General features: G+C 58.0%; 63 protein-coding genes, 1 tRNA gene and 2 pseudogenes (2 of these 66 cut by a window edge). 46 read left to right on the forward strand and 20 right to left on the reverse strand.

The genetic code is table 11. From position 1 onward, the window contains the following. The 4 genes in view from HBO09_RS07485 to HBO09_RS07500 are tightly spaced (at most 25 nt apart) and all read left to right on the forward strand, a layout consistent with a single transcriptional unit that may run on beyond the window. A protein-coding gene (locus HBO09_RS07485) for a nitrous oxide reductase family maturation protein NosD (protein ID WP_169998728.1) crosses the window boundary here: on the forward strand, positions 1-776 show its 3' portion. Its footprint begins 472 nt before the window's first position; the window shows 776 of its 1,248 coding nt (coding positions 473-1,248); its start codon lies off the left edge, out of view; it ends in the stop codon at positions 774-776. Then, positions 776-1,687 carry an ABC transporter ATP-binding protein gene (locus HBO09_RS07490; protein ID WP_169998730.1) on the forward strand — a complete coding sequence of 304 codons (912 nt, stop codon included), beginning with the start codon at positions 776-778 and terminating at the stop codon, positions 1,685-1,687. Before HBO09_RS07485 ends, HBO09_RS07490 begins: the two co-directional genes overlap by 1 nt. Continuing rightward, a complete protein-coding gene (locus HBO09_RS07495) occupies positions 1,684-2,514 on the forward strand; it encodes an ABC transporter permease subunit (protein ID WP_169998718.1) in 831 nt (276 codons plus the stop codon). The genes HBO09_RS07490 and HBO09_RS07495 overlap by 4 nt, the downstream gene beginning before the upstream one ends. A gap of 25 nt (positions 2,515-2,539) precedes the next feature. Further along, a complete protein-coding gene (locus HBO09_RS07500; protein ID WP_262381190.1) occupies positions 2,540-3,043 on the forward strand; it encodes a nitrous oxide reductase accessory protein NosL in 504 nt (167 codons plus the stop codon). 225 nt (positions 3,044-3,268) lie between these two features. Here HBO09_RS07500 and HBO09_RS07505 read toward each other — a convergent pair whose 3' ends face one another. After that, a complete protein-coding gene (locus HBO09_RS07505) occupies positions 3,269-4,555 on the reverse strand; it encodes an MFS transporter (protein WP_169999327.1) in 1,287 nt (428 codons plus the stop codon). 145 nt (positions 4,556-4,700) lie between these two features. On the opposite strand from HBO09_RS07505, the gene ggt reads away from it, so the two are divergent. The 4 genes from ggt to HBO09_RS07525 all read left to right on the forward strand — a co-directional run bounded on the left by ggt (position 4,701) and on the right by HBO09_RS07525 (position 8,569). Further along, positions 4,701-6,425: a gamma-glutamyltransferase gene (ggt, locus tag HBO09_RS07510; RefSeq protein WP_169999328.1), complete on the forward strand. Its 1,725-nt coding sequence runs from the start codon at positions 4,701-4,703 to the stop codon at positions 6,423-6,425. Positions 6,426-6,654: 229 nt separating this feature from the next. Further along, positions 6,655-6,728, forward strand: a tRNA-Cys gene (locus HBO09_RS07515). A 375-nt stretch (positions 6,729-7,103) separates the two neighbouring features. After that, the gene (locus tag HBO09_RS07520; protein ID WP_170060861.1) at positions 7,104-8,033 is read left to right on the forward strand and encodes a hypothetical protein; all 930 of its coding nucleotides are present in this window, start codon (positions 7,104-7,106) and stop codon (positions 8,031-8,033) included. Continuing rightward, complete coding sequence (locus HBO09_RS07525) at positions 8,030-8,569, forward strand: hypothetical protein (RefSeq protein ID WP_170060862.1); 540 nt, start codon at positions 8,030-8,032, stop codon at positions 8,567-8,569. Before HBO09_RS07520 ends, HBO09_RS07525 begins: the two co-directional genes overlap by 4 nt. 33 nt (positions 8,570-8,602) lie before the next feature. Here the strand turns inward: HBO09_RS07525 and HBO09_RS07530 are convergent, their stop codons facing one another. From HBO09_RS07530 to HBO09_RS07590, 13 genes are all read right to left on the reverse strand, one after another. After that, positions 8,603-9,667: a tyrosine-type recombinase/integrase gene (locus HBO09_RS07530; protein ID WP_170060863.1), complete on the reverse strand. Its 1,065-nt coding sequence runs from the start codon at positions 9,665-9,667 to the stop codon at positions 8,603-8,605. A 3-nt stretch (positions 9,668-9,670) separates the two neighbouring features. After that, positions 9,671-9,907, reverse strand: a complete 237-nt coding sequence (locus tag HBO09_RS07535; RefSeq protein WP_170060906.1) for a DUF4224 domain-containing protein — start codon at positions 9,905-9,907, stop codon at positions 9,671-9,673. Between the two features lie 37 nt (positions 9,908-9,944). Further along, entirely contained in the window at positions 9,945-10,832 is an 888-nt protein-coding gene (locus HBO09_RS07540) for a phosphoadenosine phosphosulfate reductase family protein (RefSeq protein ID WP_262381191.1), read from the reverse strand. Then, the gene (locus HBO09_RS07545; protein WP_170060864.1) at positions 10,829-11,374 is read right to left on the reverse strand and encodes a phosphohydrolase; all 546 of its coding nucleotides are present in this window, start codon (positions 11,372-11,374) and stop codon (positions 10,829-10,831) included. Before HBO09_RS07545 ends, HBO09_RS07540 begins: the two co-directional genes overlap by 4 nt. Beyond that, the gene (locus HBO09_RS07550; RefSeq protein WP_170060865.1) at positions 11,371-11,721 is read right to left on the reverse strand and encodes a hypothetical protein; all 351 of its coding nucleotides are present in this window, start codon (positions 11,719-11,721) and stop codon (positions 11,371-11,373) included. Before HBO09_RS07550 ends, HBO09_RS07545 begins: the two co-directional genes overlap by 4 nt. A 73-nt stretch (positions 11,722-11,794) precedes the next feature. Beyond that, complete coding sequence (locus HBO09_RS07555) at positions 11,795-12,604, reverse strand: DUF2303 family protein (RefSeq protein WP_170060866.1); 810 nt, start codon at positions 12,602-12,604, stop codon at positions 11,795-11,797. Between the two features lie 47 nt (positions 12,605-12,651). After that, positions 12,652-12,999 carry a hypothetical protein gene (locus tag HBO09_RS07560; protein ID WP_170060867.1) on the reverse strand — a complete coding sequence of 116 codons (348 nt, stop codon included), beginning with the start codon at positions 12,997-12,999 and terminating at the stop codon, positions 12,652-12,654. Positions 13,000-13,059: 60 nt separating this feature from the next. Further along, complete coding sequence (locus HBO09_RS07565) at positions 13,060-13,302, reverse strand: pyocin activator PrtN family protein (RefSeq protein ID WP_032888577.1); 243 nt, start codon at positions 13,300-13,302, stop codon at positions 13,060-13,062. Further along, positions 13,299-13,676 (reverse strand): hypothetical protein, encoded by a 378-nt coding sequence (locus tag HBO09_RS07570; RefSeq protein WP_170060868.1) that lies wholly within the window; start codon positions 13,674-13,676, stop codon positions 13,299-13,301. Before HBO09_RS07570 ends, HBO09_RS07565 begins: the two co-directional genes overlap by 4 nt. Then, positions 13,673-13,948, reverse strand: coding sequence for a hypothetical protein (locus HBO09_RS07575; protein ID WP_170060869.1), 276 nt, complete (start codon positions 13,946-13,948; stop codon positions 13,673-13,675). The genes HBO09_RS07570 and HBO09_RS07575 overlap by 4 nt, the downstream gene beginning before the upstream one ends. An 11-nt stretch (positions 13,949-13,959) precedes the next feature. Beyond that, complete coding sequence (locus tag HBO09_RS07580) at positions 13,960-14,541, reverse strand: deoxynucleotide monophosphate kinase (protein ID WP_170060870.1); 582 nt, start codon at positions 14,539-14,541, stop codon at positions 13,960-13,962. Beyond that, on the reverse strand, positions 14,538-14,738 hold the full coding sequence (locus tag HBO09_RS07585) for a hypothetical protein (RefSeq protein WP_170060871.1): 201 nt from the start codon (positions 14,736-14,738) through the stop codon (positions 14,538-14,540). Before HBO09_RS07585 ends, HBO09_RS07580 begins: the two co-directional genes overlap by 4 nt. A gap of 200 nt (positions 14,739-14,938) precedes the next feature. Beyond that, on the reverse strand, positions 14,939-15,439 hold the full coding sequence (locus tag HBO09_RS07590; RefSeq protein WP_170060872.1) for a helix-turn-helix domain-containing protein: 501 nt from the start codon (positions 15,437-15,439) through the stop codon (positions 14,939-14,941). Between the two features lie 96 nt (positions 15,440-15,535). Between HBO09_RS07590 and HBO09_RS07595 the strand changes: the two genes are divergently transcribed. The 35 genes from HBO09_RS07595 (at position 15,536) to HBO09_RS07765 (ending at position 43,184) form a co-directional block, all read left to right on the forward strand. Continuing rightward, positions 15,536-15,730 (forward strand): hypothetical protein, encoded by a 195-nt coding sequence (locus HBO09_RS07595; RefSeq protein ID WP_170060873.1) that lies wholly within the window; start codon positions 15,536-15,538, stop codon positions 15,728-15,730. 138 nt (positions 15,731-15,868) lie between these two features. Beyond that, positions 15,869-16,357 carry a phage regulatory CII family protein gene (locus tag HBO09_RS07600; RefSeq protein ID WP_170060874.1) on the forward strand — a complete coding sequence of 163 codons (489 nt, stop codon included), beginning with the start codon at positions 15,869-15,871 and terminating at the stop codon, positions 16,355-16,357. After that, on the forward strand, positions 16,350-16,553 hold the full coding sequence (locus HBO09_RS07605) for a TraR/DksA C4-type zinc finger protein (RefSeq protein WP_170060875.1): 204 nt from the start codon (positions 16,350-16,352) through the stop codon (positions 16,551-16,553). The genes HBO09_RS07600 and HBO09_RS07605 overlap by 8 nt, the downstream gene beginning before the upstream one ends. Continuing rightward, on the forward strand, positions 16,550-19,240 hold the full coding sequence (locus HBO09_RS07610) for a bifunctional DNA primase/polymerase (protein ID WP_170060876.1): 2,691 nt from the start codon (positions 16,550-16,552) through the stop codon (positions 19,238-19,240). Before HBO09_RS07605 ends, HBO09_RS07610 begins: the two co-directional genes overlap by 4 nt. A gap of 328 nt (positions 19,241-19,568) precedes the next feature. Continuing rightward, positions 19,569-20,051 carry a hypothetical protein gene (locus HBO09_RS07615; protein ID WP_170060877.1) on the forward strand — a complete coding sequence of 161 codons (483 nt, stop codon included), beginning with the start codon at positions 19,569-19,571 and terminating at the stop codon, positions 20,049-20,051. A 190-nt stretch (positions 20,052-20,241) separates the two neighbouring features. Next, positions 20,242-20,607, forward strand: coding sequence for a putative holin (locus HBO09_RS07620; RefSeq protein ID WP_056783444.1), 366 nt, complete (start codon positions 20,242-20,244; stop codon positions 20,605-20,607). Further along, positions 20,600-20,890 carry a phage holin family protein gene (locus HBO09_RS07625; protein WP_170060878.1) on the forward strand — a complete coding sequence of 97 codons (291 nt, stop codon included), beginning with the start codon at positions 20,600-20,602 and terminating at the stop codon, positions 20,888-20,890. The genes HBO09_RS07620 and HBO09_RS07625 overlap by 8 nt, the downstream gene beginning before the upstream one ends. After that, the gene (locus HBO09_RS07630) at positions 20,890-21,258 is read left to right on the forward strand and encodes an HNH endonuclease (protein ID WP_170060879.1); all 369 of its coding nucleotides are present in this window, start codon (positions 20,890-20,892) and stop codon (positions 21,256-21,258) included. The genes HBO09_RS07625 and HBO09_RS07630 overlap by 1 nt, the downstream gene beginning before the upstream one ends. Positions 21,259-21,409: 151 nt before the next feature. Beyond that, entirely contained in the window at positions 21,410-21,943 is a 534-nt protein-coding gene (locus tag HBO09_RS07635) for a phage terminase small subunit P27 family (RefSeq protein ID WP_170060880.1), read from the forward strand. Next, a complete protein-coding gene (locus tag HBO09_RS07640) occupies positions 21,906-23,729 on the forward strand; it encodes a terminase TerL endonuclease subunit (protein WP_170060881.1) in 1,824 nt (607 codons plus the stop codon). Before HBO09_RS07635 ends, HBO09_RS07640 begins: the two co-directional genes overlap by 38 nt. After that, complete coding sequence (locus HBO09_RS07645; RefSeq protein ID WP_167417088.1) at positions 23,726-23,899, forward strand: hypothetical protein; 174 nt, start codon at positions 23,726-23,728, stop codon at positions 23,897-23,899. Before HBO09_RS07640 ends, HBO09_RS07645 begins: the two co-directional genes overlap by 4 nt. A gap of 2 nt (positions 23,900-23,901) precedes the next feature. Beyond that, positions 23,902-25,173, forward strand: coding sequence for a phage portal protein (locus HBO09_RS07650; RefSeq protein ID WP_170060882.1), 1,272 nt, complete (start codon positions 23,902-23,904; stop codon positions 25,171-25,173). Further along, positions 25,170-26,114 carry a S49 family peptidase gene (locus HBO09_RS07655; protein WP_170060883.1) on the forward strand — a complete coding sequence of 315 codons (945 nt, stop codon included), beginning with the start codon at positions 25,170-25,172 and terminating at the stop codon, positions 26,112-26,114. The genes HBO09_RS07650 and HBO09_RS07655 overlap by 4 nt, the downstream gene beginning before the upstream one ends. A gap of 62 nt (positions 26,115-26,176) precedes the next feature. Continuing rightward, on the forward strand, positions 26,177-27,487 hold the full coding sequence (locus tag HBO09_RS07660) for a phage major capsid protein (RefSeq protein ID WP_170060884.1): 1,311 nt from the start codon (positions 26,177-26,179) through the stop codon (positions 27,485-27,487). A gap of 49 nt (positions 27,488-27,536) precedes the next feature. Next, positions 27,537-27,899 (forward strand): hypothetical protein, encoded by a 363-nt coding sequence (locus HBO09_RS07665; protein ID WP_170060885.1) that lies wholly within the window; start codon positions 27,537-27,539, stop codon positions 27,897-27,899. A gap of 3 nt (positions 27,900-27,902) precedes the next feature. Further along, positions 27,903-28,454 carry a hypothetical protein gene (locus HBO09_RS07670; RefSeq protein WP_170060886.1) on the forward strand — a complete coding sequence of 184 codons (552 nt, stop codon included), beginning with the start codon at positions 27,903-27,905 and terminating at the stop codon, positions 28,452-28,454. Positions 28,455-28,456: 2 nt separating this feature from the next. Next, complete coding sequence (locus HBO09_RS07675) at positions 28,457-28,819, forward strand: phage head closure protein (RefSeq protein WP_170060887.1); 363 nt, start codon at positions 28,457-28,459, stop codon at positions 28,817-28,819. Further along, positions 28,812-29,333 (forward strand): hypothetical protein, encoded by a 522-nt coding sequence (locus tag HBO09_RS07680; RefSeq protein WP_170060888.1) that lies wholly within the window; start codon positions 28,812-28,814, stop codon positions 29,331-29,333. Before HBO09_RS07675 ends, HBO09_RS07680 begins: the two co-directional genes overlap by 8 nt. A gap of 65 nt (positions 29,334-29,398) precedes the next feature. Then, positions 29,399-29,944, forward strand: a complete 546-nt coding sequence (locus tag HBO09_RS07685) for a hypothetical protein (protein WP_170060889.1) — start codon at positions 29,399-29,401, stop codon at positions 29,942-29,944. 61 nt (positions 29,945-30,005) lie between these two features. Beyond that, positions 30,006-30,596 (forward strand): hypothetical protein, encoded by a 591-nt coding sequence (locus HBO09_RS07690; RefSeq protein ID WP_170060890.1) that lies wholly within the window; start codon positions 30,006-30,008, stop codon positions 30,594-30,596. Then, complete coding sequence (locus HBO09_RS07695; protein ID WP_170060891.1) at positions 30,593-30,775, forward strand: DUF2635 domain-containing protein; 183 nt, start codon at positions 30,593-30,595, stop codon at positions 30,773-30,775. Before HBO09_RS07690 ends, HBO09_RS07695 begins: the two co-directional genes overlap by 4 nt. Beyond that, positions 30,775-32,271, forward strand: a complete 1,497-nt coding sequence (locus HBO09_RS07700) for a phage tail sheath subtilisin-like domain-containing protein (protein WP_170060892.1) — start codon at positions 30,775-30,777, stop codon at positions 32,269-32,271. The genes HBO09_RS07695 and HBO09_RS07700 overlap by 1 nt, the downstream gene beginning before the upstream one ends. Before the next feature lie 59 nt (positions 32,272-32,330). After that, entirely contained in the window at positions 32,331-32,678 is a 348-nt protein-coding gene (locus tag HBO09_RS07705) for a phage tail tube protein (RefSeq protein ID WP_170060893.1), read from the forward strand. Continuing rightward, positions 32,675-32,971 (forward strand): phage tail assembly protein, encoded by a 297-nt coding sequence (locus HBO09_RS07710; RefSeq protein ID WP_170060894.1) that lies wholly within the window; start codon positions 32,675-32,677, stop codon positions 32,969-32,971. Before HBO09_RS07705 ends, HBO09_RS07710 begins: the two co-directional genes overlap by 4 nt. A gap of 130 nt (positions 32,972-33,101) precedes the next feature. Then, positions 33,102-35,222: a phage tail tape measure protein gene (locus HBO09_RS07715; RefSeq protein WP_170060895.1), complete on the forward strand. Its 2,121-nt coding sequence runs from the start codon at positions 33,102-33,104 to the stop codon at positions 35,220-35,222. Further along, a complete protein-coding gene (locus HBO09_RS07720) occupies positions 35,219-36,529 on the forward strand; it encodes a DNA circularization N-terminal domain-containing protein (RefSeq protein WP_170060896.1) in 1,311 nt (436 codons plus the stop codon). The genes HBO09_RS07715 and HBO09_RS07720 overlap by 4 nt, the downstream gene beginning before the upstream one ends. Positions 36,530-36,532: 3 nt before the next feature. After that, positions 36,533-37,648, forward strand: coding sequence for a phage baseplate assembly protein (locus tag HBO09_RS07725; RefSeq protein WP_170060897.1), 1,116 nt, complete (start codon positions 36,533-36,535; stop codon positions 37,646-37,648). Then, entirely contained in the window at positions 37,645-38,157 is a 513-nt protein-coding gene (locus HBO09_RS07730) for a phage baseplate assembly protein V (RefSeq protein WP_170060898.1), read from the forward strand. Before HBO09_RS07725 ends, HBO09_RS07730 begins: the two co-directional genes overlap by 4 nt. Further along, entirely contained in the window at positions 38,154-38,552 is a 399-nt protein-coding gene (locus tag HBO09_RS07735; RefSeq protein WP_170060899.1) for a phage GP46 family protein, read from the forward strand. Before HBO09_RS07730 ends, HBO09_RS07735 begins: the two co-directional genes overlap by 4 nt. Next, the gene (locus HBO09_RS07740) at positions 38,542-39,582 is read left to right on the forward strand and encodes a baseplate J/gp47 family protein (protein WP_170060900.1); all 1,041 of its coding nucleotides are present in this window, start codon (positions 38,542-38,544) and stop codon (positions 39,580-39,582) included. Before HBO09_RS07735 ends, HBO09_RS07740 begins: the two co-directional genes overlap by 11 nt. Further along, on the forward strand, positions 39,570-40,169 hold the full coding sequence (locus HBO09_RS07745) for a putative phage tail protein (RefSeq protein WP_170060901.1): 600 nt from the start codon (positions 39,570-39,572) through the stop codon (positions 40,167-40,169). Before HBO09_RS07740 ends, HBO09_RS07745 begins: the two co-directional genes overlap by 13 nt. A gap of 11 nt (positions 40,170-40,180) precedes the next feature. Then, the gene (locus HBO09_RS28630) at positions 40,181-41,749 is read left to right on the forward strand and encodes a hypothetical protein (RefSeq protein ID WP_178121771.1); all 1,569 of its coding nucleotides are present in this window, start codon (positions 40,181-40,183) and stop codon (positions 41,747-41,749) included. Continuing rightward, positions 41,746-42,123, forward strand: coding sequence for a tail fiber assembly protein (locus HBO09_RS07755; protein ID WP_170060902.1), 378 nt, complete (start codon positions 41,746-41,748; stop codon positions 42,121-42,123). The genes HBO09_RS28630 and HBO09_RS07755 overlap by 4 nt, the downstream gene beginning before the upstream one ends. Before the next feature lie 51 nt (positions 42,124-42,174). Next, entirely contained in the window at positions 42,175-42,708 is a 534-nt protein-coding gene (locus HBO09_RS07760) for a glycoside hydrolase family 19 protein (protein WP_170060903.1), read from the forward strand. Next, positions 42,705-43,184, forward strand: a complete 480-nt coding sequence (locus HBO09_RS07765) for a DUF2514 family protein (protein WP_170060904.1) — start codon at positions 42,705-42,707, stop codon at positions 43,182-43,184. The genes HBO09_RS07760 and HBO09_RS07765 overlap by 4 nt, the downstream gene beginning before the upstream one ends. A gap of 40 nt (positions 43,185-43,224) precedes the next feature. Here HBO09_RS07765 and HBO09_RS07770 read toward each other — a convergent pair whose 3' ends face one another. Together HBO09_RS07770 and HBO09_RS07775 are read right to left on the reverse strand one after the other, a co-directional pair. Continuing rightward, positions 43,225-43,812 carry a hypothetical protein gene (locus tag HBO09_RS07770; RefSeq protein WP_170060905.1) on the reverse strand — a complete coding sequence of 196 codons (588 nt, stop codon included), beginning with the start codon at positions 43,810-43,812 and terminating at the stop codon, positions 43,225-43,227. 642 nt (positions 43,813-44,454) lie between these two features. Then, positions 44,455-45,405 (reverse strand): LysR family transcriptional regulator, encoded by a 951-nt coding sequence (locus HBO09_RS07775; RefSeq protein ID WP_169999372.1) that lies wholly within the window; start codon positions 45,403-45,405, stop codon positions 44,455-44,457. A 98-nt stretch (positions 45,406-45,503) separates the two neighbouring features. Between HBO09_RS07775 and HBO09_RS07780 the strand changes: the two genes are divergently transcribed. Further along, positions 45,504-46,757 (forward strand): MFS transporter, encoded by a 1,254-nt coding sequence (locus HBO09_RS07780; protein ID WP_262381192.1) that lies wholly within the window; start codon positions 45,504-45,506, stop codon positions 46,755-46,757. A gap of 834 nt (positions 46,758-47,591) precedes the next feature. On the opposite strand, the gene HBO09_RS07785 is transcribed toward HBO09_RS07780, so the two are convergent. After that, complete coding sequence (locus tag HBO09_RS07785; RefSeq protein ID WP_169999329.1) at positions 47,592-47,891, reverse strand: hypothetical protein; 300 nt, start codon at positions 47,889-47,891, stop codon at positions 47,592-47,594. A gap of 512 nt (positions 47,892-48,403) precedes the next feature. Continuing rightward, a pseudogene (locus HBO09_RS07790) lies at positions 48,404-48,955 on the reverse strand (SOS response-associated peptidase family protein); the annotation flags it as partial. 64 nt (positions 48,956-49,019) lie between these two features. Here HBO09_RS07790 and HBO09_RS07795 point away from each other — a divergent pair. Both HBO09_RS07795 and HBO09_RS07800 read left to right on the forward strand, forming a co-directional pair. Continuing rightward, positions 49,020-49,403, forward strand: a pseudogene (locus HBO09_RS07795) (DNA polymerase V subunit UmuC); the annotation flags it as partial. 413 nt (positions 49,404-49,816) lie between these two features. Next, positions 49,817-51,472 carry a methyl-accepting chemotaxis protein gene (locus HBO09_RS07800; RefSeq protein ID WP_169999330.1) on the forward strand — a complete coding sequence of 552 codons (1,656 nt, stop codon included), beginning with the start codon at positions 49,817-49,819 and terminating at the stop codon, positions 51,470-51,472. Between the two features lie 511 nt (positions 51,473-51,983). Here HBO09_RS07800 and HBO09_RS07805 read toward each other — a convergent pair. Both HBO09_RS07805 and HBO09_RS07810 read right to left on the reverse strand, forming a co-directional pair. Further along, positions 51,984-53,228 (reverse strand): M20/M25/M40 family metallo-hydrolase, encoded by a 1,245-nt coding sequence (locus HBO09_RS07805; protein WP_169999331.1) that lies wholly within the window; start codon positions 53,226-53,228, stop codon positions 51,984-51,986. Positions 53,229-53,605: 377 nt separating this feature from the next. Beyond that, positions 53,606-54,363: the 3' portion of a methyl-accepting chemotaxis protein gene (locus HBO09_RS07810; protein ID WP_169999332.1), read on the reverse strand. 1,237 nt of this gene lie beyond the right edge of the window; the window shows 758 of its 1,995 coding nt (coding positions 1,238-1,995); its start codon lies off the right edge, out of view; the stop codon is at positions 53,606-53,608.

The following is a 54,363-nucleotide window of genomic DNA, read 5'->3' on the forward strand; positions in this document are numbered from 1 at the left end:
GCAACCAGGTGCGCGACGCCCGCGACGGCATCTACATCGACACCTCCAATGGCAACCTGCTGCAAGGCAACACGCTGGAAGACCTGCGCTATGGCATCCACTACATGTTCGCCAACGACAACCAGGTGCTCGACAACATCACCCGCCGCACCCGTACCGGCTACGCCTTGATGCAAAGCCGCAAGCTGACGGTGATCGGCAATCGCTCGGAAGAGGACCAGAACTACGGGATCCTGATGAACTACATCACCTATTCCACCCTGCGCGACAACGTGGTCAACGATGTGCGCGACGGCACCACGGGCGACACCATGATCACCGGTGCCGAAGGCAAGGCACTGTTTATCTATAACTCGCTGTTCAACAGCATCGAACACAACCACTTCGGGCGCAGTGCGGTGGGCATTCACCTCACGGCCGGCTCCGAAGACAACCGGATTGCCGGCAACGCCTTTGTCGGCAACCAGCGCCAGGTCAAGTACGTGGCCACACGTTTGCAGGAGTGGTCGGCGGATGGCCGGGGCAATTACTGGAGCGACTACCTGGGCTGGGACCGCAACAGCGATGGCCTGGGGGATGTGGCCTACGAGCCCAACGATAACGTCGACCGCCTGCTGTGGCTGTATCCCCAGGTGCGCCTGTTGATGAACAGCCCCGGCATCGAGTTGCTGCGCTGGGTGCAACGGGCGTTTCCGGTGATCAAGTCGCCGGGGGTAATGGACAGCCATCCGCTGATGAAAGACCCCACGCTTTCCCTGCTCAAGGAGCCCGCATGATGCCTGTCGTCGAAATCCAAGGCGTGACCCAGCGTTATGGGCACGCCACTGTGCTGCATGACTTGCACCTGAGCCTGGCGCCGGGAGAGGTGCTGGGCCTGTTCGGCCATAACGGCGCGGGCAAGACCACCAGCATGAAGCTGATCCTTGGTTTGTTGCAGGCAAGCAGCGGCCAGGTGCGGGTGTTTGGCCGGGCGCCCAGCGATCCCCAAGTGCGGCAGATGCTCGGGTATCTACCGGAAAACGTGACCTTCTACCCGCAACTCAGCGGCCTGGAGACCTTGCAGCATTTTGCCCGGCTCAAGGGCGCGCCGATGAGCCAGGTCGCGACGCTGCTGGAAGATGTTGGCCTGACAGCGGCGGCGCGGCGGCGGGTCAAGACCTATTCCAAGGGCATGCGCCAGCGCCTCGGCCTGGCCCAGGCGCTGCTTGGCGAACCACGCTTGCTGCTGCTGGACGAGCCCACCGTGGGCCTCGACCCGATCGCCACCCAGGATTTGTATCGCTTGCTCGACCGCCTGCGCGGGCAGGGCACCAGCATCATCCTTTGCTCCCATGTGCTGCCGGGCGTGGAAGCACATATCAACCGCGCCGCGATCCTCACCCAGGGCCGCCTGCTGGCCCTCGGCACCCTGGCGGCGTTGCGCGAAGAAGCCGGGCTGCCGACCCTGATCCGCAGCAGTGGCCTGCAACGCGCGGCGCTCTTGCAAAAACGCTGGAGCGAGGCCGGCCACGTGACCCGGCGCTGGGGCGCGGAGGGCCTGCAAGTGGCTGCGTTCAATGGCAACAAGCTGGACCTGTTGCGTCAGTTGCTCGACCAGGAAAGCCCCAGCGATGTGGAAATCGTCGTGCCGTCCCTGGAAGACCTGTACCGCCATTACATGGACAGCCCTGCGGAGCGTGCCCTATGACGCCGATCTGGAACATTGCCCGCAAGGAATTCAGCGATGGCCTGCGCAATCGCTGGTTGTTAGCGATCAGCCTGTTGTTTGCGGTGTTGGCCATCGGCATTGCCTGGCTAGGTGCGGCGGCGTCCGGGCAACTGGGCTTTACCTCGATCCCGGCGACCATCGCCAGCCTGGCGAGCCTGGCGACCTTTCTGATGCCGTTGATTGCGTTGTTGCTGGCCTATGACGCGATTGTCGGCGAGGACGAAAGCGGCACCTTGCTGCTGTTGCTCACCTACCCCCTGGGGCGCGGGCAGATCCTGCTGGGCAAATTCGTGGGGCATGGGTTGATCCTGGCCCTGGCGACCTTTATTGGATTTGGTTGCGCCATGCTCGCCATTGCGTTGCTGGTGGATCACGTCGAGTTCAGCCTGCTGCTTTGGGCCTTTGGTCGATTCATGCTGACGTCGACCTTGCTCGGCTGGGGCTTTCTGGGGCTGGCGTATGTGTTGAGCAGCGTTTCGGCAGAGAAGTCCACGGCGGCCGGGCTGGCCCTGGGCGTGTGGTTCTTTTTTGTCCTGGTGTTCGACCTGGCGTTGCTGGCGCTGCTGGTCATCAGCGAGGGCCAGTTCAGCCCGACGCTGCTGCCCTGGCTATTGCTGTTCAACCCGGCGGATGTGTACCGGCTGATCAACCTGTCGGGCTTCGATACCGGCCCGGCGTCGGTGGGCGTGATGGCGTTGGCGGGCGACCTGGCAGTGCCGACGGCGGTGTTGTGGTTGTGCCTGGCTTTATGGGTCGTAGGGCCGCTGGCCTGGGCCTATTGGCTGTTTGGGCGGCGCGCAGCCTGAGTTTTTATTAGTGGAGCAGATGAGCATGAAAATCGGGTTGGTATTGCTGTTGAGCCTGCTGTTGGTCGGGTGTGACAAGCCGGTGGAGGCGGGCGTAGGTGATGGGCCGGTGGCGTTTCATCCAGCCGATGAATGCCATGTGTGCGGGATGGTGATCAGCGAATTCCCAGGGCCCAAGGGCCAGGTGGTGGAGCAGGGCGCGGCACAGAAGTTTTGCTCGACCGCAGAAATGCTCGGCTGGTGGTTGCAGCCGGAAAACCATCACGCCCAGTCAAAGCTGTATGTGCATGACATGGGGCGCAGTCATTGGGACACCCCGGATGATGCCCATCTGATCGACGCCAGGACGGCGTACTACGTGCTCGGCACCGGGCTCAAGGGCGCCATGGGCGTGGTGCTGGCCACGTTTGCCGAGCAGGCGGTGGCACAGAAAGTCGCGGCGGATACCGGCGGGCGGGTGCTGCGCTTTGAGGAGATCGACCTGGCGTTGCTACAACAGCCGGCAGGCATGTCCCATAGCGGACATTGATACTGATCCCAACCCAAGCAAATACCGCTGTTGTGAGCAGATACGGCTGTTGTGGCGAGCGGGCTTGCCCCGCGTTGGGTTGCGAAGCAGCCCTAAACCCGGCCATCGCGGTTTATCTGGAGAAATGCGGCGGGCTTATTGGGGCTGCTTCGCAGCCCAACGCGGGGCAAGCCCGCTCGCCACAGGGGGAGTTCGTCAGCTCATATAGGGACGTGCGGTACTGCCTTAACGGTTGACCAACTTCGCCGGCAAGGCGATCACCAGCAAACAACTGAGCACCAGGCTGGCGGCAAAGAACCACATCGCCCCGGCGCTGCTGCCAGTCACGTCGATAGCCAGGCCCATCAACGAGTTGCTGACCAAACCGGCGATGTTCGCCAGGGAGCAGGCCAGAGCAAAACCGGTGGCTGCCGCGGTGCCGGTGAGGAAGGTTGCCGGCAAGGCGAAAAACACCGGCACCGCGCCAAGGATCGCCGCCGAAGCCACGGCAAACAGGGCCACGGTGGCGACCACGTTATGGGTGAAGAACGTGCTGCTGGCCATGGCCACGGCGCCCACCAGAAACGGCACGATAATGTGCCAGCGGCGCTCACGGTATTTGTCGGAACTGGCGCCGATCAGCAGCATGCCGGCCAGCGCGGCGATGCTGGGCAGGGCGGTGAGCAGGCCGATATGGAAGGTGTCGCTGATCCCCGCGTTGCGGATCAGGGTCGGCATCCAGAAACCCATGGCATAGGCACTGAGCAGGATCGAAAAATCGATCCCGCCGAGCATCCACACCTTGAGGTTGAAGAACCCATCACGAAAGCGCCGCGGGCTGTGGCTGGCCTGGCTGGCATCGGCGTGCAGTTGCTGTTGCAGCAAGGTCTTTTCAGCGCCAGACAACCATTTGGCCTGGTGATAGGTATTGGGCAGCGCCCAAAACGCCAGCACTCCCAACAGCACGCTGGGCAGTGCTTCAAGCAGGAACAGCCATTGCCAGCCACGCAGGCCGCCCAGTTGGTCGAAGTGACTCATGATCCAGCCGGACAACGGCCCGCCAATCACACTGGACAGCGGCAGGCCGATCATAAAGAGCGCAATCACCCGCCCCCGGCGATGGGTGGGGAACCAGGTGGTCAGGTAATACAACACCCCCGGCAGGAACCCGGCCTCGGCGACGCCCAGCAAAAACCGCAGGACATAGAACTGGGTGGTGGAGGTGACCAGCAACGTGCAGGCCGAGAGCAGGCCCCAGGTGATCATGATGCGGGCAATCCAGATCCGCGCGCCGACACGCTCCAGGATCAGGTTGCTCGGCACTTCAAACAGGATATAGCCGACAAAAAACAGGCCGGCGCCCAGGCCGAAGGCGGTTTCGCTGAACTGCAACTGGTCTTGCATTTGCAACTTGGCAAAACCGATGTTGATCCGGTCCAGATAGGCGGCCAGGTAGCAGAAACACAGGAAGGGAATCAACTTCCAGGTGATCTTGCGGTACAGCGCGTGGATCGGGTCGGCGACCGTGGGCATCGGTGAGTCTCATGGGCATTGAGTTGGGCGGGGCGAATATAGCATTCCGTCACCGACAAGCTCTGTCTGAAACGCGCCAACTGACTGGGGTTGGTGTGCGAAAGAAGCTACGTTTAACGCTTCTAATAAAACAGAGTATCCACGGATGAACTACCAACCCTTTACCCGAACCTTGATCGCGACGGCCCTGGTCCTGACATTCAGCGGTGTGCAGGCGGCCTCCCAGGCCCCGGTGGCCGGTGAAAACGGCATGGTGGTGACGGCCCAGCATTTGGCGACCCATGTGGGTGTCGATGTGTTGAAGGCCGGCGGCAACGCCGTGGATGCGGCCGTCGCCGTGGGTTACGCCCTGGCGGTGGTCTATCCGGCAGCGGGCAACCTGGGGGGCGGTGGGTTCATGACCGTGCAACTGGCGGACGGGCGCAAGACCTTCCTCGACTTCCGCGAAAAAGCCCCCTTGGCGGCCACCGCCGACATGTACCTGGACAAGGACGGCAACGTCGTCCCTGGCCTGAGCGCCAAGGGCCACCTGGCAGTCGGCGTGCCCGGCACCGTCTCCGGCATGGAACTGGCTCTGAGCAAATACGGGACCCTCAAGCGCGCCCAAGTGATTGCGCCGGCGATCAAGCTGGCGGAAGACGGTTTTGCCCTCGATCAGGGCGATATCGACATGCTGCACAGCGCCACCGAAGAGTTCAAAAAAGACCAGGACCTGCGTGGCATCTTCCTCAACAAGGGTGAGCCACTGCAGGTCGGGCAGAAACTGGTGCAAAAAGACCTGGCCCGCACCCTGCGGGAAATTTCCGCCAAAGGCACCGATGGCTTCTACAAAGGTTGGGTGGCCAAGGCCATCGTCGACTCCAGCCAGGCAGGCAAGGGCATCATCGCCCAGGCCGACCTGGACAAATACCAGACCCGCGAACTGGCGCCTATCGAGTGTGACTATCGCGGCTACCACGTAGTCTCGGCGCCGCCACCCAGTTCGGGCGGCCTGGTGATCTGCCAGATCATGAACATCCTCGAAGGCTACCCCATGGCCGAACTGGGCTACGGCTCGGCCCAGGGCACCCATTACCAGATCGAAGCCATGCGCCATGCCTACGTCGACCGCAACAGCTACCTGGGCGACCCGGACTTTGTACAGAACCCAGTGGAACACCTGCTGGACAAGAACTACGCCGCCAAACTGCGCGCCGCCATCGAGCCGCAAAAGGCTGGCGACTCCATGGCCATCAAGCCCGGCGTCGCGCCCCATGAAGGCAGCAACACCACCCATTACTCCATCGTCGACAAATGGGGCAACGCGGTGTCGGTGACCTACACCCTCAACGACTGGTTCGGCGCTGGCGTCATGGCCAGCAAGACAGGGGTGATCCTCAACGACGAAATGGATGACTTCACCGTCAAAGTCGGCGTGCCCAACATGTACGGGCTGGTCCAGGGCGAAGCCAACGCCATTGCTCCAGGCAAGGCGCCACTGTCGTCCATGAGCCCGACCATCGTCACCAAAGACGGCAAGGCCGTGATGGTCATCGGCACACCGGGCGGCAGCCGCATCATCACCGCCACCTTGCTGACCATCCTCAACGTCATCGACTACAAAATGAACATCCAGGAAGCCGTCAACGCCCCGCGCTTCCACCAACAGTGGATGCCCGACAGCACCAACCTCGAGACCTTCGCCCTGAGCCCCGACACCCAGAAAATCCTCGAAAGCTGGGGCCACAAATTCGCCGGCCCCCAAGACGCCAACCACCTGGCCGCCATCCTCGTCGGCGCCCCATCCCTGGACGGCAAACCCGTGGGCAACAACCGTTTCTACGGCGCCAACGACCCACGGCGCAATACCGGGCTGTCATTGGGCTACTAAGCGTAGACAGGGCAGGGGCCAGCCGCCTCTGCTCTGCTTCACAGAAGAATATTTTTTGAAATCAAGGGGTTGCCAGCCTCGGCAAATGAGTACATAATTGCCGCCATTGAACGCACTGAGTCATAAAAAACTTCAATGTTTTCAATGAGATAGAGTAGAGGCAAGCTTCACATAGCCCACTCAAGTTTATATGCGGTGAATGTCGGTTGTGTTGGCATTGATCGTTTGAGGCCGAGTAGCAAAATGGTTATGCAGCGGATTGCAAATCCGCCTACGCCGGTTCGATTCCGACCTCGGCCTCCACTCTTAAAGCCCCGTAGATCAATGGTCTACGGGGTTTTTTATTGCCTGTGATTTGGGATCGTTTCCGCAACTTTTAGGATCGTTTCCGCAACCTGTGTGTTTTCGGTAGGTGATAAGCCAGCTTCCGCCGAGTCTGGCACAGGCATTGCCGACAATCATTTTGGAGGAGGTCAGTGGCGACTGACTTGCTCCTGATGCGTGCTTGAAGATTGATTCATGTTGCGGTAGTCACAGTGCCAGCATAAGCTCACGCGGCAGCATCAATGCCCCTTTGTCTAGACGTGAGAGCGCGGGCCACACGGACGGAACAGGGTTGTAGTTAGGCTTATTGAAATTGATCCTGCCACAGAGCGGACATAAACAGGGATGTCAGTTATGCATGCAATCGCTCCATACTCCATACGTTTTTTTGACCCGAACAGCACCGCTATTAAGATCGAGGATAGATATTCTAAACTTGATAAAGTTGGTGCCTATGATGCCTTTAAAATTCTAGAGGACTATTTCAAGAGGGTTGATGATAAGTTTGTAATTGCAGAAGATACCAAACAGGTTTACAGATTCAAAGGCATGGCGGCGGATCCGGCAAAGCGGCAAGTCGCTGGCTGGTTCGAAGTCGGAAGCTATGGTGTCAAAAATGATATTATAGATATAAAAACAGGCAACGTGGACTACCAGAAGACGCAAGAGAATGCGGAGATAATAAGGCACTACGTTAGATTTTTTGTACCCTCTGGTTTTAATGAGGGTATCGCCCTGCTTCATAGCTTCAAAGGAGCGGGAATAAAAACGCTTCTTCATGAATTGCTTCGTGTTGAGTTTGTAAGAATTACTAAGCTAAATTTACAAATGAATCCTTTAGCCTACAAGAAAGCGTTTGTAAGCTGGGAAAAAGCTGCGGCGAAAGAGATAAGACTGACGAAATTTGAAGGCATGAGTGATCTGACTGATCAGATAAAAAAATTAGGACACAAAGAGCAACAATTAATTATTAAGCCGCCAAGTCGTTCATCCTTAGGTCTGTTCAAGGATTACTTAGATCCCAATAGCGATAAGTATAAGGTTGTGGAGTACCTGTCACCAATGTGCGCACACGTGAAGGTAGTGGTTGAGCTGGGAGGTAAGCGCCGGACTTTCACGATTGGTCGACCGGCAGACGAGCAGGTTTGCGAAATTGCCATCGACGAAGAGGATGTGGATTTCATTGCAGGGAACCCTGTCGGAAGCTCTCTGCATAAATGGTGTACTATAGTTTTGCAGGACCTGGCAGACGCGCTTTATCCTAAGATGGGGGTGAAAGTATGAGTAGCAAAGTCAATGTCACCGAAATTTTTTTAGGGCATATTGCAACTCTTTCTGATCCGGAGGGTAAAAGATCGATAGGCGATTATATTACCTTTTTTCTTGTGCCTGGTTTAGTTGCGGGACTTGGTTTGTTAGCAGGCTATAATTTAAATAAAGATGTATCCTCTATGCTTGTAAATTTTGGTGCGATTTTCACCGCGTTGCTGTTGTCGGTATTGGTGCTTGTATATGATCAGGAAAGCAAGTTGGAGGCGAATAAGCAAACGGATACTTTGTATTCTCCAAAAAAAGAGCTTCTTGGTCAGTTGTACTACAATATCTGTTTTTCAATATTGAGTTCTATAGTGCTAGTGGCATTGTGTTTTGTGCATTCCGTAGTGTTTAAACTGGTGCACGAATTCGGAGCCGGGGATGCAGTTATTCACTTTAGTTATGCTAAGTATCTGATCACGCCTTTAGTTATATTTGTGACGGCTAATCTCTTGCTAACTATTGTTATGATCGTGAAAAGAATGCACGCGATGCTGACAATTTAACGTACTCGCTTATACGTCAGCGCGGTGCACTCTTCACATCGTGGGATTTACAATTTCGCCTACCCTTCGATATACCTTCTTGGTCATCTCCTCAGTGGAGTGGCCGAGTAAGCGGCTGGCGTGCGTAAGTTCGATCTCGCTGGCGGCTTTAGGCCGGATGTCCTTGAACTGGAACTGGCGGATCAGTATGGCCAAAGCCGAGTCTCCGTCGGCGCCTGCTTTGATAGCGGCTTTCTCGCGAGCTTCATCCCAGCGGTTACGCAGCATCTGCTGGCTCATCCGTAGACCGGACGTATTTGTGATCAGCCTAGATGTTTTTATGCCGTTGAGCGCGCGACGTTCCTGCAGGTCATCGATGAAGGCGCTCAGCGCGGATTGCACGCCGGCGTCTTCCAGGCGAAGGCGTAGTTTCTTTTCGGTTTTTCCCTGCTTGATCATCAAGAAGCCGGCGTTCAGGTCGGTGGTGGCTACCTTGAGCACATCGGCCGGGCGCTGTCCTGTCAGATAGGCCAGGTCCATGGCGTCCTTGAGTTCCTGCACGGCTTCGGTGTACACCGCATTCCAGACAATATCGCCGGCGTAATAGTCCCGAGGTTTTTCCTTGTTGCGCCGAACACCGAAGCACGGGTTGGCGTTGTTAGTCAGACCCCATTCGCGGGCGATCGTGAACATGTGCGATAGCAGCGCGATTTCACGGTTGGCCCTGACTTTTGCTGTCCTGGCGTCCCGGTACTGCGCAACCACCTGGGGTGTGATCGAATCAATGGGGGCTTTTTCAAACGCTTTCCTGAGCTGTTTGAGTTCCTTCATGTTGTCGGACTGGGTGCGCAAGCCCTTAGTAGGGATGATCTCTTTCACGTACCTGTCGAACAGAGAGCCCAACAGATGGCAGGGCTTCGGGGGCGCTCGCCGCTCCAGCCTGGCCCATTCCACTTTGGCCTGGTCTAGATCGCCGCCCAGTGGAATCTCTTTGCGCTTGCCGTTGGCGTCCCTGCCATTGTAGTAATACCCCGTCCAAATTTTTCCGCTCTTGAGGACGGCGTTACGGCGGATCATCCGCGGTGGTAGATCCAGGTTGGCTGCATTTTTCCGGCGCATTGATCAGCTCACGTTCGCAAGATCAAGCGACCAGGTTTCGGCCGTTGGATTGACTGCAGACGGGGTGACACCAGCCAACTTCATTCGGGCATACACCCGGCCCACGATCGGGCGACGGGAACCGGTCAGAACATGCTCCCATTGGTTTTCGGTCAACCACTGAATTTGCTTGGACGGGATTTGATAGCCGGTGATGGTGGCCAGCTCTTCGTCGGCCAGGGTCTCGCTTTGGAATTCCATCTTGTTGTGGGAAGTACTGTTGTTCATGGCAAGTCCCTCAGTCGCCACAGAAGCAGGCGATCGCTTCGTCGTGGTCGGCGAACATGTCGAATTGAGTGTCGGAGTAGTCGATCATTTGCTGATAGCCGGGTCGGTCGAAGCGGAAGCGGGCGCCGTCACCGGTGAACTTGCCGCCGGATACCACTTCGCTTTCCATCCGAGCCCACCAAGCGGCTTTGTGGCGGTCGCTGGCTATGATCGAATAGACCTGCTTGGCACCCTTGAGGAAGCAAAGGTCGCAGTTACCTTCAAGGGTTCGGCCGTTGATAGTCGGCAACATCAGGTCGAACGGCTGGCTTGCCCAGAAGCCAGTCACGTCCTGTACGCCGACACCAGCATCAGCAAGAGGCATAACCATCGTGGCCCACTTGCTTTCGGTGGTGCTTTTGCGGTGCCGGATCTTCACCACCCGGCGCGGCTCGTCGGCACGGATGCCTGTCATCATGTCTATCGGGGCCTCCTCGGTTGAAAGGCCCAGGCTGCGCAGGTACTTGTGGATTATTCTGATCTTGAGGTCGATGGTGCAGAACCGGGTGACCGGGTTTGGAAGGTATTTCCGTTTGCGTATCAGCGCCTCGAAAGGCTCACCTTGGCGGCTGGCGGTGGCGTAATCCACCACCGCAAACCCCGCGTCATCGTCGCGGAACTCGAGCCAGACAATCGACACCGCCCAACGCTCGGCGCATTCCCGAACGAACTCAAGGGTGGCTGGGTGTTCCTTCCCGGTGTTGGCGAAGGTGACGACCAGATCGCTCAAGTCGTGGTTGTTCTCCAGCACCTGGTGAAGCATGTAAGCGCTGGTGCGTCCGCCTGAGAAACTAACCACAGTGGCGCCTGATAATGAGTAGTGTCGTGCGACCTGTAGGGCTGAGCAGTTCATGGTCATGCCGCGTGCCTCCGGCGATGATTGCTCTGCATCAGTTCCATCAGGCGCGAGAAGAACGCCGCTGAGGCGTATTCCGCTGGCAGTGGGACGATGGCATCCGCCATTGGCTCTATGCCGCGCAGGCAATTCCACTCGCCGGGGTGCTCTGGCATCAGGTCGCGTCGCTCGGTGGCTAGGGCCACCATGTCAGCTTCTTTAACGCAGGCAGGCAGATCGATCTGAATGTCGAAGCGATCGCAAACCGCGAGCCAGATTTGATGTTCGACGTACTGGTATTCAGGCATCACCGCTTTGAGCGGGCGCGTCATGTCACCGATGTAGGCCTCGGTCGCGTCGTGCAGCAGCGCCACCAGCTGGTGTTCGACAGGTACCAGGCTGGCAACAATCAGGCTGTGCTGCGCCACGCTGTAGTGAGCGCGGGTGTGCCCGTTGAATCGGCACAAGCGCGACAGGGCGTGCGCGATATCCACCGGCTTGATCATGGATGCGGTCGGACGCAGCAGGTCGAACTGCTGGCCGCTTTGGGTGAGGATCCAGGTCATGCTGCATCCTCCGCATTGAGTGGTGCAGGATAGGCCGCTAACCACATCTTCGCGGCGAAGGCGGTCAGCTGTCGGCGTTGCTTGTTCACCCTGGCGACCATGATTTCTGTCCCGGGGAACGCTTGCCAGGTTTCCACGGCCAGTCCCAGCGACGTGGTGATCTTCGTCATCAGTTCGTGGTCCGCGATGGTGCAGGCTGGCGAAGCGGCATGCTGCTCGCGGGCCAGGTTGACGCCACGATCAAAGCCGCGCGCAAAGGCTTTCTTGCTCGTTTTGACCAGGAAGAAAGCGGTTGCAATCCAGCCCGCGAGCAGGCCGGCGACGATGATGTAAGTTTCGATTTGCATGTGCTGTATGCCTCGTTAGAGCCCGCCGCCGGACAGTTTTGGTGAGAGGACGGCGGCGGGGTGTTGCAGGTGGTTAACCCAGGTTGAAGGTGCCGATCGTCAAGGTCGCGGAACCGCCGACTTCTTTTTGAACGACTTGTTTGAACTCTTGCGCCAGGTCTTCGCGCAGCTGAGCTTCGCCAATCCAGCGCAGGCGGAGTGCGGGCTTATCGCCGCCAGTCAGCACGGCTACGCGCAAGCGGATGGTGCGTGCGATCAGCCCTTCGTAAGGGGCCACAGTGAACAGGAATTCAGCCGGCAGACCTTCGGACGACTTGGCCTCGATCTGGTCCATCGCCGAACGGGAAGCGCTCATGTCGCCAACTACGTGTTCGCTCTTGCGCGCTTGTTCGATGCTAATGGAGCGAATCGCGCCGGCAGCCTTGCGCAGGTCAATCTCTTTGTTGTCAGCGTCCAGGGCTTTCAGGTTCGGTGCCCAGTCCTCGATCCAGTCGCTAAGATCCTTCTGGGCGTGCTGGCGTTGTGCTGCACATTCAAGTGCGAGGAACGCAGCAGTCTTTTTCAGGCCGAGGGTTGCGGTGTAGTCACCATGGCCCGGCTCCGTTGCGGTGCCGAGGTTGAAGTACACGGTACAGGCCATCGAATCACCGTCTACAAAGCCCGCGACTGCTGGACCTTTGGCGGAGATCACATAGTCCGCAAAGTCTTTCAACGAGTGGGTGGCCAGCGAGCCACGGAAGCGGCTGCGCAGCTCCTGAAACTTTTCAATACTGTGGATCTTGACGTCGGCCGGCAGCGCCAGAACTGGCGTGAAGGTGCCCAACGATTTGGCGTGGGCGAGCAGGGCGGTGTCTTGAATGAGTTGAATTGCACGAGCTTCCATTGGATCTATTCCTGTTTTGGTGAGAGGTATGGAGCGGTGAAGCGTTACTACTTGGCGTGAATCGGTGCGTCTTCGCGAGAAAACATCTGATCGGCATGAGGTGTTTCGGGGAACAGCGTAAGACAGCCGCCCGAGCCGACATGCATAGGCGTGTCGAGGGTGGTGTCTTCGCTGCGGCTGCCGCGCTTGGTCGGTACCTTGTAGGCGAGCTTGTGGTTGACGGTGACCTGATGGCTGTCGGCGATCTGCTTCATGGTGAAGGTGAGCGTGACCGTGCCGACCTTCTTGTTGTCGACGACACCGGCCGCGACTTCCGAGAGGGCGTGACCGATTTGACTGGCGAAGACGCCGGCATTGAGTTCGCCAATAAACTCGGCGGTGTTGGTAGCTTTCATGTGCTGTGCCTCATTGGTGAGTTGCTGTTTGCCCCTGGTCGGCAGGGGCTACCGTTTGAATCAGGCCGCTTGCTTCGTCGCTTGGGCGTCGAGGTAGTCGGCCAGGTCGTGCAGGTAAACGACTGGCTTGGCTCGGGCCGAGCAGTGCAGGCGCTTGACCACTAGGGCGATCCGACCGGCCTTGATTTCGCTCAGCAGGTAGCGGTCGGTGCGGATGTGCGTAAAGTACTGTTCACGTACAGCGGTCAAGGTTGGGCACGGCGTGGCGAACTGGCGCCGGAGTTGTTCCAGGGTGGTGGTCACGCGCGCTCCTCCCCATGCCCCTCCTTTCGGGGCACCAGCTTGAGGCGGATCAGTTCGGCGAGACCTTCTTTGCTCTTGCCCTTGGCCGCTGCCAGGACGTTGCCCTCGGCGTCTGCGACGACGGCGCCGTATGGGTATTCCGGGCACTTCACCGGGGTCACGTAGGCGACTTGACCGTCAGAAATCACTGCGTCGACGCAGCGGAACACTTCGGCCAACTCGACCGACACGCAGGGCAATGACTCCAGCAGCGCGACAGCTTCGGCCGAGGCACCAATCAGCGTGGCGCGGCTGATCACCGTTGGGTGGTTGAGGTACATCGGCACCAGTTTCAAGGCGCCTACAGCGGAATTGATGGCGTTCGGCGTCTTCATGCTGCTGCGTCCTTCTTGGTGATGGAGATGTCCAGCTTCTTGGCGATCCACTCAACACCCGCTTCCTTGACCATTACTACGGAGTAGTGGGTGTAGTTGCAGAGTGTTGGATTCCAGCGGCTGCGCGGGTCGGAAAACAGGTAGCCGCGCTCGCGGTGAGCTGCGGCCAGGTCGCCGGATGAATTGATCACGCCGAGTTCCCGCAACCTGGTGCGGAAGGCGCGGGGCTTGAGCCCGAGCAAAGCGGCTGTTTGATCCAGGGTGCGGTTCATGGCTGCTGGCCTCAGGCTGAGAGCTGATCGGCGCGCTGGTGGCGCTCGCGAATCATGAGGAACACCTCGTCCAGCGAGCGCAGGAACTCATCAACTGTGCCGTTGTTGCGCAGGATCAGATCGTTCTGGCGAACGGTTACCCCGGCCTCGCTGATGTGTGGGCTCACCGCTTGCGCGGCGTTGCGGCCGATGTGGATGACGGTGCCGCCCCGGCGTCGAATGAGGTGGGCCTCATTTTCGAAGCGCACGTCGCTGACGACGAAACCGATTACCGCGCCCAACGCCTTCATCATGTAGTCGAGGTTCTGTTCGGCGAGCTTCACCCAGACATCTGGGTGCACGGTGTTGCGTGCCCACTCGGTGCCCATCGACTGCATCAGTTGGCGCGGCGAACGTTCCAGCCAGGCCAGTGGCTGCTCCTTGCGGTCGCCTTCGAAGTCTGAAGGGTCGAGGTTGAAAATCGCCATCAGCCCATCGCGGAGCGGATCAGCGAATGCGTAGTGCTCCAGCAGGTAAGTGCCAACCAGGTGCTCGGCGGCGGTCGACTTGCCGGAGCGGGCACGGCCAGTGAGGCCAATCAGAAGAGGCTTCATGCTGCGTCGCCTCCCCATGGGCCCTGGTCATCGCTGGCAACCGCTGCAGGGGCGCGTGCAACGGTGGCGCGACCCAGATTGACGATGACCAGAAGGCCGGTGCTGCGCTGGATGCGTTCTACAGCGGCGGGGCTGGTTGCCGCCGCCGGGTGAAGGTAGACCGGGCAGCGGGTGTTGCTGTGCTGTGTCGTTTGCATGGTTCGTACTCTTTGGTGAGAGGAGTACGAGCGAGGCTATACATACGTTTCGACTCAGTCAATACGTTAGCGAATAAAATATACGTTTCGGAATGGTTGTGGGTCTTGACTCTTTTGGAGGGGGTTAAGGCGGGCAGTTAGTAGGTGGCAGTTTTGGCGGGCCACGCAGGGTTTCGTGAGTGAATTATGACGTCTAATATTTACTTCGCCGGGCCGACAAATAGGAATTTCAGTTCAGAGAGGCGATACGTGCTGATCAGTTCGATAAGCTCAGGTTGGTCGTCGTAGATCTCGTAAACGTATTGCTGGATGAAACCTTGGAGAGCTTGAACGAGCAGCTTTTCTTGCTCAAGAGACGTAAAGGTTTTACTCCCTACATCGTCGACAACCTTAATTTCCAGCTTGGTTCTTGGCTTGTTTGCCTTGCTGGGCGGGCGTTTGGCCGCGATAGCAACGCTGTCGTCATTGGTGTTTATCGATTCTCGAGGTATGAGTACTGAGTCCTGCCTACCGGTCCATAACCAGGTTGCGGTGACGGACAGCGCCTTGGCTATCTTTTCGACATTCTGCTGTCGTGGGCTCTGCGACTCGCCCGACATTATGCGATGAATGGTCGGTTGCGGAACGCCTGAGAGGCGCCCGAGTTCCGTTTGCGATAGACCAAGTTCGGTCATGCGGTCGGCTATTCGTTTGCGAAGCATCTGGGCACCCTCATTAAAAATACACGACCGTATTCTATTGCATGGGTGTATACGTGTGCGTATGATTCGAAACGAATAAACGCATTGGCAGCCACGATGAATATCCAAAAAATGCTGAAAGAGCTTCTGAGCCGAGGACATACCCAGCGCGGTATTGCCGTCCAGATTGGCACCACACAGCCAACCATTTTTCGGGCTGTCAATGGTGCGGACGTTAGATACGAATTGGGCAAAGCCATTGAGAATTTTTATACGCAGGAAGTCGAGTCAGATCGATTGAAAAGCGCATAAAGGGTGCCGGTCTGGGGCCTCTCACCAAAGATCCCCCAGACCGGCTACGACGACACACAGCACATGCACATCGGTCGTGGTCGTAGGATAGGGCGTGCCCGTTTCTATGGCTAGGCCGTAAATGGAGTATTTACGGTTATGAGTCGAACAGATCAATCACCGGCCGCTGGGCCGGTTCTTTCTCTCCGCAAAGCGATCTACCGCGCGGCCCATGATTACCGGGGCGGCGTGACTGCTTTGGCTCTTGATATGGTGCTCGATTACGACAGCCTGCAGAAGAAAGTTAAGCACGACGAAGAGCGTCGCTGGCTGGACCCTGATGAGTTGGAAGAGGTGATCAGGCTGACCGGCGATCCTTGCCTACTGGATGCGCTGGTCAGGCCGGCAGGTGCGGTTTGGTACAAGCCAATACCGGTACCGGCAACTGCCGACGCGCTGAAGGCCGTCGGCAAGATGCTCGAGGAGTCAGGCCAGTTCGTGGCCTGCATGCACGACGGCGCCGCCGACAACATCTGGGAGCCCCACGAAGTCCTCCTGCTGGAGCAGCGCGGCATGGATGTTATCCGTGAGGTACTGGGCATCATGGCTGGTGCGCGCAAGGCGATGGAGGGCGCTGACAATGTCTGATGATATCGATATCGCCAACGATGCAGCCGAATATTTCCGCCAGCTCGCACTGGCGCGCCGTCCGCGCCCGACGTGCTCCGTCAGCGCGCAATTCTGTGAGGATTGCGACGAGCCTATCCCGTTACTTCGTCAACAGACGATCCAGGGTTGTGCAACCTGCGTTAGTTGTCAGGGGTTGCGGGAGCGGCGGCGATGAGTGAGCAATCCACCAGCACAGCGATAGCGTCCTGGGCTCGCCGCTACATCGAAACCTTTAACCTTGCCCTGGTCCCAATTGACCCGGGCGAAAAGGCACCGAAGGGCATGGGCTGGAACAAGCCGGGCGGCTACATCACCGACCCGGCTGCAGCGGAAACATTCTGGCAACGCAACCCCAACCACAACCTGGGCGTAGTGCTCGGGCCAAGCCGTGTTTGCTCATTGGACGTTGACGATGTGCAGTGGACGCGGTTTGTGCTGTTTGACCAGATGGGCCTCGATCTGGATGCGATGGCGGTGGTCTATCCGACCATCGTTGGCAATCCTCTACGGTTCCGCGTGCTGTTCAAAATGCCAGATGACATCGAGCTGACACGCCACTCGCTTTCCTGGCCCAATGAGAATGACCCTGATGGATCGATTCACAAGGCGTTGATGGCTCGGGCGAAGGCGGCGAAAGAGCAGGGCGATACTGCTGATGAGGCCGCAGCGAAAGCCGAGGCTGAGGAATATAAACGCTTCACGGTGTTTGAGTTGCGTGCGGGCCTGGTGCAGGACGTATTCCCGCCATCGATCCATCCGGGTACTGGCAAGCCGTACACCTGGCGTACTCCGCCGAATGCTGCTGATGGTCTGCCGGTGCTTACCAACGAGCTTTTGAACATTTGGCAGAATTGGGACGTCTTCAAGCGCAACGCCGAGGCCGCGTGCCCTTGGGCGCCGAAACCGAAGAAGCCCGCCGCGAAACCTATCAAGCGTGCTCCAGCTGCTGACGGCAAACCCTCGGTGATTGATGAGTTCAACCGGTGCCACGATGTGGAAGAGCTGTTGCGTGCCCACGATTACATCAAGCGCGGTAACAAATGGCTGTATCCCCACAGCAGCACTGGGCTGCCAGGTGTGACGGTCACCGACCGCAAGGTCTATTCGCACCACGGCGCGGATCCGTTGGCCAATGGTCACCAGAATGACGCCTTTGAGGTGTTTTGCCTGCTGGATCACGATGGTGACCAGTCGAAGGCGGTGAAGGACGCCGCTCGGATGTTGGGGATGCAGCATTCCACGCGCCCAGCCCCACAAGATCTTCCCCCGTCCCCATCGGCGGATGCGGGCGAGCAGGACTCAGTCGCCACGCCCAGTGAGGCCGCTCCTGCTGCTGACGGGGGTGCGGGGGAACAGCTGACCTATGAGCAAGTACTCCGGCGGTACGTGTTGGTCGAGGGCACCACGCAGGTGTGGGACCTCGACAAAGCCCGAGTGATGAAGAAAACCGCGTTTGAGGCCCGTGTCGGTAAGCCGTTGGCGAAACAGTGGATGGACGACACCCTCAAAAAGCTGATCTCTGATGACAAGGTTAAGGAGATCGAGCAGGCCCGAAAGATGGCGGGCAAGAAGGGCGGTGCGCTGAACCTGGAGCCGATTGAGCGCTACGTATATATCGATGGGACCAAGGATGTTTGGGACCGTGAAAAAAAGCGACGCGTTGCCGAGGGTGCGGTAAAGATGGCCCTCGGCGATATGTACGGCATGTGGTTGAACAGTCCGGAGCGGCGCGTGGTCGACGTGGAGAACATCGTGTTCGACCCGACGATGACCAAGGATCCCAACGTCTATATCAACACCTTCGACGGATTGCCGATGGAGCCCAACCGCGATGACGCGGCGTGCGAGAACCTGCGGTGGTTGATTTCGTTCCTGTGCAACCATGATCAGTCGTCGCGGGATTGGCTAGTGAAGTGGTTGGCTTACCCGTTGCAGCACCTGGGTGCCAAGATGGATACGGCGGTGCTGGCTCACTCGACCATGGAGGGCTCGGGCAAAAGCCTGCTGTTCGCCGATGCGTTCGGGCTGCTTTACGGTCAGTACGCCGCCACGGTCGGGCAGACTCAGCTCGAAAGCAACTTCAACGCGTGGCAAAGCCGCAAGCTGTGGTCAGTGTTTGAGGAAGTCGTAAGCCGCGACCAGCGTTACAACCAGGTCGGCAAGATCAAGCACCTGGTCACCGGCAAGACGGTGCGGATGGAGTCGAAGTTCATCAACGGTTGGGAGGAAGCCAACCACATGAATGCTGCGTTCCTCAGCAACGAGATTATGCCCTGGCCGATCGCGCCCAGTGATCGGCGCATGTTAGTGCTGTGGCCGATGGAGACACTGCCGGTTGAGCGTCAAAAGGCCGTGGGCCGTGAGCTGCTGAATGGTGGTGTCGAGGCGCTGTACGCATGGTTGTTGTCCATTAACCTGGGGGACTTTGACCAGCGCACCAGGCCACCCAGCACTGATGCGCGCGAGCGGTTGGTAGCGTTGAGTCGGGCCAGTTGGCAGACTTTCCTGTTCCTCTGGCAATACGGCGAGCTTGGGCGCGGTATGTGGGGCGCCTGTTTGTCGACCGACCTCTATGCGATGTTTCTGGAGTGGTGTCATCGCAACAAAGAGCATGTGATGAGTCAGACGAAGTTCTCATTGTTCATCAGCTCGGAGGTGGATAAGACCCGCGCCATCCCCTGGACTGACGGCAGTAATCGCAAGTTCGGGGCGTTCTTCTTTCCGCGTGATGACCAGGCTTCCCAGCCCCCATCAGTCAGTTCGGCCGACCTGGGCAAGGCGGTGGTTGCTTGGCGGGCGGCTGCGCGCCTAGCGGGCTGGAACGTCGACAATTGGGACCATATCAAGGCGGCTGCAGCATGAGTCCGACAAAAAGTGTGTTGGGTGTGTTGGGTGTGTGTTGGGTTGGTTTTCGATACCCCACACAGTTTGAAGCCTTCTATTTCGCGGCTTTCCGCCTTGTGTGTTGGGTGTGTTGGGTTTGGCGTCGCGCACGCGCATGGGCGACGTTATTTGAATCCATGGCAGCAACATTTTTTTCTTATGCGAGAACCGTTAAACCCAACACACCCAACACACTCAACACATTTGATTTAAAGCTATTGAATTTAAAGGGTTTTAGGTGTGTTGGGTTTGTGTTGGGTATGGCGTTTTTTGTGTCGGGTTGGGTTTTGAGCGTGGGAGCGGGGCGATGATCGAAGAAATGGAAACTCTGTTGAAGCATTGGGGCGAGCAAACGAGGCGCTGTGGCTCTGCCGGTGGTTTGGGCAGCCCGATGGCGACGATCATGGAGTGGGGTGGATGCGCGCCGCGTGGCACGCCTGGGTCGCGGATCCTTCTTGATGGCGGCGCTGGCATTGATGCTGTTGCGCAAGAAGTCGCGGCGGCGCTGGCTGAGGTGAGCCGTCAGGATGAACGTGGTCAAATGCTGGGGCGTCTGGCGGTGCTGCGTTATACCGATGACTCGGCGCCGACGTGGTTGATGCAGTTGCACCTGGTCGGGTCTCAGTCCCGAGCGAAGCAGACCTACTATGACTGGGTGCATAGCCTTCACCTGCGACTGCTACAGGCGTTGGCTGATCGGTCTGGGGCTCGTAAGTGGCTTACCGCTGGTCAGGGCGCTTTGCCTCAAAGTCTCCTCAAAGCTGCGTCAAAGTTGCGTCGAGTCAGTTAACCGAAATTGCCCCCTTTTCGGTTCCGTACTCAGGGGGTAAAAAGTCCCCACGATATGGAATTTGCGCCTCGGTGCTGACCTCGCACGTGCTGTGCACGCTTCACCCGGTTTCCCTAGACCGGTCACTTAACCCCGCTTCGGCGGGGTTTTCTTTTTCTGCCCGATGGGTGTCTGCAATGGAGTTATCAGCATGGGCGAGCCAGCTAGCACGGCTGCAACTGTTGTCGTGGCCGGCGGTGCCGGTGCTGCTGTAACGGGTTTGCTGACCGGTATTGATGGGCTCGCCGTGATCGGTGCTCTTGCTGGTGCCTTGGTGTTCTTCACCACCACCGAAGAGTTACCGGTGTGGAAGCGAGTTGTCTTCCTGCTGGTCTCGTTCGTGATGGGTTATCTGTTTGCCCCAGGCATGGCTGAGTTGGAGTTGTGGGGCACTCGTCCGTTCAAGTACTCCGGCCCGGCGGCATTCGGTGCATCGGTGTTGGTTGTCACGGTTGCGCTCGCCATTATCAAACGTCGCGGTCTCGATGCTGAACAGCAGGGGAGGCAGGATGGATAGTCACCTGATGCAGGAAGTCCTAACCCAGGCCACGTTCTGGTTGTGTGTGGCGTTGTTCGTTCGCCTGTTCACCTTCCGGCGCCGGGGCGCACGCTTCCGTCGAGACATGAGCTGCCTTGCCTGGTTGGTGATGGTGGCTTCTGGTGCGGTGATCGTTTACATCGGCAAGGGCCAACTGATCATGCCGCGCAACTCGTGGCCGCTGGTGGTACTGCTGGCCGTGTTCGTTGGGTCGGTGTGCCAGAGTTCGGGCAACCTAGCCCGGGTGTGGAGAGTTGGCTGATGAGCAAGGTGTCGGATGATCGGCGGGGCAGCAGCACTCAGCGTGGTTACGGATACAAATGGCAGAAGTCTCGCGACGGTCACCTGCGGGAACATCCGTATTGCACCATGTGCTCGTCGGATCAGCGGCCCGTTGCCGCGACAATCGTCGACCACAAGATCCCGCCCAAGCTGAAAGAGGCTAAGGACAGCGCAGACCCGGTGCGGCTCAAAGCTGCATGGAAGCTGTTCTGGAATCCTGCGAACTGGGCGAGCCTCTGTAAGTTCTGCCACGACTCGACGAAGCAGCGGATGGAGCGGACCGGCACGGTCCCTGGCTGCAACGCTGACGGCCGTCCGGTGGATCCAGGGCATCACTGGAATCGGTGACCTCGGCCCGAAAACGCACCAAAAAAGCGCACCCCGGAGGGTAGGGGGGGTGAAAAACCTTTTTGCGAATTTCTTCTAGACCGCTCGCCCCCCTTCGTGCGCAACGTCGGGATAAATGAGGGAGGGGGGGTATCAATAGGCAGGGGTATTTATGGCCGGAAACGGAAACTCGGGTCGCCCTGGAACACCGGCGGCGTTGAAATTGTTGCAAGGGAATCGGGGGCGCGAAAACGTCAGCGATCTATTGGCACAGGTTGCGGCGCCGCCGGTACCGGTTGGCGCACCGCCGATGCCCGATGTCCTTTCGGCTGATGCTATCGCCGAGTGGGAGCAGTTGGTCCCGGCGCTAATCTCCCTGGGCATCGTTTCTAAATTGGACGCGATGGCGCTGGCCACCTATTGCCAGGCCACAGCTGATTGGCGCCGGTACCAGCGACTGATCACGAAGCGCAACGCCGACTCCGACGATGCCCTGGGCGGCGACATCCAGACCTTCAAAACCGGCGCGCAGCAAATGCACGTCCTTCGCCAGCTCGCGAATGACGCCGAAAAGCGCGCCAATGCCGCCGGTGCCCAGTTCGGCCTGTCGCCTATGTCCCGGCGCAATCTGAAAACGTCGCCGGCGCCGCAAGGTGAGCTATTCCCCAATGAGCAACGAGACGCCGCAGACAAGTACTTCAACTGATGATCGCGTCAGCGCCTTTGCACTAGCAGTGTTGGCCGGCGATATCGTCGCCGGTCCCGATGTCCGTAACGCCTGCAAGCGGCACCTGCAAGACCTGAAACACGGGCCAGCACGTGGTTTGATCTGGGATCTTGGCAAGGCCAACCGAGCCATAGGTTTTTTCGAAGAGGTGCTTTGCCTCAATGGTGGCGACTACGAAGGCATGCCGTTCCTGCTGGCCCCGTGGCAAGCGTTTGTCATCGGCAGCCTGTTCGGCTGGATGACGGTGGACGGGTTCCGCCGCTTCCGCTTGGGCTACATCGAAACCGGTAAGGGCTCGGGAAAAAGCCCGCTGGTGGCTGGTATTGGTCTGTATGGCTTGGTGTCAGATGGCGAGCAACGCGCCGAGATCTATGCCGCTGCGACCAAGCGTGACCAGGCAATGATCCTGTTTCGTGACGCCGTGTCGATGGTCGACATGTCCACCAAACTCCGATCACGTCTTGTGCAGTCGGGCCGTGACGAAAAGGTGTGGAACCTGTTCTACCCCAACACCAATTCGTTCTTTCGGCCGATCAGTGCCGACGAGGGCAAGTCCGGCCCACGGCCACACATCGGCTTGCTCGATGAGGTACACGAACACAAAACCGCCGCCACCGTGAATATGATGCGCGCCGGTACCAAGAACCGCCGCAAGGCCATGGTGGTGATGATCACCAACAGTGGCTCCGACAAGAAAACGGTGTGCGGTCAGTACCACGACCTGGGCGTGCGGATCTGCGCGGGCATCGAGGATGACGACAGCTTCTTCGCCTTCATCTGTTCGCTCGATGCCGATGACGATCCGTTCAAGGATGAAACCTGCTGGGCGAAGGTCAATCCTTCGCTTGACCACATCGCCGAGGGCCAAGCCGATGGCATCCCGGGTCGCAAGTACTTGCGTGAGCAGGTCAAAGCTGCCCGAGGGCTGCCGGCTCAAGAGTCCGTGGTGCGGCGCCTCAACTTCTGTGAGTGGACCCAGGCTGACGCCCCGTGGATTTCCTGGGCTGTTTGGAAGCAGGCAGAAGAGCGCGTGCCTATGCGGATGTTGCGCAACCGGCGCTGTGTCGGCGGGCTGGACTTGGCGAGCACTACGGATCTGACCGCGTTCGTTCTGTTGTTCTGGCCCGCGCCGCACGATCCGCACTGGCGGGTGCTGCCGTATTTCTGGATCCCGGACGACGACCTGCAAGGCCGAGAGGATCGCGACAAGGTGCCCTACGCAATGTGGGTCAAGGCGGGGCACCTTGAAACAACACCAGGGCGGGCCATCAGCAAGCTCCATGTGCTGCGGCGCCTGGTCACGATCACCGCGTACTTCGGGGTGGAGCGCATCGCCTACGACCGTTGGCGGATCGAAGACCTCTTGCAGCTGATGTCGGAATACGACATCACGCTGCCCGAGATGGTGGGCTTCGGCCAAGGTTTCAAGGACATGGGCCCCGCCGTTGACGAGTTTGAACGGCGCCTGCTTGGCCGCGCTCCCGAGACTGAGGGTGACGGTGTGATCGACCTCGATCCCAGCGAGTGGGAGTTGGTCGAAAGCGAAACAGTCGAAACCCTGCGACATGACGGTAACCCCGTGATGACCTGGAACGCCGGCAACGCGGTAATCGTTTCTGACCCAGCCAACAACCGTAAGGCCGACAAGGCCAAGGCGACGGGCCGTATCGACGGCATTGTCGCCGCCATCATGGCCACTGGCATAAGCGGTAAAGCCGCCGGAGCCGGTGGCACATCCATCTACGACGAAGGGGTCGGTATATGAAATTGGTCATCGTGTCCTGGCTGGCCGGCCTGCTGGGCTTCTGCCTGCTGGTCGGCGGCGTGGCGATGGTTCACGTCCCCGCCGCGTGTGTCGTCGCGGGCGTCGGGCTTATGGCCTGGTCCTGGCTGGCGGATCGCGCAGCTGCCGCAATGAAACCCAAAGGAGGCTGAGCATGTTCTTTTCAAGCGTGCTCGGCGAAGGGCGCGGCAACCTCACGGAAACGGGGAGCGGCTTCTGGCGCGGCCTGATTGGCAGTGGCCGCAACAGCTCCGGTGTAAAGGTCACGCCGGAATCGGCGCTGGGTCTGCCAATCCTGCAGAACTGCGTCACGCTGCTGGCCGAAACCATGGGGCAGTTGCCCTGTGAGATGTACAAGCGCATGGACAAGGGCCAGCGTGAGCCGGCGATCAACCATCCTGCGTATGACGTGCTTCGGTACCAGCCGAACGGCTTCCAGACTCCGTATGAGTTCATGGAGTGCATGCAAGGTGCCGCCGGCCTGCGGGGCAACGGTTACAGTTTCATCGACCGTCGTGAAGACGGGAACGTCGTGGCGCTTTGGCCGCTGTGCAATGACAAGGTGCAGGTGCTCAAGGGCGGCGACATGCTGCCGTACTACCGGATCGCTGGCGGAGAAGCGCTGCCGATGCGCATGGTTCACCACGTGCGGTGGTTCAGCACGAATCACTACGTCGGGTTGTCGCCGATTGAGGTGCATGCCGATTCGCTTGGTCTGGCTCAGGCTGTTCGGCAGTACACCGGTAAGAGCTTCGCCAACGGCGTGACGGTCTCTGGCGTGATTGAGCGACCACGTGAAGCTCCCGCGATCAAGGATCAGGGCAGCATTGATAAAATCGTTGACCAGTGGGGCAAGAAGTTCGGCGGCATGGATAACGCCAAGAAGGTGGCCTTGTTGCAAGAGGGCATGACCTTCAAGCCGGTGTCCATGAACAACGTCGATGCCGAGGTGCTGGGGATTCTCAAAACCACCGGTACCGATATCGCCCGGATCTACAAGATCCCGTTGCCCATGGTCAACGACCTGGAGAAGTCCAACTACAACACCCTTGAGCAACTGATGATTCAGTTTGTGGTGTTTGCGCTGTTGCCCTGGGTCAAGCGTCACGAGCAGTCGATGATGCGTGACTTCCTGCTGCCCGGTGACCGACGCAACTACTTCATCGAGTTCAACCTGTCTGGGTTGCTGCGTGGTGATCAGAAGAGCCGTTATGAAGCCTATGCCATTGGACGGCAGTGGGGCTGGCTCAGTGTCAATGACATTCGGCGGCTGGAGAACATGCCGCCGGTACCGGGCGGTGAGATCTACCTGCAACCACTTAACATGGTTGATGCAGGCAAGGGCGGCGCCGACCTGACCAACCCCGCCGTGCGCGCACAACTCGAAATGCAGCACGCTGAAATTGAGAGGATTCTGGCGCAATGAAAAACTACCTGCGAGCCTCCAGCCTGCTGTTCAATCAGCCGCTGTTGGTTATGCCTGACATGTTGGACCTCGGCGTACGCTGGGCCAACCAGGTGATGAGCTTGAACATCGTCAACATCGGCGCCCCGGGTGCTGCCGGTCTCTGGTCGGATGACGGTATGGACCGCATCGCCCAGCGCGAAGAAGAGCGCCGCACTGCGATTGCCCGCACCGGTATCGAGGTGATTCCGGTCAGCGGTGTGTTGGTGAGTCGCGGCAGCCATATCGGCATGTGCGAGACGATGACCAGCTATGAGCAACTGCGGGCGCAGATCCGAAACGCCGTTGCTGACCCAATGGTCGAGCGCATCGTGCTGGACATCGATAGCCCCGGCGGTTCTGCCGTTGGCGCTTTTGAGCTGGCGGCAGATATCCGGGCGATGGCCCAGCAGAAGCCCATCACCGGTATCGTCAACTTCATGGCATACAGCGGCGGCTACCTACTTGGTTCGGCCTGTAGCGAGCTGGTAGTGAGCCAGACGAGTGGCGTTGGCTCCATCGGTGTCATCGCCAGTCATATGGACCGCTCCAAGATGGAAGAGGGTATGGGCGTCAAGGTGACCACGGTGTTTGCCGGGGCCCACAAAAACGATCTTAGCCCTCACGAACCCTTGAGCGATCAGTCGCTTAAGTACCTCAACGACGTTGTGCAAGAGAGCTATCAGCTCTTCGTCAATGCCGTTGCTGAATACCGGGGGTTGTCTGTACAGCAAGTGATGGCGACTGAGGCGGGGTTGTATCGCGGGGAGGCGGGCATCAGTGCCGGCTTGGCCGACCGCATGCAGAGCCCGCAACAGGCTGTTGATGACCTTTCCAATTCCGTTGCGGTAAGTCGGGCGAACCGCCAGGGCAGCCGTATCGCCGTTCGTGCTTCTGCACTGAATCTTCAAACACTGATCTGACCGCGTTCGCGGCAGTCGTCGAAGCCCGCCCTGTGCGGGTTTTTTAATGCCCAGGAGGCACCATGTCCCTTGTACTTCAAATGCGTAGCGAACGCGCCCAACTGGTGGCCCAGGTCCAGGCACTTGCCCAGATCGAGGCCGGTGGCGCTAGTCTTACCGTCGAGCAGCTCGCGCAGTTTGCGCAGCTGGAAACCCAGATCAACGAAATGACCGCGAAGATCACTCGCGCCGAAAGCGCCGAACGTATCGCGGCTGCCGCTGCGGTGCCTGTCGAGGAAAGCGCGCAGGGCAACAAAGGATCCCCCACCCATATCAGCACTCATAGCGAACCAACCAAGCCAGGTGTCGCGATGGCACAAATGGTGCGCCTGATGGTCCAGGCCGGCGGCAATCAGCAGGTCGCAGCTGAAATGGCCAAGACGGGCGGTTACGGCGTCGATGTACACATGGCGCTCTCTACTGTTACCCCGGGTTCCGGCGGCGTGCTGGTGCCAGAGAATTTCAGCACCAGTGTCATTGAGTCTCTGCGGCCTAAATCCGTAGTACGCAAGATGGGTGCAATCAGCCTGCCGTTGAACAACGGTAACCTGACCATGCCTCGCGTGCTGGGTAACACGCAAGTGACCTACCTGGGCACCGAGGAAGACATTGCAATCACCGATATGCAGTTCGGCGACCTCAAGCTGTCCGCCAAGAAGGCGGCGGCGATTGTGCCGATCTCCAATGATCTGTTGGCGTATGCGGGCGTTAACCCGCGTATCGACTCCCAGGTCAGCAGTGATCTCGCGGTCAGCATGGGCCTGTCGGAAGATCTTCACTTCATCCGTGGCGCTGGCACTGGCTCGCTGCCGAAGGGCCTGCGTTACTGGGCCCTGCCTGGCAACGTGATGGGGGCGCCTGCCGGTGCAACGCTCGCGATTGTTGATCTGTACCTGGGCGGCATGATGCTTCGCCTTGAAGGCGCCAACGTGGACCTGGCTGGCTGTGGCTGGATCATGGCACCGCGCACCATCCGTTGGCTGCAATCTTTGCGCGACGGCAACGGTAATAAGGCTTACCCGGAAATCGACGGCGGTATGTTGAAGGGCTATCCAGTGGCTCTGACCACTCAAGTGCCGGTCAACCTGGGCGCCGGCGGTAACGAGTCCGAGATCTATTTCGTGAACTTCGCCGACTGCTACATCGGTGAAGACACCACTCTGGCGATTGCGATCAGCACCGAGGCTTCCTACAAGGATGGCGCCGGTAACACCGTCAGCGCGTTCCAGCGTGATCAGACCTTGATCCGCGTGATCAGCAAGCACGACTTCGGCCCGCGTCACGTCGAGTCGATTTCCGTGGGCACAGGTATTACCTGGGGCGCCGGTATGTAATCCCCTGGCCCTGCCTTTGGTGGGGCCAACTACTTGAGCAGGTAACAATATGACCGATATGAAAATCGTCACCTTCAAGAAGGAATGGCGCGGCTACGCAATCGGGGAAACCGCCGGCTTTGATCCTGCTGCTGCGGATGCTCTGATCGACGCGGGCCGGGCAAGACTTTATGTGGAAAAAGCTTCCACTGAAAAGGTAGTCACCCCGCCTGCCGGCAAGAAGGGTGCCGGCAAAAAGAATTCGGCCCAAAAGCCCGCTGATCAGAAGCCATTAAATCCGCTGGAAGAAGAGCTGCCAGAGCAGGAGGAGCAAGAGCAGCAGGAGCAGCAGGAGCAGCAGGAGCAGCAGGAGCAGCAGGAGCAGGAGCAACAGGAAGAGCAGGAAAACGAAGAAATCGACGAGAAGCCGTAAGTCATGGCCCGTCGAATTGAGTACTTCGGTGATCCGGTCCTGACGCTTGAGCAGGTGGCGTTCCAGTGCCGTGTCGAACCGGAGGACATGGCGCCGGAGCTAATCGAGCAAATCATCATCCCCGGCGTCACTGCTCAATGCGAGTCGAAGACGGGGGCGGCGATCAGGGGCGCCGTCTATGAGGAAGAGTGGCCAGCGGATCGGCCAAGTGGTCATGCGCTGGATGTTGGCCAGGCTACCGAGATTGTCTCGGTGCTTTCCCAGCAAGCCAGTGGCGGTTGGGTGGAGCAGGTAGGTCCCTTTGACCTGCGTCAGGATCAGCGGGAAAGCTTCCTGCACTTCCCCGCAGTTCGGCCAGCTGGTCGGCTCCGGATCAAATACAAAGCCAAGCTTGACATAGACCTATACCCCGGCGTGCGCAACTGGCTCTTGATGGCGGCAGCGACCATCTACCGCCACCCGGAAATATTCCTTGTTGGGCAGTCGCTGGCCGAACTTCCATCTACCTTTCTCGATCACCTGGTGGCTGAGATCACCGTGCCGCCGAGGTTCTAAATATGGCCATGCGCGAACCGAGTGCCGGTGAACTCGACCGGCGTATCACGCTGCGGCTGCGGGCGGATGTTCCCGCTTCGGACTTGGGGCTCGACTCACTGTTTACCAACCAGAAAAAGCGGTGGGCAAAGATTGAACCAGTTGGAACTGCTGTGTACGCCAATGGGGTTCAGACCGAGGTGAGGATCACTCACCGGGTGATCTTTTATTACCTCAAAGGCATGAGTGATGCACATGAGGTTGTGCACGGTGGGTCGATTTACCGCGTTCGGCGGGTTGCGGATATGAATGGTGCTCACCGCTTCACGTTGCTGGAGGTCGAAGAACTGGGCGCGACCCATACGGGAGATAGTATCTATGGCTAACTCAGTTGGAGTTGACGGCTACATCCACATCGAAGGCTTCGAAAAGTTTGAGCGTGAAGCCTTCGACAAGAAGAAGATCCGCGCAGCAATGCGTAAGGCCGGCAAGCTGGTGCGGCAACGAGCGCAAATGAACATTGCCCTGGCCCGAGGCCAAGACAGCTATCCGGTGAATCGGACGGGCGAGTTGCTGGGGTCGATCAACTTCAAGGTGTCCCGTTCCGGTTTCATGGTGAAAGTTGCGCCTTACATGACCAGCTCGATGGGCGAGTACTACCCTGCGTATTTGCACTACGGAGTACGTCTGGGTAGCCGAATCAAGAAACTAGCACCGGGTGAGGGGAGGGGCAAAAGCAATCGGCGTCGCAGTGGTGCTCGGGCGGCATTGGTTTCTAAGCGCAAGAGCAATGGGTGGCGGATTGAGCCGCGAGCCAACTACATGAGCGATGCATTGCAGGACTCCAGTTCGGATGTTCGGGCTATTCTGTCTCGGGCTTTTGCTGATGCGCTCGGATAATTCAGTTGATGTTATTGGGCTATTAGTTGTTGTACGCTCAACGTTTTAAGCATGGAGCTTGAGCGATGCACGGATTTTTTACAGTAGTAGCGTTTTTGGTTTGGCCGGCCATCTGGTTCTGGTTTGTCAAAAAACGGGTCGGACGAGGGCTTTTCCTCAGCAACGTCTTGGGGGCAATCGTTGGGTTTGTCGTTGCGACCATTATTCTGGGCGTTACGGCACCAAAGCCAACGGAGGAAGAGCTCGTAGCCCAAGAAACGTCGCGGCGTGATAAGGCAGCAGCTAAGGCCAAAGAAGAGGCGATCGCTGCGCAGAAAAAGCTGGATGAGGAAAAGAATAAGGACCGTTCGACCATGGCTGCCATCATTTGCACTAATTATGTGGAACAGTCGTTGAAATCGCCTAAAAGCGCGGACTTTCCATTTGGTCAGGCTGAGGGCGGTATCCAGCGCCTTGGTGAACAGCGTTACAAAATTCGCTCCTACGTTGATGCTAAAAATGCATTCGGAGCGGAAATACGTACTTGGTACCTGTGCGACATTCAATACCGATCTGGCGAAGATATTGAAATGAGAAACTGGACTATTAAGCAGCTCAAGTTCGAAGAGTAGCTTTCCACTGAATTAAACAACCTCGCTCTAGCGGGGTTTTTTATTGCCCGGATTTTTGCCCATGAAAGTAAGCCCGATCGTTGCGCACCTGCGCGAGTACTGCCCTAGCTTCGCGCAGCGCGTGGCGGGCGGGATTGATTTTGAGGCCGTTGCTGCGAGTGCAAAGCTGAGTCGTCCTTCGGCTTATGTGATCCCCATCGGGGACAAGGCCAGCGAGAACGACATCGAAACAGGCGTGCGGCAAGGCATTAGTGACAAGTTCGATGTGGTGCTTGTCATCGATGTCCATGACGAGCGGGGCCAGGAAGCTGCTGACCTAGTGCATGTGTTCCGCGCCGAACTATGGCGAGCCTTGGTCGGCTGGAAACCCGGACCCGAATACGACTTGATCGAGTACGAAGGCGGCGAATTGATCTCGATCAACCGCAATCGCACCATCTACCGTTTCACCTTCGCCTCGGACTTCCAGTTAGGGCGCAACAGCTCAGCTCAGCCCGCCGAGACCTGGCACGAGTACGAGCTTGACGGCTTACCGCCGTTCACCGGCATGACCATCAACATGGACTGCATCGACCCGGCAGACCCCAACTTGCAATCCCCCGGCCCGGATGGGCGTATCGAAGCGAAATTCTCAGGAGATGTAACACCATGACCAAGCGCATCACTGTGGCGCCGGCCGCTGGCCGGGCCGTACCTGATCCTGAGGCGGGCGACTTGTTGCCTGCTTCTGGGCGTGAAGTTCCAGACAATGCCTGGTGGCGTCGCCGTTTGGCAGATGGCGACGTAACAACCAAATCCGCCAAGACGGCGAAACAAGAGGGGGCTAAATAATGTCCATCGGATTCAGCAATATCCCGGCCGATCTGCGCGTGCCGCTGTTCTATGCGGAGATGGACAACTCAGCGGCCAACAGTGCGTCGTCGACCATGCGCCGGCTGATCGTCGGTCAGGTCAATGAAGGGGCCGAAAGTGCCGACGTTGGTTCCCTGGTGTTGGTGCCCAGTCTGGCCCTGGCCAAGACCATTGGCGGTCAAGGTTCGATGCTGGCGGCGATGTACGAGGCGTGGCGCAAGGTCGATCCTGTAGGTGAGGTCTGGTGTTTACCGTTGCAGAGTGCCGAAGGCGCAGCAGCCAAGTCCACCGTTACACTGACCGGCGCTGCCACGGAGGCAGGTTTGCTGACTCTGTATGTCGCGGGCGTTCGGGTCCAGACAACGATTACCAGTGCCGCAACCGCCACGCAGGCGGCCGCTGCGCTGGCTGTGCGAATCAACGCGACCCCCGACTTGCCGGTCACCGCTGCGGCGGGCGAGGCGGTTGTCACCCTGACCTGTAAATGGAAGGGCGAGAGTGGCAACGACATCAGCTTGCAGCTAAATCGTCTCGGCAAAACCAATGGTGAAGCAGTGCCCGCCGGCCTGACCGCTGTAGTTACCCCTATGGCAGCTGGTGCGGGGGCCCCCGATCAAGTAGCGGCGCTTGCGGCCATGGGCGACGAACCTTTCGAATTCATCTGCATGCCCTGGTCCGACACCACCAGCCTCAACGCCTGGAAGGCAGCGATGGACGACAGCGTTGGCCGCTGGAGCTGGGCCAAGCAGTTGTTCGGCCACGTCTACAATGCCAAACGTGGCACCCTCGGTACGCTGGTGGCGGCGGGCCAGGCACGCAATGACCAGCACATGACCATCCAGTCCATGGAAGCAGGTGTGCCGCAACCGTTCTGGGTGCAGGCCGCCTCGTTGGCGGCCCGCACAGCGGTATTTATCTCGGCAGACCCCAGTCGTCCGACCCAGAGCGGCAGCATGCCGGGGTTGGATCCAGCACCTGCCAGTGAGCGTTTCACCCTGACCGAGCGTCAATCGTTGCTCAGTTACGGCATGGCGACGGCGTACTTTGAGGGTGGTTACGTTCGCATCCAGCGGTCGATCACCACCTACCAGAAGAACGCCTATGGGCAGCCGGACAACTCCTATCTGGACAGCGAGACCATGCATCAGTCGGCGTTCATCATTCGCCGGCTCCAAGGTGTGATCACCAGCAAGTACGGCCGCCATAAGCTGGCGAACGACGGCACCCGCTTCGGTGCTGGGGCGCCCATCGTGACGCCGAGCACTATCCGCGGCGAACTGATTGCCCAGTACGCAAAATTGGAGCTGGAAGGGCATGTGGAGAACTCCGAACTGTTCGCCCAGCACCTGGTTGTCGAGCGTGATGGCAATGACCCGAGCCGGGTCAACGTGCTGTTTCCGCCGGATTACATCAACGGTTTACGCGTCTTCGCGTTGCTCAACCAGTTCCGATTGCAGTACGACGCTGCGGCGTAATGTTGCCCCTGAACACCAGGCCCGCCCAGTGCGGGCATTTTTATGCGCGGAGATAAACCATGGGACAAAAAGTAGCGGGTACCGCCTACGTCAAAGTAGACGGCTCCCAGTTGACTATCAACGGTGGCGCCGAGGCCCCGCTGATGGAGGTCAAGCGCGAGACGGTGGTGCCTGGATTCTTCAAGGAAGAAGACGTGGCGCCTTGGGTCAAGTTCACGGCGGTGCATACGTCGGACCTGGACATCAAGAAGCTGGTCAACGGCACGGACATGACGGTGACCGTTGAGTTTAAGAACGGCAAGGTCTACGTGCTGGCTGGTGCGTACCTGGTGGACGAGCCCAGCTCTAAGGGTGACGACGGCAGCATTGAGCTGCAATTTGATGGGATCAAGGGGGCTTGGCAATGAGCGATATTGTGAAGCTGCAACTGCCAATCGAAGCACATGGCGGAACGTTGACTGAATTGAGTCTTCGTCGACCAACGGTAACTGAAGTGCGGGCTATAAAAGCCCTGCCGTATCGTATCGGCAAGGATGAAGAGGTCAGCCTCGACATGGATGTGGCTGCGAAGTACATCGCGGTATGTGCGGGTATCCCTCCGTCGTCGGTCAACCAATTAGATCTCGCAGATCTCAATGCCCTGAGCTGGACAGTCGCAGGTTTTTTCATGACTGCGGCATCGCTGAGCTCCCCGGGCTGATTGCCGTCGCATATGACCTGGCGTGGTTTTGGAGGGTCGACCCCGAGGTAATGATGTGTCGACCTTTAGATGTGCTCGTTGAGTCTTTGGAGCACGCGCAGCGAATCAATCGATCCCAGCAGGAATAGCAATGGCAGATAAATTTCAGCTCAAGGCGTTGATCACCGGCGTTGACAAGCTGTCGCCGACGCTGGCTGGTGTTCGCAAAAACGTTGCGGGATTTCGCAAGCAGTTGAACAGCACCGGGCTGGGCAACATTGGCTTCAAGGATGTATTGCAGGGGGGGGCATTTGCGGCGCCCTTCATTGCAGGGGCCAAGGCAGCGATCAAATATGAGTCGGCGATGGCCGACGTCAGAAAAGTCGTGGACTTTGATACACCTGAGCAGTTCCAGCAGATGAGTAAGGATGTGCTCGATCTGTCTGAAAAGCTGCCAGTGGCGGCTGATGGTATTGCTGCCATTGTCGCGGCGGGTGGTCAGTCGAAAATCCCTCGCGAAGAGCTGATGGCATTTGCTGCTGACGCAGTGAAAATGGGGATTGCATTTGATCAGACGGCTGACCAGTCGGGCGGGATGATGGCCAAATGGCGTGCGGCCTTCAAGATGAATCAGGCCGAAGTTGTCAACCTAGCAGACCAGATTAACTATCTGGGCAACACCGGAGCAAAGGCGGGAACTGTCGCAAACATCGTAACATCTGTCGGTGCTTTGGGTGGCGTGGCCGGTTTGGCGGCGGGCCAGGTGGCGGCGATGGCAGCGACCCTCGATAAGGTTGGTGTATCCCAGGATGTAGCTGGCACCGGATTGCAAAATTTCATGCTGACCCTGACTGCTGGTGCTGCTGCAACCAAGCAGCAGCAGTTAGCGTTTAAGGCATTGCGGCTCGATACCCGGGAGCTTGCCAAGGGAATGCAGAAAGATGCTAGGGGCACCATTGAGGATGTTCTGAATCGGATTTCGAAGGTGGACCCCTCGAAACAGGCGGGGCTGCTTACACAGTTGTTCGGTAAGGAATCGATTCGTCCAATCTCCCAGCTTGTTACAAGTCTCGATATCCTCAAGACCAACTTCGCTGCTGTGGGGGATGCAAAGATTTACGCGAAGTCGATGGAGCAGGAATTCAAAACTCGGGCGGCAACGACAGAGAACGCGCTCGTTCTGCTACAGAGCCGATTCACCCGTCTGGGCATTGAGGTGGGCAATGTACTTTTGCCACCGCTCAACGATGTTTTGGAAATTATTGGGCCTATGGTAACGCAGTTGTCGGCGTTGGCCGCTGCAAACCCTGCTGTGATAAAGGGCGTGATCGGTGCGGCCATGGCATACGGTGTACTGCGGCTTGCTGTAGTAGCTAGCACTGCGGCGATGGCGCTGTTCGATGGAGTGACGAAGAAGTCAATTGTTGGTTTGGTGATTCGAGGGATCGCTCTGGCGGCCGGGTTGCTGATAGCCAATTGGTCAACAGTCGCCCCGTACTTCCAGTTGTTATGGGACAAGATCAAGGGTCCTACCATGGCAGCCTGGGAGCTGTTCAAGGTGTTCGCCTCCTACACTCCCATGGCCGCCATCATTGAGAACTGGGGGCCTCTGACAGAATTCTTCAAAGCTCTTTGGGGTGTGACGGTGGCGTTGGCTGCGCCAACCATGGACTTTCTTAAGACGATGTTCGATTGGTCGCCACTTGGGTTCATTGTTAAGAACTGGGAGCCTATCAGTGCTTGGTTCAAAAGCTTGTGGGAGAAGCTCCGGCCAATCATCGAGCCGATGATGAAGTTCTTCGGTGGTGGCGAGGGCGGTGATGGCCTGATCAAAACCGCCACGGCAAAGGCGAATGACTTCGCCGAAGCGCAGCGGATCCGTAACGCAGGTGAAGGTGGCGGTACTGGAGAGTTTCTCCAGGCCAATGCCGCGCAGACCGTGAAAAACAAGCAGACGTTCCGGAACGTCACCCAGGGCGGCGCGGATGTGTCGAAACTGCTTCGCCGGCCTGACCAGCCTCCGCCGGTCAGCCTGCTTGCACCGGGTGCTCCCGGTTCGTTATTGACCCGCCCTGGTCCGCTGACTGCGCCTGGCAGCCTGCCGCAGCAAACCGCGCAAAACAACCGCACGCAGTTGAACGGTGAGATGAACATCCGCTTCACTGACGCACCACCCGGGTTACGGGTGGATCCGCCTAAAACCAATCAGCCCGGTCTGAGCGTCAAGCCCAGCGTGGGCTATCGCACACTGGGCTCTGGAGGAACGCAGTGACAAAGACCTGGCGCGACGACTTGTTGCCTGCATCCTTCAGGGGGATCAAATTCCTGATCGAGCAGGCAACGGTCCCGGTTGGCCGCAAAGGCCAGTTACACGAATACCCCCAGCGCGATGAGCCGTTTTTTGAATCGCTGGGCAAGCAATCCCAGGTGCACAAGGTCAGCGCGTTCGTCATCGGCGACGACTGTTTTGAGCGTCGTGACAAGCTGCTGGAAGCGCTTGAGAAGGAAGGCCCCGGCGAGCTGGTACACCCGTGGTTGGGCCGGATGCAGGTCGATGTGGGCGAGTGTGACCTATCCCACAGCCGGCCCGAAGGCGGCATGGCACGGTTGGAGCTGACGTTCTACCCCAGCAAGCCGCGCAAGTTTCCCACGGGCACGGCGAACACCCAGCAGCAGGTGGTCAAGTCGTCGGAGACGATGCTGCAATCGGCGCTACGCCGTTACAAGGCGGCGATGGCGCTGGTGGACAAGGCACGGATCAATATGATCGGCCTGCGCAATGGATTGTCGAATGTCTACGCGATCATCCAGCGGCAATTTACGCCGTTCCTGGGGCTGTTCACCAACCTCAGCGGGTTTATCCAGTCGCTGGTGAACTCTCCATCGGCGTTGAGTACGTTGTTTTCCAGCTACTTCAGCGACTTCTCCACGTCGGGGCTGTTCCGCACTGGCGTCAGTCGCTCCAGCAGCTCCAGCGGGCAGGGCACAAGCGGAGCCGGCGCGGTGACTGCTCCGAGTTACCGCAACTTGGTCGCGGTGGCTTCGCAGCACGCCGATGCAGTGACCAGTATCAATACAGTCCAACAGGGCGGTGGGGTGGACACCACCGACGCAGGCCAGGCGGTGGCCGATCTGGTACAGGATGCACTGCTGGTACAGGTGGCCTTGATCATCAGCGAAATGCCGGTGGCCACCCAACCAGTGACGGTGGAGTCAACACCGTCGATTGACCATCAGGCGGTGCAGCCGGTCGAGCGGCCCGAAGTGCCGGTGGCTGATGACGTGATCGAGCTGCGTGACGCCCTGAGTGAGGCCATCTGGGAAGCCTCCCTCAAGGCAGATCCGGAGCACTACCAGGCGCTCAACACGCTGCGCCAGGCTCTGGTCAGGCACCTGACCGCTGTAGCGGCTTCGGGTGTGCGGCTGGTGGATATCACGCCGGCTGAAACCTTGCCGGCCCTGGTGCTGGCCTACCGCCGCTTCGGTGACGCCACGCGCGCCGGTGAGGTGGTCCAGCGCAATCGCATTCAACACCCGGGCTTTGTACCGGCGGTACCGCTGAAAATCGCTCAGGAGTAACCCATGCTTGATACCGCGAATGCCGTCAGCCTGACCGTTGACGGCCTGGATTATGGCGGCTGGAAATCGGTGTCGATATCGGCGGGCCTGGAACGTCAGGCCCGTGACTTCAATCTGGCGATCACCTGGCGCTGGCCAGGGCAGGCGGTTTCGATCCCCATCCGCCAGGGTGCCAAATGCATGGTGCGTATTGGTGGGGATTTGATTCTTACTGGCTGGGTGTTCGCCACGCCGATCAGCTACGACGATAAACAAATCACTCTGTCGATCTCCGGCCGGTCCCTGACCGCTGACCTAGTGGACTGCGCGGCCGTGAACAAGCCAGGGCAGTGGAAGAATCAAGGCGTCCTCAGCATCGTCAAGGCCCTGGCGGCGCCCTATGGGTTGGCCGTGCGCAGCGAGATCGCCGAAACCGGCAAGCTCTCGGATCACACCATTGAGCCGGGTGAGACCGCGTTTGAATCCATCGACCGGCTGTTGACTCTGTTTCGGGTGTTCTCCACCGACGATGCCAAGGGCATGGTGGTGTTGGCCAAGCCTGGAAGTGAGGGCAGGGCAGTGGACGCCCTGGAGCTGGGCAAGAACGTACTGAAGGCCAATGCAGAACTGGACTTCTCCACGGTGTTTTCCGAGTACCGGGTGTTGGGTCAGCGCAGCGGTACCGATGATGAGTTCGGTGAACAGGCCGCCGAGGTGACGGCAACGGTCAGCGATGACCGCACCACACGCAAGCGCGTGTTGATCATCCACGAGAGTGGGCAAATGACCTCTACCCTGGCCCAGAGCCGGGCCAACTGGGAGCGCGGCCAACGAATGGGCAAGGCGCTGGGTACCACCTACACGGTGCAGGGTTGGCGGCAATCGAACGGCGCGCTGTGGCGGCACAACATGCTGGTGCGTGTTGTCGATCCGGTGATCGGCTTCGACCGCGACATGCTGATCGCCGAGGTGACTTACTCCCTGGGCCCTGAAGGTACCATCACCACCATGCTGGTGGGGCCGCCGGATGGGTTTGAGCCCGAACCGCATGACCCGCACAAAGACAGAAAACTCAAGAAGGGCGGCAAGGCCGACAACTTCGAATACCTGCTGCCTGCTGATTGGAAACCCACCGAATGAGCCTACTCAACCGAATGCTGGTGCGCGGCACCGTGGTGCTGGTGGACTCGGCCAGAAAGCTGCAAGCCCTACAGATGCGCCTCACTGCTGGGGAGGTCAAGGACGGCCTAGAACATTTTGAGCCTTATGGCTTCACCAGCAACCCGCTGGCGGGTGCCGAGGGGATCGCCGCGTTCATCGGTGGTGACCGCTCCCACGGGGTGCTGCTGGTGGTGGCAGATCGTCGGTACCGGATTCAGGGTTTGGAGCCGGGGGAGGTGGCCATCTACACGGACGAAGGGGACAAAGTGCACTTCAAGCGCGGCCGCATCATCGATATCGAAACCGACACCTTGAACATCAAGGCCAGCAAGGCGGTAAACATTGATACGCCGGTGATCAACCAGACCGGCAAGATCGTCTCGGATGGCGACCAGATCGCCGGCGGTGTTAGTCAAATCAATCACCCTCACGGTGGCGTACTACGGGGGCCTGATCAGTCTGGGGCTCCGATAGGGGGTGGCGGATGATTATCGAGCCCAGCCTAGAGGCTTCACTGATCCGCGCCGTGGTGATCAGCCTGTTCACCTGGCGCCGCGCCGCGACCGATGACCCGGTGGACGACGATGAGCGCTTCGGCTGGTGGGGCGACAGCTATCCCACTATTGCCGACGACCGTATCGGCTCGCGTCTTTGGCTCCTGCGGCGAGTCAAGCTCACGGCTGACACCCAGCGTGATGCCGAATTCTACGCACGGGAAGCGCTGCAATGGCTGCTCGATGATCAGCAGGTGTTGGAGGTCGAGGTGCTCACTGAACGCGCTGACAGTCACCGCCTCAACCTGCGCGTGATTCTCACGGTACCCAGCGGCGCCCGTCTGCAAATCAACTCAAGCCAACTTTGGCAGGTGATCTATGCCGTTTGATACTCCTTCGCTCCCGGTGCTGGTCAACCGTACCCAGAGTGACTTGGCCGGGGACGCGCTGCGACGCTCCGATGCGCAAGTGTTGTCGCGAGCATTGAGTGGCGCAGTCTATGGGCTGTATGGCTACTTGGACTGGATTGCCGAACAGATCTTGCCCGACACAGCGGATGAAGAAACTTTGGAGCGCATTGCCAGCCTGCGCTTGAGTCAACCGCGTAAGGCAGCCCAGGCGGCAGAAGGTACTGCCAGCTTCACGGCTGCCGCTGGCCGGGTGGTGGATGTCGATACGGTGATGCAATCGAATGACGGCCGGGCCTATCGCGTTACCGAAAGCGTGCCAACGGTCGCGGGTACCAATACCGCCAAGCTGGAAGCGTTGGATGCGGGCACGCTGAGCAACATCGAATCCGGTACGGTATTGACGTTAATTCAGCCCGTCGAGGGGCTTGCCAGCACCTTCACGGTGTTGGCCCCTGGGTTAATCGGCGGTATCGCCCAGGAAAGCGTCGAGTCGCTACGTGCGCGGGTGGTGCGATCGTATCGCGTGATACCCCGCGGCGGCTCGGCGGACGACTACGAAACCTGGGCATTGGAGGTGCCCGGTGTAACTCGCGCCTGGTGCCGACGAAACTTCCTAGGGCCTGGTACCGTCGGGCTGTTTGTCATGAGCGACGAAGACGCCAATCCGATCCCTGATGCCGCGCAGCTCGCGGAGGTGAAGGCCTATATCGAGCCGTTGCGGCCCGTCACAGCCGAGCTGTACGTGCTTGCCCCGGTGCAGGTGCCGGTGGTGTACCAGATTCGCCTTACGCCAGACACCAGTGCCGTTCGTGCGGCTGTCGCAGTGCAGCTGCAGGACCTGCACAGCCGTGAGGCAGGGTTGGGCGATAAGTTGCTGATCAGCCACATTCGCGAATCGATCAGCAGCGCCGTCGGGGAGACCGATCATGAGCTGGTAGCGCCAACGACTGACGTTGCAGCCGCCAGCAATCAACTGCTGACTTTCGGGGGTTGCCTATGGCTGGATTAAGGACCGCCGAGCAATACCGTGCCCAACTGCAAGCACTGCTACCCGCTGGTCCTGCATGGGATCCGGAGCTGGTCCCCGAGGTCCGGCTGATTCTATCGGGGGTATCGCTGGAGTTTGCAAGGCTGGAGGGCAGGGCGTCGGACATGCTCAATGAGATGGACCTGGGTGGTGTGAGCGAGTTGGTGCCCGACTGGGAAAAGGTAATGGGTCTGCCAGACGAATGCCTGGGTCCGAACCCAGCGTTTGAGGATCGGCGCCTGGCGGTTCGCCGGCGTTTGGTGGAGGTCGGTGGACAGAGCCGTGCGTACTTCATTGAGATCGCCGTTAGCCAGGGATACCCCGGCGCAACTATCACTGAATATCGAGCGCCCCGTATGGGGCGTTCTCGTTTTGGCGCTGCGCACTTCGGAACCTGGGGTGCCCAGTTTATTTGGGTGCTGAACACCGGTGGGCGTCAGCGTGCAGGCCGACGATTCGGCGCGAGCTTCTGGGGGGAGCGGTTCGGTACCAATCCAGGTGACGCGCTTGAGTGCTTGATCCGTAGGCCGGCGCCGGCGCACACCGTTGTGCATATCAATTACGACTGAGGGGTAAAACCGTGGATTTTCCGAAAAGTGTGCCCAGCGTTGGGTTGGTAGATGGCAAATTTATTGATGAGGACGCTCTGTCAGGCACTCCTGGATCGCTCATCCCTTCTGCGTGGGGCAACGCAGTTACTTTAGAAATTTTAAATGTACTCCAGGCGGCAGGTCTGGTTCCAGACGAGGATGACAACGCCCAGCTCTTGGCCGCTATTTCGAGTCTTGTCGAGGGCGTGGCGCTTGAGTTTGCCAGCCAGGCGGAGGCGGTGGGTGGAGTGAACGAGGTTAAAGTGATGAGTCCACTTCGCGTGGCTCAGGCAATTACTGCTGCGTTGACAGCGGCAACGGAGTCCGCTTATGGACTTGTAAGGATTGCAACGCAGGCACAGACGAACACAGGTGCAACGGATGATGTGGTTATCACCCCAAAGAAACTGGCCGCATTTGTATCGAATTCCTTAACGGCTGCAACGGAGTCATCTGCCGGACTTATCCGCGTTGCAACGCAGGCGGAAACGAATGGCGGCGTGAATGACGGCGTGGCCGTAACTCCAAAAAAACTGGCCGCGTTTGTCTCTAATTCTTTGACCTCCGCAACAGAATCAGCTTATGGACTTGTAAGGATTGCAACGCAGGCACAGACAAATGCAGGTACTAGCGATGCGACTGTAGTTACTCCGAAAAAGCTTGCTTTGTTTGTATCGAATTCTTTAACGGCTGCAACGGAGTCATCTGCCGGACTTATCCGCGTTGCAACGCAGACGGAAACGAATGACGGCGTGAGTGACGGCGTGGGCGTAACCCCAAAAAAACTGGCCGCGTATGTAACATCCAAAAGCAACCTTATCGGTATCCAAGGCTCTTTTAAGAACCTTACATTGTCTTCTGGCGGGTCTGACCGTTATGTGTCAGCGGCTATTGATGAGTTGTTGGTGGAAGATACTAGTGGCGTTTTCTTAAAGTTGAGTAACATCTCGCTGACGATAGATACGACAGCATCCGGCGCTAATGGCCTGGACTCTGGTTCGGCCACGGCGTCCACGTGGTATAGCGTTTGGGCCATTAGTAATGCGACAGGGAGTGTCGTGGCAGGGCTTCTATCTATTAACGTCAACTTACCTGCATTGCCTGCAGGGTATACCCACAAAGCACGCATCGGGTGGATCAGAACAGATGCAAGTCTTTATCCGCTTCGCTTCTCCCAGTTTGGAAAGAGGGCCCACTACGACCTTGGTGGTAATGTTCCTTCATTCCCGACTGTAGCAACGGGCGCAGCCAGTACTGCAATCACCGTATCCCTAGCAAGCTTGGTGCCGCCGACAGCAAAGTATGCGCACTTGGTAGGGGGGACGGCGAACGGCGGTTACATTGGATTCGCCCCTGCCGGCGGGTTTGTTTCGACGCCTGGTGCGGGATACCTGAGCCCATCCCAGCCCAATGGATTTCCATTTGCTGGTGGGTATAACGCGTCTAGCCCGGTTCCAACAGCCGTTGGTACGATTAACTTGAGAAGTCTGTCGGTTATGTACTGCGCCACGGGCGCCACATCTATTCTTCAATGTATGGGTTGGGAGGATAACTTATGATTTATGGCGGATACGCAGTTCGGAAAGATGGGCAGGGGTGGCGTTCGGTTGATGGCTCAGAAGCTGATCCGGAAAACAAAGACTGGATCTATCCTGATTATGAAACCGAAGAGTTTTCGCAAGATACCCCACCTATTCCAATAGCTTCGCCAGAAGAGATTCTTGCTGCTGCAAACAGTCATCGGGACATGTTGTTGACCTTTGCCACGCTTCGAGTCAACCCGCTGCAAGATGCAGTGGATTTGGAGGAGGCTACCGAGGCAGACATCGCCAGTTTGAAGAACTGGAAGAAGTACCGGGTATTAGTGAATCGCGTTACTGACCAGGCAGCTTATCCTCACACGATAGTCTGGCCACCGCAGCCATCTGAATAAATCACAAATTCGGGCCGCTATTGAGCGGTTTTTTTTCGTCTGGAGAAAGCTATGCCGATAACCGAGCAACAGTTGCTGCAGATTCTCCCGAACGCCGGCCGCCAAGCCGGCGTTTTTGTTCCTGTGCTGAACGCCGCTATGGGCAAGTACGGGATCGTGACCACGCTGCGTATCGCCGCATTCATCGCCCAGGTCGGGCACGAGTCAGGCCAGTTGCGCTACGTGCGCGAGATCTGGGGGCCTACTGCACAGCAGGCCGGATACGAGGGCCGCGCTGATTTGGGCAATACCGTGACGGGGGACGGCTCCAAGTACCGTGGCCGGGGGCTGATCCAGATTACCGGGCGGGCTAATTACGCTGCGTGCGGCGAAGCGCTGGCCCTGGACTTGATCAATCACCCGGAGTTGCTGGAGCAGCCGCAGCACGCCTCGATGTCGGCGGCGTGGTTCTGGTCGACGAAGAGCCTGAATACCCTGGCTGACAAAGGCGAGTTCGTGAAAATCACCCGGCGGGTTAATGGTGGATTGAATGGCCTTGAGGATCGCCAGCGGCTGTACGCCCAGGCGCAGAAGGTGCTGGAATGACGCCTGGGCAGATCTTGGTGGCAATTCTGCTGGCGATGGCTATCAGTGGCGCCAGCACCTGGCAGGTGCAGGACTGGCGCTACGGAAAGCAACTGGCAGAAATCGGCGAGGCCCAGGCGCTCGCCCTCACAGAGGCTGGTAATACGGCGCGCCAAGAAGAGCAGCGCCGCCAATCGGCAGTGAATAAGGAGGCGAGTGATGTGCGAGAACAAAACCAGGCTGCTGCTGTGGCTGCTGGCACCGCTGATGCTGCTGGTGAGCGGCTGCATGTCGACGCCAAAAAGTTTGCCGCCAGTGCCTGCGCCGGTGACCCCGGAGCTGCCAAGCGAGGCGCGTCAGCCACCCGCGCCGCCATGGTGCTCTCCGAACTGTTCCAGCGGGCTGACAAAAGAGCGGGAGAGCTGGCAGCGGCGTATGACCGAGCCAGAATAGCCGGTTTGGCGTGTGAGAGAATTTACGACTCGATACACCGATGATCTGCAGCAAAACAGAGGGGCGGGGAAAACGGTTCTCCTGTTAGAGTTTCGTAAAAAATGTATTTTCAACGTCATTTACGAAATTTTTATAAAAATTCAAACCAAGCAAGGCGAATTCAGTTGGGTGTCGATTAGTTAGCATCTGACCAATGTGCGAAGTTGGAGGGTTGTACCAGTCTCCATGGTTCTTTACTGGGAGAGCCGCCGGATGTGGAGGGGTGTTTGTTATGACCAGTGGATCATCAGACTCAATAACCATTTCGCCGTCCTTGAAAGTTATTACGCAGGATCGTACCCCTTCATCCTTTGCAAAGTTTACTGATGTTGATCCGTCCTTGATTATGGCCAGATCCTGAATAGAGTGATTGTCTGCATCGCGTGCTGCCTTGAGGTAGCGTAGCAGCATGTCCTTCCTTCGCAACGCTAGATATTTTCCCTGCCATGGTTGAAATTTCGGCTGAAGATGAACGCAGGCTCGCTCTGTCTTGATCCATACCTTCTCAAGGTGAGTAAGAAAGTCTCTCCACTCCGACTCATACTCTTCGAATGTTGTTGATTGGGACATAGCAACATAGGCTTGTTCAGCGGCAATCAGATTCGATTTCGCGTGTCTCAAAGGATCAATCATTACGCACCCTATTGGTTTTACGGCAGGCATCATTCTCCAGCCCTTTATCTTGGCGTGCAAGCCACGGCGATTGGTGGCCGGGAACAGAAGCTTTTGCCCCGAAATCTATTCCGCAACCAGATTCAGCTACCCTGGAAATATTGACCTCAAGAGAGAAAAATTGTTAGTAGGTGCGGAACTGAATGGTGAATAACTTTATGATAAATAAAGGTTTATTTGTGGATTGCAAATCCGCCTACGCCGGTTCGATTCCGACCTCGGCCTCCACTCTTGAAAGCCCCGTAGATTAACGTCTACGGGGTTTTTTATTGCCTGGGATTTGACGATCACTTCCACAGCTAGCTCTTCTAACGCTAGCTTGAAGCGTTAATTTTTAGTGTCCTGCGTCTTAGATGGAACCCACACCCGATGCTGGATTGCGTCGGCTGTCCACTGACGGTCATAAGCGCTCGGTCGTGGCCGTCTGCTGTGGGCGGTTACTGCCTGTCTCGAAGGGCTACAAACGACCCAAAGCGAACACTCCGGCAGCCAGTCAGATTTGTCCACGAGACCAGGGGCTATTCAATTTGCTGGAAATTGTCCGCACCCGACTCAAGCAACCTCATTGGGCACTTGACGGCGACTCTTAGCTGGTAACGTGGCTTACGACCTCCTAGCATTAGGTACTTTAAGGTCGAACAACAACTCATCGGTTGCGCGATCGAAATGCTCGATAAGGAAATCCAGCAGTACACGCACGCGGGGAACCCGGTAACGACTGCCGTGTAATACCGCGTAGACGCCGGCCTCTCGGACACAAAATTCAGGCAACAGGACTTTCAGCCGTCCAGCACGGATATCGGCTGCCGCATCCCAAATGGTCTTACGTGCGATGCCATGCCCGGCCAATGCCCATGCGCGGGCGAGTGCGCCATCATTTGTTTCCCATGCCTGGCTCATGGGTACGGTGTGGTTCCATTCCTGACCATCCACCACAAAGTGAAAGGTGTTCAATGGACCTGCGCAAGTCACCAGCACGATGAACTTGTGGTTAACCAAGTCAGCAGGGGTCTGGGGGGTACCGTAGCGCGCCAGATAGTCAGGCGAAGCGCACAGTACTCGCCAGTTGGGAGCCAACTGCCTGGCGACCATCGAGCTTTCATGTGGCTGTCCAAACCGGATTGCCAGATCGACATCGTCCTGCACCAGATTCGACACCGAATCCGACAACGTCAGCGCCACGTACAGTTCTGGGTGCAATGTACTGAATGCCTCAAGCCAGTCATTCAAAAGATTGCGGCCAAAATCGGCAGACGCGGATATTCGTACCTTGCCACGCACCTCAGTTTGACTGGCTTGAAGCCCCGCTTCCGCCTCATCGATAGCCTGCAATGCGACCCAGCACTTTTGCAAATAAAACCGACCTTCTTCCGTGAGGCGCAACTGACGCGTTGTGCGATCAAACAATTTGGTGCGCAGCGCCGCCTCAAGCTTGATAAGGCGCGCGCTGGCCGCGGCTGGCGACAGCGCCAGTTTGCGTCCTGCGGCAGACAAGCTGCCGAGTGCTGCCGCTTCGACAAACAAGCGCATATCACCCAATCGGTCAGTGGCCACATTCAATTCCAATTTGATAGTCCATCAAATGGTAGGCCAATTATCAAATCAGAGGCAATTCATCACACTTATGTCTCCCATCCCGTTGAGCACAGGTCATGACCGGCAAATCACACTTTGAAAATGGCTCTTTCACGACATCGGGCAATACCGAATACCTGACTACCGGGCGTCTCCCACTGGCGGCTCTGTTGGCGCTGACAATGGGGAGCTTTATCGCCACCGCCAACGAAACGGTGCCAGCAGGACTTTTGCCGCAAATCGCCGAGGCATTTGGTGTGTCGCAAGCGTGGGCAGGTCAGATGGTGACACTATGTGCACTGGGCTCAGGGTTGGCGGCTATTCCATTGACCCTCGCGTTGCAAGGTTGGCGTCGGCGCTTGGTGCTATTACTGGCCGTCGGGGTGTTTTGCGCTTGTAATGCGGTGACCGCCCTGTCGCCCTGGTTTTCATTGACGCTGGCTGCTCGCTTTATGGTGGGTATTGCAACCGGTCTGGCCTGGAGTCTGCTGGCCGGCTACGCCAGACGGTTGGTCGCCCCACAACTGCAAGGTCGCGCTATGGCGCTGGCCATGCTCGGCATCCCGTTGGCACTTGCCCTAGGCGTACCGCTAGGTGCCTGGCTCGGCAAACTGCTGGGATGGCGTTGCGTGTTCGGAACTCTCTCAGGACTCAGCCTTTTGCTGATGGCCTGGATATATCTGAAAGTGCCTGATTATCCCGGACAACGTTCCGATCGACGCCTGCCGCTACGCAGGGTCTTGCAAACCCCTGGTGTGCGGCCCGTGCTGGCGGTGGTCATGCTCTGGATCCTGGCCCATTACACCCTCTATACCTATATTGCTGCGTTCCTGGCTTCTGTTGGATTGGCCGATCAGGTGGATCTGGGCCTTCTTTCATTCGGTATTGCGGCCTTGTTCGGTCTATGGATGATCGGCACGTTGATTGATGGCAGGCTTCGGCGTCTGGTCTTGCTCAGCCTGACAGCATTCACCCTGGTTTCGTTTGCCCTTGGGCTGGGTGACCTGCCCGTCACTGCGATCTACATCAGCATCGTCTTGTGGGGGATGAGCTTCGGTGGTGCGCCAACCTTATTGCAAACCGCCTTGGCTGATGTTGCCGGTGACGGCGCTGATATTGCGCAATCAATGCTGGTCACCGTCTTTAACCTGGCGTTTGCAGGCAGTGGTGTGATCGGCGGCGTTCTCTTGGAAACCTGGGGGGCAAGCGTTATTCCCTGGGTTGCGTTGGCGTTGTTGCTGCCGGCGCTGTTGATTGTCTTTCATACCTCGATGACCCCAGCGCAGAAATGTCCTCTATCCACGTTCAAAGTGGTCAAACGCTTGCATTAGTCATCGACAATGCTCAGAGCTTCAAGCGCCGCTGTCCTGAACAATTTGAAGCGCTTGTAGAGTGTGCAGCTTTTGTGAACTGGCGAACCGTGGTTGCTGGCGGCACCCCGCTCTTGGCACTTGCTTTCAATGCTTAAATGCTCTTCCACGTCAATCGACAGGGGTGTTATCAACGACTGCGACTGGGAGAAAGTTGACCGTCCGGAGAGGCTGCTATCAGCCAATAGCGGACATTTAAGGTACGAGTTCAGCTGCCGTTTTGCAGTAGTGCGCAGAGCGCAATATGCCGGCTCGATCTACGCACTTGAGTGAGAGGTGGCGGCCTATGAAAAGTATGAAAAGGAGACAGATTTATTTTTCTAACGTGTTTTCGATATCAGGGCAGGGATCATTGCCGGCCAAGCAGCCTTGAGGGCGGCGCAGACGTATATCAGGGATGTCTGCCAGCGACCCTAGGAGGCCCGGGTTTCGCTTTGTCTTTTTGCGGCCAGCTCTTTTTGACGGTTCTTCTTATCCGATTGGTAGCCCAACCAGAGTGTGGCGATACCGAAAAAAAACAGTAGTGCTATCTGATATATGGGCACTATTTTCTCTCTGAAAAATTAGATGCGCAGAAGGATTTGGCTGCATCGTGCAATATTTTTCCGAAGCGCTCAGGTGCGTGACGAGTGAGCGGCGATTTGATGGTGGGCTGATCAGGGCTTAAAGAAAAGAAAGACCTGCAAGCAGGCCGTGGTGGCCTGCTGCAGGAACATTCAGGAGTAGCGAGAGCAATAGCGTTTTTTGTTTTTGTAGATTATTAGGTTGCTACTCTCTTATGTTGATTTATTGTTTTTAAGATACGCTTCGGCAGCTCTCGCAGCGCCATCCCTTATAACTTTCGGATTTCTCAAGCGCTGTAACCAAATCACGACCGCCTATGCTGTTTTGGCAGTTGTTATGCTTTTCATTTGGTTCTTTTATCCCCTCGCATTGTTTTTTCAGGAAGGGGCTTACCACCGCCTGCTGCCTTGACGAAAGCGCTCTAAAGCCCTTGTCTACAGCTAGCTGGGCGAAGCTTTGTACGCTTGGTTTTTCACCTTGAAATGCGTTCTGCGCGATAAGGGCCGAGAAAATCTCTCGCTCGATAGTCATTCTTTAATCCTTTATTCAATCAACAAATTTGCTCATGTTTTTATTATTCTGAGCGATGCGAAAGCATACGTTACCATCGGGGGTAGTTTTATTGAACTGGGTTTCCATCCAGCTATAAAAGGCAAGGCTTCGCATTTTTGCTCAGTAAATGTTGGTTTCTTGGTGTTTAAAATATTTCAATAGGTCTTTGTTGCAATTTGTTTCTTGTTCGGGAGAGTGAAGAAGTTTCGCTTTGCACTTTAATGAGGTCGTGCGCCGTGGGAAGCTCCTGTCTTTCGCACTAAATTTAAGAATGACGATACTTCTTATGAGTTTCTATAAAGTTCCGCGATTCCCTATTTCGGGCTGTCGACAAAATTTCCACGGCAGGTACTGTGTGCGAAGCGAGCTAAACTGCCTTGACTAACTAACAGGGGGGGCGAAGTTCTCTAGTCTCCACAGAAGAGGCGGTGCGTTTGTGGCTAGAGGCTGGGTCTCTGGTCGAGTCGGTTCGGGAGTGGCAACACAAAGGCCTAAGCGACGAGGGCGCGACTCATCATTGAATCGGATGGATCAGGACCTTGAACGCGCACATTACCAACAGCTGTGCTCACCCGATACCACTCCAAGGCCTCTGAGGGCTCGCCCAGGTTCAGCGCCAATTGTTCCGCCTGCTCCTTTGTTGTGGCGGGGTCCAATCATTCCTGGGCCAGGTCGTGGGCGAGCACCACCGACCGCCGATCGTGCACATCGACCATGCCGCCTGCACTGTCGGCGGTAATGATGACGAACCCATCATGCTCGTTAAGTTCGACGCCGAGCTGTCCGGTCGCTGCGCTGAACTGGCCAATACTGGCTCACAGCGAAGGGTGACCATCCTGGCGTCGGATCAAGTCAGGCTGTTTTTTCGGTCCGCCCTAATCAACCCATTCGAACCAGTTGACCACGGGTGTGATTGCCCGATGTGGCCAGATCGCCCGGAAGAATGGGCCGCGGGCCACTTTCTCGACTCGAGCGTTTATCGGCGCAGCGCGGTCCTTGGCCCAGTGCGGCCGCCAACCCCAAAGCACCAGGTCTGCGTGCAGGGTTTCATCCTGCTAGTGATCGACTGCAACAGCTTCTATGCGAGCTGCGAGCTGCGAGCGCGGCGATGAAGCATTCGCCGATTTGACTGTCATTGATGGCCTGGATGCCCTCGGGCGGAAGATTCGCGCCCAGGTGCTGCGCGGTACTGGTATTGCGGTTGGCGTAGGCATCGCAACTACAAAGACCCTGGCCAAGCTTGCCAACCACACGGCGAAGCGGTTGCAGGCCCGGACCGGTGGCGTGGTGAGCATCACCGATCCGGCCAAGCGCGACTGGGTGCTGCGCAAGAAGTTCAGCATCGTGATTGAGAAGACCGCCCGGGAGTTGGCCGGCACGTCATGCCTGGAGCTGGACGAGCCCGACCCACCGAAGCCGGAGATCTGCTGCAGCCGGATGTTCGGTAAGCGCCTAACCGAGTTGCCGCCGATCAAGGAGGCGCTGGCCACCAAAATGTCCCGCAAGTAGTGCAGTCAACGCCATTTCTCGCAGCAACGCGGCTCGCGATGAAACAGCAACTTTACAGCGCTCGCAGGGTTCTATTGGCCCAAAGATAGGCTTGGGCTGTATCGCCGCCAATCAGTAGTCAGCCCGACAGCCAGGCCTCTATTTCTCACGCCTGCCAGAAACTGGAGGTTACTAACCGTTCATCGGGATTGAATGATGTCATGACGACATCATGCCGATATAGCTGTACAAGACTTGTACAAGCGTAAAACCTTGTACAGGTTTGGTCGGCCAGGAAATAACGCCACTACTCGTTGCCGTCGAACAAAAGAATACCTGCGCAGGATGCGGACGAAGGGCGAATACATACCCTTGCAGGTGTCCCTAAATTGCTCCTCCCATTACGCAGGTACATCATGCCATCGCACACTACCCGACTCTCTACACGGACCAGTCTCTATGCCGGCTATGCCAGCCTAGTCGCGTTTATGTTGCTGATCGCCGCCATCTCGCTGTACGCCCTGGCTAACAGCAATAAGGACTTTTTTCTCTACGTTAATGGCGTTGATGCACGCACCCGCATGGCCAACACACTGAACGACGCCGCTGCCCAGCGCGCGATTGCCCTGCGTAACATCGCCTTGAACAGCAATGTCACCGCGAGAGGGCAGCAGCGGGGCGCGATTGCCGTCAACGAACAAATGGTGACCAGCAGCCTCGCCGCGCTACGCCAGGCAATTGATAACCATGATGATGTGTCGCCCAAAGCACGTGAACTGTTCTCAACCATCGAGCAGGTCGAGAGCCGCTACAAACCGGTAGCGCAAACCATTGCCGAACACCTGTTCAAGGGTGAAAACGACGAGGCCCTGCGCATGGTCAGCGAGCAGTGCACACCATTACTGGCCGAGCTGACCCAGGCAATTGGCGAATACGTGCGCTACACCAACCAGAAGGCAGACCTGCAGGTCAGCGAAAATGACGCAAACTATCTGTCACAACGCAACCTGCTACTCGCCATTACTGCGCTGGCCGTCTTACTAGCAGCGGTACTGGGCTACGTCATCAGCCGCAACCTGCTGCGCGCGCTGGGAGCCGAACCGAGTGAACTCAACCAGCTCGCCCAGCGGGTTGCCCAGGGCGATTTGCGCGCTAGCGAGCGCACGATTGAGCCACCACAAGCCAGCATAATGGCCGCCCTGCTGAGCATGCAGGAGAACCTGCGGGACATGACCAAGGGCATAAACCTGTCTTCACAGACCGTGGCCGAATCCAGCCAGGAGCTTAGCCAATCGAGCCTGAGAAACGCCGAAAGCGTGGCCATGGCACAGTGCGAGGTCGAGCAGATCGTCACCGCCGTTCACCAAATGGCCGCCACCGTGCAGGATGTCGCGCGCAATGCCGAATCCGCCGCCAGTGCCGCCAGCGAGGCCGATAGCGCGGCCCTGTGCAGCCAGCAGAAGGCCAAAGATGCCGTCAACATGATCGGCGAGCTGGCCGATACAATCGAACAGTCCAACATGGCCATGGGCCGGCTGAAGAATGAAACCGGCAATATCGGCGGCGTGCTTGAAGTGATCAAGTCGGTGGCCGACCAGACCAACCTGCTGGCCCTCAATGCAGCCATCGAAGCTGCCCGTGCTGGCGAGGCCGGACGCGGCTTCGCGGTGGTAGCTGACGAGGTGCGCAGCCTGGCACAGCGTACCCAGAAGGCCACCTCAGAGATTGAGGGGCTGATCGCCAGTCTGCAGAACATTGCCGACGAGACCTCGCAGCATATGCAACGCTGCAAGCGCTCCAGTGCGCAGTCGGTGTCCGGCGTTTCCGAGGCCGGTGACGCGGTAAGCACGATCGTCAGCATGATCGAGCGGATCAACGGCATGAACCACCAAATCGCCGCTGCCGCCGAGCAGCAGAGTACCGTTGCCGAGCAGATCAGCCGGGGCATCGTGACCGTCAGCGAAAGCGCCGAGCAATCCGCTGCAGCCTTCCGCAGCGCTCAGCGGGAAAGCGAAGGACTGGCACGCACCAGCGTGACATTGCGAGAGAACATTTCGCGCTTTCAGCTCTAGGGGCTGTTGCCGTTTCATCGCGAGCCGCGTTGCTGCGAGAAATGGCCCCCGGTTAGGCGCAGGACGCAGGTAATGGTCCGAGTCCTGCAACACCAGCGAGTGAAACGGCAACAGACCTTACTACTAGCAGGCCGTAGGTATTGGGGGGTAGACCACGATTAAAAAGAAGGCAATCAAATGCGTCTAGGAATTCTTGGGCGATTCAACTTTTCCTCGATCACTTCGCGGCAGCGAGACAGCTGCCATCTGCGCGCCGCAGCATTGTGCGATCACCAGGGCGCTCCACTGTCCAAACTTCATCAGTGGGGCATCGGGCAATCCTACCGTGACCGACACCGTTTAGCGTCGGGTGCGATGACAACGCACGGCCGTTTGCCGTCCTCAGAATCAGCCCTGAAGATCGAGGTCATGAAACTGGTATTGGCCGGTGGGCATTCGTCTTTGCCAAAAAACGGAGCTCCCCGGCCGTCCACAAGCATTTTGTAGCCTGAGGTTGCGCAAACCGTCGTAGTTACGGTGCTGCGTCAGCGCCGGACAGCCGGGTGATCAGTGCCACAGTAAGGTAAAGCCTCGGAGCAATGCTCGACAGCTCGATGTATTCGTCATCGGCGTGCAATCCGGCACCGACGACACCCATTGTCTCCAGCACAGCCGGTTTCGCGCTCCCAGGCATGTATGCGTAGCCCGCATCGGTGCCAAAGCGCATGGCGATAGGCTCAATGTTGCGGCCTATTTTTCGGTAAAGAGCTTGCGCGACTTTCGCCAGTTCTTCGGAGCCCGGATTCTTGGCCAGCGGTGGGCGACCCTTTTCCAGGCGCAATGTCACTTCAGTGCCATCGATGAGTTTTTTCGCAGTGATGCGTTGGGCGTCGGCGAGTACGCGGTCAGTTTCACTCAGATCGGCGTAACGCATATCAGCCTCGGCCGAGGCGCTGGAAGGAATGATGTTGCGTTTCTCGCCGCTTTTTACCAACGTCCAGTTGACCGTGGTGCCTTTGGCCGGATCGCCAAGGTCCTTGAGTTGCAACATCTGGTGCGCGAGTTCCATGGCCGCGTTGCGCCCGGCTTCAGGTGCAGAACCTGCATGCGAAGACTTGCCCTTCACGTCGAGAAACACGCCGTTTATGCCGTTGGTAGCGACGGTTACCGCGTCTGTGTCCGGTGGCTCGTACGAGAACACGTAGTCCTGCTGACGAGCGAGCTCGGCGATGATTTTTTTCGAACCAGCAGAGCCGGTTTCTTCATCGGGATTGAATAGCACTGTCAGGGTACCGAAATCATTGAACTTCTGATCCTGCAGCAGCTGCAATGAATGCAGAATCATCGCGACGCCACCTTTGGCGTCAGCAACACCGGGACCATAGGCGCGCTCGCCGTCGAGCTTGAACGGGCGTTTCGCCGCTGTACCTGGCCCGAACACCGTGTCGTAGTGGACCATCAGCAGAAAGTTCTTGCTGCCAGTGCCTTTGAAAGTGCCCACGATGTTGTCGCCAGCGGAGGGGGTCGCAGGTGTCGTGGTGACTTCAGCACCCAACCCCTTGAGCCGCTCAACCAGCATCGCGCTGACGGTTTTCAGGCCGAGCGCCTGGCCGGTTCCGGTATCAATGTCCACCAGCTCTTTGACGGTGGCAAGATAGGATTTTTGTTCGGCCTCGGCTTTTTTCAGTAATTGGGGGGCCAAATCGGTAGCGAATGCGGTACAGGATAAGAATGAAAACGAGAGGGCGGCGGCGATGGGTGAAAGTCGCATAAGCATGCTGGCTCCTTCAGATCATTGCGAATTGAAGCGCCATCTTTACCCCATAAATTTCGTCAACGCCATCTATCGCTGCGGGCGTTCACGCAGACAAACAGCTTTTACGCCAGTTGCGAGCGTGTGTTCCGGCCAGGCTTAGCAAGGGTGATCATCGTAGTACTGAGCAACCATGATGGCTGTGTCATTGCCCGTGGGATGCCACTTGTGCCAGCGGTCAGGTTGGGGCACGTAGTCGTAGACGACTAAAGGATCCGCTCCAAACGGAGAGAATGCTCAGCAGCGAGTATGAAACACCTCCTGTGTGGCGAGATCTTGCACTGGGAGCTGCCAGGATAGTCCCACTCCCGTGTTTTGCACGGGAGTGTTTCACTCATTTATCAGCGCACCTTGAAACGGTTCATCAACGTAATCACCCGGCCATTGGCATCCAACAGGCTTTGCGTATTGGTTTCAGTGGCATGGCCACTTTCCACCAGCTCTTCGACCATATGTCGGATCTGCACCATGCTGCGGTTGATCTCCTCGGTCACCGCACTTTGCTGCTCGGCGGCGGTGGCGATCTGGGTGCTGAGGTTGTTGATATGGCTGACCGAGCCGGCCATTTCGTCCAAGCCCGTGTTGACGCGTGCCGTGGCATCCGCCGCCGACTGGCAACTGGCCTGGGTGTTTTCCATTGCCGTCACCGACGAACTCACGCCAGTGGTCAGGCGCGCCAACATCTCGTTGATCTGCGAGGTGCTGGCCTGAGTGCGTGCGGCCAACGCCCGGACTTCGTCGGCGACCACCGCAAACCCTCGGCCTTGCTCGCCAGCGCGCGCCGCTTCAATGGCCGCGTTGAGTGCCAACAGGTTGGTCTGGCCGGCAATCGCGCCGATCACGCCGAGGGTTTCGGTGATACGCGCGGCGTCCTGGCGCATGTTTTCCACGGTGTGGGTGGCGCTGGCCACTTCGCCGATCAGAGCGCTGACGCTGGTCGAGGCTTCGCCCACCACCACGCGGGAGCGGTCGGCGTGTTCGTTGGCGCGCTGGGTGAACGAGGCGGTTTCAGCGGCGTTTTGCGCGACAGTGTCGGCGGTGGAGCTCATTTCGGTGATGGCCGTGACCGTCTGATCGGTTTCCGAGGCGTGGCGCACCA

The organism is Pseudomonas sp. WS 5027 (assembly GCF_012985695.1).
Lineage (GTDB): Bacteria > Pseudomonadota > Gammaproteobacteria > Pseudomonadales > Pseudomonadaceae > Aquipseudomonas > Aquipseudomonas hygromyciniae.

Coding starts and splice junctions, on each gene's coding strand:
- HBO09_RS07490 (WP_169998730.1), top strand. CDS start 776: ATGCCTGTCGTCGAAATCCAAGGCGTGACCCAGCGTTATGGGCACGCC.
- HBO09_RS07495 (WP_169998718.1), top strand. CDS start 1,684: ATGACGCCGATCTGGAACATTGCCCGCAAGGAATTCAGCGATGGCCTG.
- HBO09_RS07500 (WP_262381190.1), top strand. CDS start 2,540: ATGAAAATCGGGTTGGTATTGCTGTTGAGCCTGCTGTTGGTCGGGTGT.
- HBO09_RS07505 (WP_169999327.1), bottom strand. CDS start 4,555: ATGCCCACGGTCGCCGACCCGATCCACGCGCTGTACCGCAAGATCACC.
- ggt (WP_169999328.1), top strand. CDS start 4,701: ATGAACTACCAACCCTTTACCCGAACCTTGATCGCGACGGCCCTGGTC.
- HBO09_RS07520 (WP_170060861.1), top strand. CDS start 7,104: ATGCATGCAATCGCTCCATACTCCATACGTTTTTTTGACCCGAACAGC.
- HBO09_RS07525 (WP_170060862.1), top strand. CDS start 8,030: ATGAGTAGCAAAGTCAATGTCACCGAAATTTTTTTAGGGCATATTGCA.
- HBO09_RS07530 (WP_170060863.1), bottom strand. CDS start 9,667: ATGCGCCGGAAAAATGCAGCCAACCTGGATCTACCACCGCGGATGATC.
- HBO09_RS07535 (WP_170060906.1), bottom strand. CDS start 9,907: ATGGAATTCCAAAGCGAGACCCTGGCCGACGAAGAGCTGGCCACCATC.
- HBO09_RS07540 (WP_262381191.1), bottom strand. CDS start 10,832: ATGACCATGAACTGCTCAGCCCTACAGGTCGCACGACACTACTCATTA.
- HBO09_RS07545 (WP_170060864.1), bottom strand. CDS start 11,374: ATGACCTGGATCCTCACCCAAAGCGGCCAGCAGTTCGACCTGCTGCGT.
- HBO09_RS07550 (WP_170060865.1), bottom strand. CDS start 11,721: ATGCAAATCGAAACTTACATCATCGTCGCCGGCCTGCTCGCGGGCTGG.
- HBO09_RS07555 (WP_170060866.1), bottom strand. CDS start 12,604: ATGGAAGCTCGTGCAATTCAACTCATTCAAGACACCGCCCTGCTCGCC.
- HBO09_RS07560 (WP_170060867.1), bottom strand. CDS start 12,999: ATGAAAGCTACCAACACCGCCGAGTTTATTGGCGAACTCAATGCCGGC.
- HBO09_RS07570 (WP_170060868.1), bottom strand. CDS start 13,676: ATGAAGACGCCGAACGCCATCAATTCCGCTGTAGGCGCCTTGAAACTG.
- HBO09_RS07575 (WP_170060869.1), bottom strand. CDS start 13,948: ATGAACCGCACCCTGGATCAAACAGCCGCTTTGCTCGGGCTCAAGCCC.
- HBO09_RS07580 (WP_170060870.1), bottom strand. CDS start 14,541: ATGAAGCCTCTTCTGATTGGCCTCACTGGCCGTGCCCGCTCCGGCAAG.
- HBO09_RS07585 (WP_170060871.1), bottom strand. CDS start 14,738: ATGCAAACGACACAGCACAGCAACACCCGCTGCCCGGTCTACCTTCAC.
- HBO09_RS07590 (WP_170060872.1), bottom strand. CDS start 15,439: ATGCTTCGCAAACGAATAGCCGACCGCATGACCGAACTTGGTCTATCG.
- HBO09_RS07595 (WP_170060873.1), top strand. CDS start 15,536: ATGAATATCCAAAAAATGCTGAAAGAGCTTCTGAGCCGAGGACATACC.
- HBO09_RS07600 (WP_170060874.1), top strand. CDS start 15,869: ATGAGTCGAACAGATCAATCACCGGCCGCTGGGCCGGTTCTTTCTCTC.
- HBO09_RS07605 (WP_170060875.1), top strand. CDS start 16,350: ATGTCTGATGATATCGATATCGCCAACGATGCAGCCGAATATTTCCGC.
- HBO09_RS07610 (WP_170060876.1), top strand. CDS start 16,550: ATGAGTGAGCAATCCACCAGCACAGCGATAGCGTCCTGGGCTCGCCGC.
- HBO09_RS07615 (WP_170060877.1), top strand. CDS start 19,569: ATGATCGAAGAAATGGAAACTCTGTTGAAGCATTGGGGCGAGCAAACG.
- HBO09_RS07620 (WP_056783444.1), top strand. CDS start 20,242: ATGGGCGAGCCAGCTAGCACGGCTGCAACTGTTGTCGTGGCCGGCGGT.
- HBO09_RS07625 (WP_170060878.1), top strand. CDS start 20,600: ATGGATAGTCACCTGATGCAGGAAGTCCTAACCCAGGCCACGTTCTGG.
- HBO09_RS07630 (WP_170060879.1), top strand. CDS start 20,890: ATGAGCAAGGTGTCGGATGATCGGCGGGGCAGCAGCACTCAGCGTGGT.
- HBO09_RS07635 (WP_170060880.1), top strand. CDS start 21,410: ATGGCCGGAAACGGAAACTCGGGTCGCCCTGGAACACCGGCGGCGTTG.
- HBO09_RS07640 (WP_170060881.1), top strand. CDS start 21,906: ATGAGCAACGAGACGCCGCAGACAAGTACTTCAACTGATGATCGCGTC.
- HBO09_RS07645 (WP_167417088.1), top strand. CDS start 23,726: ATGAAATTGGTCATCGTGTCCTGGCTGGCCGGCCTGCTGGGCTTCTGC.
- HBO09_RS07650 (WP_170060882.1), top strand. CDS start 23,902: ATGTTCTTTTCAAGCGTGCTCGGCGAAGGGCGCGGCAACCTCACGGAA.
- HBO09_RS07655 (WP_170060883.1), top strand. CDS start 25,170: ATGAAAAACTACCTGCGAGCCTCCAGCCTGCTGTTCAATCAGCCGCTG.
- HBO09_RS07660 (WP_170060884.1), top strand. CDS start 26,177: ATGTCCCTTGTACTTCAAATGCGTAGCGAACGCGCCCAACTGGTGGCC.
- HBO09_RS07665 (WP_170060885.1), top strand. CDS start 27,537: ATGACCGATATGAAAATCGTCACCTTCAAGAAGGAATGGCGCGGCTAC.
- HBO09_RS07670 (WP_170060886.1), top strand. CDS start 27,903: ATGGCCCGTCGAATTGAGTACTTCGGTGATCCGGTCCTGACGCTTGAG.
- HBO09_RS07675 (WP_170060887.1), top strand. CDS start 28,457: ATGGCCATGCGCGAACCGAGTGCCGGTGAACTCGACCGGCGTATCACG.
- HBO09_RS07680 (WP_170060888.1), top strand. CDS start 28,812: ATGGCTAACTCAGTTGGAGTTGACGGCTACATCCACATCGAAGGCTTC.
- HBO09_RS07685 (WP_170060889.1), top strand. CDS start 29,399: ATGCACGGATTTTTTACAGTAGTAGCGTTTTTGGTTTGGCCGGCCATC.
- HBO09_RS07690 (WP_170060890.1), top strand. CDS start 30,006: ATGAAAGTAAGCCCGATCGTTGCGCACCTGCGCGAGTACTGCCCTAGC.
- HBO09_RS07695 (WP_170060891.1), top strand. CDS start 30,593: ATGACCAAGCGCATCACTGTGGCGCCGGCCGCTGGCCGGGCCGTACCT.
- HBO09_RS07700 (WP_170060892.1), top strand. CDS start 30,775: ATGTCCATCGGATTCAGCAATATCCCGGCCGATCTGCGCGTGCCGCTG.
- HBO09_RS07705 (WP_170060893.1), top strand. CDS start 32,331: ATGGGACAAAAAGTAGCGGGTACCGCCTACGTCAAAGTAGACGGCTCC.
- HBO09_RS07710 (WP_170060894.1), top strand. CDS start 32,675: ATGAGCGATATTGTGAAGCTGCAACTGCCAATCGAAGCACATGGCGGA.
- HBO09_RS07715 (WP_170060895.1), top strand. CDS start 33,102: ATGGCAGATAAATTTCAGCTCAAGGCGTTGATCACCGGCGTTGACAAG.
- HBO09_RS07725 (WP_170060897.1), top strand. CDS start 36,533: ATGCTTGATACCGCGAATGCCGTCAGCCTGACCGTTGACGGCCTGGAT.
- HBO09_RS07730 (WP_170060898.1), top strand. CDS start 37,645: ATGAGCCTACTCAACCGAATGCTGGTGCGCGGCACCGTGGTGCTGGTG.
- HBO09_RS07735 (WP_170060899.1), top strand. CDS start 38,154: ATGATTATCGAGCCCAGCCTAGAGGCTTCACTGATCCGCGCCGTGGTG.
- HBO09_RS07740 (WP_170060900.1), top strand. CDS start 38,542: ATGCCGTTTGATACTCCTTCGCTCCCGGTGCTGGTCAACCGTACCCAG.
- HBO09_RS07745 (WP_170060901.1), top strand. CDS start 39,570: ATGGCTGGATTAAGGACCGCCGAGCAATACCGTGCCCAACTGCAAGCA.
- HBO09_RS07755 (WP_170060902.1), top strand. CDS start 41,746: ATGATTTATGGCGGATACGCAGTTCGGAAAGATGGGCAGGGGTGGCGT.
- HBO09_RS07760 (WP_170060903.1), top strand. CDS start 42,175: ATGCCGATAACCGAGCAACAGTTGCTGCAGATTCTCCCGAACGCCGGC.
- HBO09_RS07765 (WP_170060904.1), top strand. CDS start 42,705: ATGACGCCTGGGCAGATCTTGGTGGCAATTCTGCTGGCGATGGCTATC.
- HBO09_RS07770 (WP_170060905.1), bottom strand. CDS start 43,812: ATGATTGATCCTTTGAGACACGCGAAATCGAATCTGATTGCCGCTGAA.
- HBO09_RS07780 (WP_262381192.1), top strand. CDS start 45,504: ATGACCGGCAAATCACACTTTGAAAATGGCTCTTTCACGACATCGGGC.
- HBO09_RS07785 (WP_169999329.1), bottom strand. CDS start 47,891: ATGACTATCGAGCGAGAGATTTTCTCGGCCCTTATCGCGCAGAACGCA.
- HBO09_RS07800 (WP_169999330.1), top strand. CDS start 49,817: ATGCCATCGCACACTACCCGACTCTCTACACGGACCAGTCTCTATGCC.
- HBO09_RS07805 (WP_169999331.1), bottom strand. CDS start 53,228: ATGCTTATGCGACTTTCACCCATCGCCGCCGCCCTCTCGTTTTCATTC.